Origin of the sequence: Methylorubrum rhodesianum (assembly GCF_014199985.1) — a bacterium.
GTDB lineage: Bacteria > Pseudomonadota > Alphaproteobacteria > Rhizobiales > Beijerinckiaceae > Methylobacterium > Methylobacterium rhodesianum.
The window spans coordinates 1-57671 of record NZ_JACHOS010000001.1; the positions used below are offsets into that span (position 1 = coordinate 1).

46 protein-coding genes, 2 tRNA genes and 1 pseudogene (1 of these 49 running past the window's edge) are annotated in these 57671 nt (G+C 68.3%); 15 read left to right on the forward strand and 34 right to left on the reverse strand.

The genetic code is table 11. From position 1 onward, the window contains the following. Positions 1-120: 120 nt before the first annotated feature. Positions 121-197: transfer RNA gene (locus HNR01_RS00005), tRNA-Met, on the forward strand. A 200-nt stretch (positions 198-397) separates the two neighbouring features. Here the strand turns inward: HNR01_RS00005 and HNR01_RS00010 are convergent. The 6 genes from HNR01_RS00010 to HNR01_RS00035 form a co-directional block, all read right to left on the reverse strand. Continuing rightward, on the reverse strand, positions 398-1492 hold the full coding sequence (locus HNR01_RS00010; RefSeq protein ID WP_017482592.1) for a sulfate/molybdate ABC transporter ATP-binding protein: 1095 nt from the start codon (positions 1490-1492) through the stop codon (positions 398-400). After that, positions 1461-2360, reverse strand: a complete 900-nt coding sequence (cysW, locus tag HNR01_RS00015; RefSeq protein ID WP_183665885.1) for a sulfate ABC transporter permease subunit CysW — start codon at positions 2358-2360, stop codon at positions 1461-1463. Before cysW ends, HNR01_RS00010 begins: the two co-directional genes overlap by 32 nt. Beyond that, positions 2353-3207 (reverse strand): sulfate ABC transporter permease subunit CysT, encoded by an 855-nt coding sequence (gene cysT / locus HNR01_RS00020; protein ID WP_017482594.1) that lies wholly within the window; start codon positions 3205-3207, stop codon positions 2353-2355. The genes cysW and cysT overlap by 8 nt, the downstream gene beginning before the upstream one ends. A gap of 4 nt (positions 3208-3211) precedes the next feature. Then, a complete protein-coding gene (locus HNR01_RS00025; RefSeq protein ID WP_183666371.1) occupies positions 3212-4279 on the reverse strand; it encodes a sulfate ABC transporter substrate-binding protein in 1068 nt (355 codons plus the stop codon). A gap of 230 nt (positions 4280-4509) precedes the next feature. Beyond that, on the reverse strand, positions 4510-4656 hold the full coding sequence (locus tag HNR01_RS00030) for a hypothetical protein (RefSeq protein ID WP_017482596.1): 147 nt from the start codon (positions 4654-4656) through the stop codon (positions 4510-4512). Positions 4657-5449: 793 nt separating this feature from the next. After that, positions 5450-5656 (reverse strand): hypothetical protein, encoded by a 207-nt coding sequence (locus HNR01_RS00035; RefSeq protein ID WP_017482599.1) that lies wholly within the window; start codon positions 5654-5656, stop codon positions 5450-5452. A gap of 151 nt (positions 5657-5807) precedes the next feature. Here HNR01_RS00035 and HNR01_RS00040 point away from each other — a divergent pair, with 151 nt between their 5' ends. After that, positions 5808-6227: a cupin domain-containing protein gene (locus HNR01_RS00040; RefSeq protein WP_183665887.1), complete on the forward strand. Its 420-nt coding sequence runs from the start codon at positions 5808-5810 to the stop codon at positions 6225-6227. Positions 6228-6230: 3 nt separating this feature from the next. On the opposite strand, the gene HNR01_RS00045 is transcribed toward HNR01_RS00040, so the two are convergent. The 3 genes from HNR01_RS00045 to HNR01_RS00055 form a co-directional block, all read right to left on the reverse strand. Then, the gene (locus HNR01_RS00045) at positions 6231-6869 is read right to left on the reverse strand and encodes a cyclic nucleotide-binding domain-containing protein (RefSeq protein ID WP_183665888.1); all 639 of its coding nucleotides are present in this window, start codon (positions 6867-6869) and stop codon (positions 6231-6233) included. Between the two features lie 123 nt (positions 6870-6992). Next, positions 6993-8339, reverse strand: coding sequence for a flavin monoamine oxidase family protein (locus HNR01_RS00050; RefSeq protein WP_183665890.1), 1347 nt, complete (start codon positions 8337-8339; stop codon positions 6993-6995). Between the two features lie 86 nt (positions 8340-8425). Further along, a complete protein-coding gene (locus tag HNR01_RS00055; RefSeq protein ID WP_183665892.1) occupies positions 8426-9379 on the reverse strand; it encodes a Kelch repeat-containing protein in 954 nt (317 codons plus the stop codon). Positions 9380-9542: 163 nt separating this feature from the next. Here HNR01_RS00055 and HNR01_RS00060 point away from each other — a divergent pair, with 163 nt between their 5' ends. Both HNR01_RS00060 and HNR01_RS00065 read left to right on the forward strand, forming a co-directional pair. Continuing rightward, positions 9543-10268, forward strand: coding sequence for a sulfate transporter family protein (locus HNR01_RS00060; RefSeq protein WP_153876301.1), 726 nt, complete (start codon positions 9543-9545; stop codon positions 10266-10268). A 274-nt stretch (positions 10269-10542) separates the two neighbouring features. Beyond that, a complete protein-coding gene (locus HNR01_RS00065) occupies positions 10543-10797 on the forward strand; it encodes a hypothetical protein (protein ID WP_183665894.1) in 255 nt (84 codons plus the stop codon). 431 nt (positions 10798-11228) lie between these two features. Here HNR01_RS00065 and HNR01_RS00070 read toward each other — a convergent pair whose 3' ends face one another. The 3 genes from HNR01_RS00070 to HNR01_RS00080 all read right to left on the reverse strand — a co-directional run bounded on the left by HNR01_RS00070 (position 11229) and on the right by HNR01_RS00080 (position 15120). Further along, complete coding sequence (locus HNR01_RS00070; RefSeq protein WP_183665896.1) at positions 11229-12881, reverse strand: ABC transporter permease; 1653 nt, start codon at positions 12879-12881, stop codon at positions 11229-11231. Positions 12882-12958: 77 nt separating this feature from the next. Continuing rightward, positions 12959-13984, reverse strand: coding sequence for an extracellular solute-binding protein (locus HNR01_RS00075; protein ID WP_183665898.1), 1026 nt, complete (start codon positions 13982-13984; stop codon positions 12959-12961). Between the two features lie 98 nt (positions 13985-14082). After that, positions 14083-15120: an ABC transporter ATP-binding protein gene (locus HNR01_RS00080; RefSeq protein WP_183666373.1), complete on the reverse strand. Its 1038-nt coding sequence runs from the start codon at positions 15118-15120 to the stop codon at positions 14083-14085. 277 nt (positions 15121-15397) lie between these two features. Between HNR01_RS00080 and HNR01_RS00085 the strand changes: the two genes are divergently transcribed. Continuing rightward, positions 15398-15471, forward strand: a tRNA-Gly gene (locus HNR01_RS00085). Positions 15472-15534: 63 nt separating this feature from the next. On the opposite strand, the gene HNR01_RS00090 is transcribed toward HNR01_RS00085, so the two are convergent. From HNR01_RS00090 to HNR01_RS00115, 6 genes are all read right to left on the reverse strand, one after another. Next, positions 15535-16665 (reverse strand): FAD-dependent monooxygenase, encoded by a 1131-nt coding sequence (locus tag HNR01_RS00090; RefSeq protein ID WP_183665900.1) that lies wholly within the window; start codon positions 16663-16665, stop codon positions 15535-15537. A gap of 129 nt (positions 16666-16794) precedes the next feature. Then, positions 16795-19218 carry a phosphoketolase family protein gene (locus HNR01_RS00095; RefSeq protein WP_183665902.1) on the reverse strand — a complete coding sequence of 808 codons (2424 nt, stop codon included), beginning with the start codon at positions 19216-19218 and terminating at the stop codon, positions 16795-16797. 81 nt (positions 19219-19299) lie between these two features. Continuing rightward, positions 19300-20481, reverse strand: a complete 1182-nt coding sequence (locus tag HNR01_RS00100) for an ABC transporter permease (RefSeq protein WP_183665904.1) — start codon at positions 20479-20481, stop codon at positions 19300-19302. Position 20482: 1 nt separating this feature from the next. Next, the gene (gene rbbA / locus HNR01_RS00105; RefSeq protein WP_183665906.1) at positions 20483-23254 is read right to left on the reverse strand and encodes a ribosome-associated ATPase/putative transporter RbbA; all 2772 of its coding nucleotides are present in this window, start codon (positions 23252-23254) and stop codon (positions 20483-20485) included. A 7-nt stretch (positions 23255-23261) separates the two neighbouring features. Continuing rightward, positions 23262-24287 carry an HlyD family secretion protein gene (locus tag HNR01_RS00110; protein WP_183665908.1) on the reverse strand — a complete coding sequence of 342 codons (1026 nt, stop codon included), beginning with the start codon at positions 24285-24287 and terminating at the stop codon, positions 23262-23264. Then, complete coding sequence (locus HNR01_RS00115; protein WP_183665910.1) at positions 24284-25486, reverse strand: acetate/propionate family kinase; 1203 nt, start codon at positions 25484-25486, stop codon at positions 24284-24286. The genes HNR01_RS00110 and HNR01_RS00115 overlap by 4 nt, the downstream gene beginning before the upstream one ends. A 591-nt stretch (positions 25487-26077) precedes the next feature. Between HNR01_RS00115 and HNR01_RS00120 the strand changes: the two genes are divergently transcribed. Continuing rightward, positions 26078-28474: a glycoside hydrolase family 65 protein gene (locus HNR01_RS00120; RefSeq protein WP_183665912.1), complete on the forward strand. Its 2397-nt coding sequence runs from the start codon at positions 26078-26080 to the stop codon at positions 28472-28474. Next, positions 28458-29201 (forward strand): annotated as a pseudogene (locus HNR01_RS00125) (HAD family hydrolase). Before HNR01_RS00120 ends, HNR01_RS00125 begins: the two are co-directional and overlap by 17 nt. A gap of 60 nt (positions 29202-29261) precedes the next feature. On the opposite strand, the gene mltG reads toward HNR01_RS00125, so the two are convergent. The 5 genes from mltG to fabD all read right to left on the reverse strand — a co-directional run bounded on the left by mltG (position 29262) and on the right by fabD (position 34462). Beyond that, on the reverse strand, positions 29262-30659 hold the full coding sequence (mltG, locus tag HNR01_RS00130) for an endolytic transglycosylase MltG (protein ID WP_153876289.1): 1398 nt from the start codon (positions 30657-30659) through the stop codon (positions 29262-29264). 221 nt (positions 30660-30880) lie between these two features. Continuing rightward, entirely contained in the window at positions 30881-32143 is a 1263-nt protein-coding gene (gene fabF, locus HNR01_RS00135; RefSeq protein ID WP_183665914.1) for a beta-ketoacyl-ACP synthase II, read from the reverse strand. Positions 32144-32261: 118 nt separating this feature from the next. Continuing rightward, entirely contained in the window at positions 32262-32498 is a 237-nt protein-coding gene (locus HNR01_RS00140; protein ID WP_003599981.1) for an acyl carrier protein, read from the reverse strand. A gap of 261 nt (positions 32499-32759) precedes the next feature. Beyond that, complete coding sequence (gene fabG / locus HNR01_RS00145) at positions 32760-33500, reverse strand: 3-oxoacyl-[acyl-carrier-protein] reductase (protein WP_017482619.1); 741 nt, start codon at positions 33498-33500, stop codon at positions 32760-32762. A gap of 29 nt (positions 33501-33529) precedes the next feature. After that, on the reverse strand, positions 33530-34462 hold the full coding sequence (gene fabD, locus HNR01_RS00150) for an ACP S-malonyltransferase (RefSeq protein WP_017482620.1): 933 nt from the start codon (positions 34460-34462) through the stop codon (positions 33530-33532). Between the two features lie 288 nt (positions 34463-34750). Between fabD and HNR01_RS00155 the strand changes: the two genes are divergently transcribed. Next, entirely contained in the window at positions 34751-35080 is a 330-nt protein-coding gene (locus HNR01_RS00155) for a hypothetical protein (RefSeq protein WP_017482621.1), read from the forward strand. Positions 35081-35149: 69 nt separating this feature from the next. Here HNR01_RS00155 and HNR01_RS00160 read toward each other — a convergent pair whose 3' ends face one another. Both HNR01_RS00160 and HNR01_RS00165 read right to left on the reverse strand, forming a co-directional pair. Then, positions 35150-36346: an aminotransferase class I/II-fold pyridoxal phosphate-dependent enzyme gene (locus tag HNR01_RS00160; protein ID WP_183665916.1), complete on the reverse strand. Its 1197-nt coding sequence runs from the start codon at positions 36344-36346 to the stop codon at positions 35150-35152. A 368-nt stretch (positions 36347-36714) separates the two neighbouring features. Beyond that, positions 36715-37788 carry a hypothetical protein gene (locus tag HNR01_RS00165; protein WP_183665918.1) on the reverse strand — a complete coding sequence of 358 codons (1074 nt, stop codon included), beginning with the start codon at positions 37786-37788 and terminating at the stop codon, positions 36715-36717. 312 nt (positions 37789-38100) lie between these two features. On the opposite strand from HNR01_RS00165, the gene HNR01_RS00170 reads away from it, so the two are divergent. Beyond that, positions 38101-38259, forward strand: coding sequence for a hypothetical protein (locus HNR01_RS00170; protein WP_183666423.1), 159 nt, complete (start codon positions 38101-38103; stop codon positions 38257-38259). Between the two features lie 71 nt (positions 38260-38330). Here HNR01_RS00170 and HNR01_RS00175 read toward each other — a convergent pair whose 3' ends face one another. Then, positions 38331-39695 (reverse strand): RsmB/NOP family class I SAM-dependent RNA methyltransferase, encoded by a 1365-nt coding sequence (locus tag HNR01_RS00175; RefSeq protein ID WP_183665920.1) that lies wholly within the window; start codon positions 39693-39695, stop codon positions 38331-38333. An 89-nt stretch (positions 39696-39784) separates the two neighbouring features. Here HNR01_RS00175 and HNR01_RS00180 point away from each other — a divergent pair, with 89 nt between their 5' ends. After that, the gene (locus HNR01_RS00180) at positions 39785-40024 is read left to right on the forward strand and encodes a DUF1674 domain-containing protein (RefSeq protein WP_026105248.1); all 240 of its coding nucleotides are present in this window, start codon (positions 39785-39787) and stop codon (positions 40022-40024) included. A gap of 76 nt (positions 40025-40100) precedes the next feature. Here HNR01_RS00180 and HNR01_RS00185 read toward each other — a convergent pair whose 3' ends face one another. Next, positions 40101-40871, reverse strand: coding sequence for an NAD kinase (locus HNR01_RS00185; protein ID WP_183665922.1), 771 nt, complete (start codon positions 40869-40871; stop codon positions 40101-40103). Positions 40872-40974: 103 nt separating this feature from the next. Here HNR01_RS00185 and cutA point away from each other — a divergent pair, with 103 nt between their 5' ends. Beyond that, on the forward strand, positions 40975-41301 hold the full coding sequence (gene cutA, locus HNR01_RS00190; RefSeq protein WP_017482628.1) for a divalent-cation tolerance protein CutA: 327 nt from the start codon (positions 40975-40977) through the stop codon (positions 41299-41301). A gap of 65 nt (positions 41302-41366) precedes the next feature. Here cutA and HNR01_RS00195 read toward each other — a convergent pair whose 3' ends face one another. Beyond that, positions 41367-41528, reverse strand: coding sequence for a hypothetical protein (locus tag HNR01_RS00195; RefSeq protein ID WP_017482629.1), 162 nt, complete (start codon positions 41526-41528; stop codon positions 41367-41369). Positions 41529-41948: 420 nt separating this feature from the next. Between HNR01_RS00195 and HNR01_RS00200 the strand changes: the two genes are divergently transcribed. Together HNR01_RS00200 and zwf are read left to right on the forward strand one after the other, a co-directional pair. Continuing rightward, on the forward strand, positions 41949-42377 hold the full coding sequence (locus HNR01_RS00200; protein ID WP_183665924.1) for a PilZ domain-containing protein: 429 nt from the start codon (positions 41949-41951) through the stop codon (positions 42375-42377). A 239-nt stretch (positions 42378-42616) separates the two neighbouring features. Next, positions 42617-44095, forward strand: a complete 1479-nt coding sequence (gene zwf / locus HNR01_RS00205) for a glucose-6-phosphate dehydrogenase (protein WP_017482631.1) — start codon at positions 42617-42619, stop codon at positions 44093-44095. A gap of 6 nt (positions 44096-44101) precedes the next feature. Here the strand turns inward: zwf and rocF are convergent, their stop codons facing one another. From rocF to HNR01_RS00225, 4 genes are all read right to left on the reverse strand, one after another. Continuing rightward, complete coding sequence (gene rocF / locus HNR01_RS00210) at positions 44102-45028, reverse strand: arginase (protein WP_183665926.1); 927 nt, start codon at positions 45026-45028, stop codon at positions 44102-44104. A gap of 604 nt (positions 45029-45632) precedes the next feature. Beyond that, a complete protein-coding gene (locus HNR01_RS00215) occupies positions 45633-47993 on the reverse strand; it encodes a PAS domain-containing sensor histidine kinase (protein WP_183665928.1) in 2361 nt (786 codons plus the stop codon). A 197-nt stretch (positions 47994-48190) separates the two neighbouring features. Next, positions 48191-50821, reverse strand: a complete 2631-nt coding sequence (gene pepN / locus HNR01_RS00220) for an aminopeptidase N (protein ID WP_183665929.1) — start codon at positions 50819-50821, stop codon at positions 48191-48193. A 79-nt stretch (positions 50822-50900) separates the two neighbouring features. Continuing rightward, complete coding sequence (locus tag HNR01_RS00225; protein WP_183665931.1) at positions 50901-51809, reverse strand: hypothetical protein; 909 nt, start codon at positions 51807-51809, stop codon at positions 50901-50903. Positions 51810-52242: 433 nt separating this feature from the next. Here HNR01_RS00225 and gloA point away from each other — a divergent pair, with 433 nt between their 5' ends. Next, the gene (gloA, locus tag HNR01_RS00230; RefSeq protein WP_017482636.1) at positions 52243-52683 is read left to right on the forward strand and encodes a lactoylglutathione lyase; all 441 of its coding nucleotides are present in this window, start codon (positions 52243-52245) and stop codon (positions 52681-52683) included. A 51-nt stretch (positions 52684-52734) separates the two neighbouring features. Here the strand turns inward: gloA and HNR01_RS00235 are convergent, their stop codons facing one another. Then, positions 52735-52899: a hypothetical protein gene (locus tag HNR01_RS00235; protein ID WP_017482637.1), complete on the reverse strand. Its 165-nt coding sequence runs from the start codon at positions 52897-52899 to the stop codon at positions 52735-52737. A 100-nt stretch (positions 52900-52999) separates the two neighbouring features. Continuing rightward, entirely contained in the window at positions 53000-53509 is a 510-nt protein-coding gene (locus HNR01_RS00240) for a PAS domain-containing protein (protein WP_017482638.1), read from the reverse strand. Between the two features lie 676 nt (positions 53510-54185). Between HNR01_RS00240 and HNR01_RS00245 the strand changes: the two genes are divergently transcribed. Then, positions 54186-57671 carry the 5' portion of a PAS domain S-box protein gene (locus HNR01_RS00245; RefSeq protein ID WP_183665932.1) on the forward strand. 204 nt of this gene lie beyond the right edge of the window, so 3486 of the gene's 3690 nt are visible here — the first part of the coding sequence; it begins with the start codon at positions 54186-54188; its stop codon lies beyond the right edge, outside the window.

Below are 57671 nucleotides of genomic sequence, written 5' to 3' on the forward strand. Positions count from 1 at the left end.
ACTCGGCCGTCAAACGCACCAGCGCCCATGGTACTGTGTCTCAAGACACGGGAGAGTCGGTCGCCGCCAGGCCTGCCCAGCACAAGAGACCCCCCCATTCCCTCATACGCAGCGCTTCGGCGCGGGGTGGAGCAGCCCGGTAGCTCGTCAGGCTCATAACCTGAAGGTCGCTGGTTCAAATCCAGCCCCCGCAACCAACATCACCACACCATCACGGAACACGACAGCCCGCCGGCTCGCGCCGCGCGGGCCTTTTGACGTTCCACGCCGCACCACCAGAGCCGCCCGCCGCCCATGGATCGGGCCGCCGGGCCAATGAGGGGAGGGGGGATGCGAGGCACTACGTGGTTGCGGGTCTGGTACGCCGGAGAGCGTCGGCTCTCCGGCGGCTGACCTATTACGGAAACACGTGTCCGCCGACGATCCGCAGGCCGACCTCCCGGCCGGCGGCGAGACGCGCCGTATCCGCGGCTTCGACCACCACGACCTTCGCGCCCGGCCGGTCGACCTCAATCCGCTGGCGTCCCTGCGTGCGATACGAGGAGCGAACCGTACCGGTCAGGTGCGCCTCACCGGCCTCGGCGAATTGCAGCTGCCAGGGCCGGGCATAGAGCTTGACCGGTCCAACCAGATGGGCCGGCGCCTTGAGCGGCGTCGGGCGGCCGTTGACCAGAACCTGGCCGTTCTGGGCGATCGCCTCGACCTCGATCGTATCCCCCAAAAATTTCAGCACCGTCGGCGAGACCGGGTTCTCCTGCACCTCGTCCGGCGTGCCGACCTGCTCCAGACGGCCGCGGTCGAGCACCGCCACGCGATCCGAGAGTTCGAGCGCCTCGTCCTGGTCGTGGGTGACGAAAATCGTGGTCTGGCCGGTTCGGTCGTGGATCTCCCGCAGCCAGCGGCGCAGATCCTTTCGGACTTGTGCGTCGAGCGCGCCGAAGGGTTCGTCGAGCAGAAGGACGCGGGGCTCGACCGCGAGTGCGCGGGCCAGCGCGATGCGCTGGCGCTGGCCGCCGGAGAGCTGGCTCGGATAGCGGTCGGCGAAGCCCGACAGCTTGATCAGGTCGAGCAGGTTGCCGACGCGGCGCTTGATCTCGGCCTTGTCCGGACGCTCCGAGCGCTTCCGGGCATTGAGCCCATAGGCGATATTCTGCGCCACCGTCATGTGCTTGAACAGCGCGTAGTGCTGGAAGACGAAGCCGACGGCCCGCCGCTGCACCGGCACCTGCGTGGCGTCGTCACCGCCGAAGATGATCCGGCCGCGATCGGGAAAGTCGAGTCCGGCGATGATGCGCAGGAGCGTGGTCTTGCCCGAGCCCGAGGGGCCGAGCAGCGCCAGCAACTCGCCGGCCCGCACGTCGAGGGTGAAGTCGTGCAGCACCGCGGCCGTGTCGAAGGTCTTCGAGACATCCTCGATGCGGATCGCGGTGGCTTTCCCGGTCCCCCGGCTCAGCGGGTCGTCAATGGCGCCGTGCCCCCGCCGCGAGGTCATCGGCGTAGCGCCACTCGAGGACGGATTTGACGGCGAGGGTGACAAGAGCGAGCCCGGCAAGGAGAGAGGCGACGGCGAACGCGGCAACGAAGTTGTACTCATTGTAGAGAATCTCCACGTGCAGCGGCAGCGTGTTGGTGAGACCGCGGATATGGCCGGAGACGACCGAGACCGCGCCGAACTCGCCCATCGCGCGGGCGTTGCAGAGCAGGACGCTGTAGAGCAGGCCCCAGCGGATATTGGGTAACGTCACCGTCCGGAAGGCGTGCCATCCCGAGGCGCCGAGGGTGAGGGCCGCCTCCTCCTCCGCCGTGCCCTGCTCCTGCATCAGGGGGATGAGCTGGCGGGCGACGAAGGGGAAGGTGACGAAGATCGTCGCGAGCACGATGCCGGGCACCGCGAAGATGATCTGGATGTCGTGCTCGACGAGGAAGGGGCCGAACAGGCCTCGCGAGCCGAAGACCAGCACGTAGATCAATCCCGACACCACCGGCGACACCGAGAAGGGAAGGTCGATCAGCGTGACGAGCAGGTTCTTGCCGCGGAATTCAAACTTGGCGATGGCCCAGGAGGCCGCAACCCCGAAGACGAGGTTGAACGGCACGGCGATCGCCGCGACCAAGAGGGTCAGCCGGATCGCGGCCTGCGCGTCGGGCTCAGCGAAGGCGGTGAAATAGGCGCCCCAGCCCTTGGCGAGCGCCTGCGCGAACACCGTGAGCAGCGGCAGGACGAGGAAGAGCCCGAGGAAGGCCAGTGCCACCGCGATCAGCAGCCAGCGCACCACGCGCCGCTCGGTGACGACGCTGGCGGGTAATCGCACCGCCTCGGTCGGCGGCGACAGCGGGCCTTGTGTCAGCGCCTCAGACATAGCCGAACCTCCGCCGGCTCCACGCCTGTATCAGGTTGATTGCAAGCAGTGTGACGAAGGAGATCGCCAGCATGATCACGGCGATGGCGCTCGCGCCCGCATAGTCGAACTCCGAGAGTTTGATGACGATGAGCAGCGGCGCGATCTCGGAGACGTAGGGCAGGTTGCCGGCGATGAAGATGATCGAGCCGTATTCGCCGACGCCGCGGGCGAAGGCGAGGGCAAAGCCGGTCAGCACCGCCGGGATCAGCGGCGGCAGCACCACCCGCGTCAGCGTGGTGATCCGCGAGGCGCCGAGGATGGCGGAGGCTTCCTCGACCTCCTTGTCGATTTCGGCGATCAGCGGCTGCACCGTGCGCACGGCAAAGGGCAGGCCGATGAACACCATGGCGATGAAGATGCCGACCGGTGTGTAGGCCGCCTCGATGCCGATTCTGGCGAGCTGCGCTCCGACCAATCCGTTGGGCGCGTAGAGCGAGGCGAGCGCGATACCGGCGACCGCCGTCGGCAGGGCGAAGGGTAGATCGACCACCGCGTCGGCGAGCTTGCGGCCGGGGAAGTCGTAACGGGTCAGAACCCAGGCGACGATGCCGCCGAACACCGAGGCGGTGAGGGCGGCGAGGAGCGATACGCCGAAGCTCACGCGCAGCGCGCTGGCCACGCGCGGGTCGGTCGCGACCTCCCAGATCCCTGAGAGGCCGAGGCCCGACGCTTTCACCACGAGGGCTGCGAGCGGCAACAGGACGATGAGGCCGAGGCAGGTCAGCGTGTAGCCGAAGGTGATCCCGAAACCGGGGATCACGCTTCGCTGGCGGAAACGCCGCCGGGGTTTCAGGGTCTCGACCATGCGGTCAACGCCCGGCCTTGCTCAATTGATCGAACAGGCCGCCATTGTCGAAATTCGCCTTCTGGATATCGTCCCAGGAGCCCTGAAGATCCTCGATCTTGAACAGCTTGATCTCGGGCAACTGCGCCAGGTCCTCGGGCTTCGCCGCCTCGCGCTTGATCGGGCGATAATGGTGCTTGGCGAAGATCGCCTGCGCCTTGTCGCTGTAGAGGAACTGGAGGTAGGCCTCCGCCTGCTTGCGGGTGCCCTTCTTATCGACATTGGCCTCGACCAGGGCGACCGGCGGCTCGGCGTAGATCGAGGTCGGCGGCACGACGATGTCGAACTTGTCCTTGCCGAACTCCTCCAGCACGAGGAAGGCCTCGTTCTCCCATGTCGGCAGCACGTCGCCGAGGCCGCGCTGAGCGAAGGTCACGGTCGAGCCGCGCGCGCCGGTGTCGAGCACGGGCACGTTCTTGTAGAGCGAGCCGACGAAGGCGTTGGCCTTCTCCTTGTCCCGGCCGTCCCGCTCGTACGCGTAGCCCCAGGCGGCGAGGAAATTCCAGCGCCCGCCGGCCGAAGTCTTCGGGTTCGGGGTGATGACCTTCACGTCGGGCTTGGCCAGGTCGTTCCAGTCCTTCACGCCCTTGGGGTTGCCCTTGCGGACGAGGAACACGACGGTTGAGGTGTAGGGAAGGCCCTCGTTCGGAAGCTTGGTGCGCCAGTCCGCCGGGATCTTCTTGGAGAGATTGGCGATGGCGTCGATGTCGGAGGGGATGCCGAGGGTCACGACATCGGCCGGGATCCCATCGATGACCGTGCGGGCCTGCGCCCCGGAGCCGCCATGAGCGGCGCGCACGGTGATCGTCTCGCCGGACTTGGCCTTCCATTCCTCGGAGAAGGCCGCGTTGATCTCGCGGTAGAGCTCGCGCGTCGGATCGTAGGAAACGTTGAGGATTTCGCTCTGCGCCCTGGCGCCGCCGGCGGAGGCGAGGCAAGCGGCCATGGCGATGCCGAGAAGGGCTGCGCGCCGACGAGCTGCCGCACCAAGTTTGACTGGATGTCCGTCGTACACGTCGTCTCGCCTCCACATCACGGGCGCGCCCCCGTCCGTGGAAGGAAGTGTTCGTTTTAAAGAACGATGTCAAGGCGAAGCGCAGGCTGCCGAATCAGCCGAACCTCTTCATTTATGCGTTTTGCATGGGAATTTGCAATAATTTTCTTCGTTGGATGCATGATAGAGAACGAATGCCCAAGACCTGGCCGTTCTATAGAACGAACGTTTTGTGCAAGTGCGCGGACCCGGCAGTCCGAATCGAAACGTCAGGCCGAGACCCATTCGACGGCCAGCCAGACGCCGTGAGCGACGATGAGCCACCACGTCAGGGTGACCACCAGGGCACCGAGCAGGCCGAGCACGGCAAAGCGGCGCCGGATCGGGCGCAGGAGGATTTCGAGAACGCTCTTCATCGAACGCCTTTGCAGATTTTACGGGCGCTCCGGGCTCGGAGGTCACGACCGCTGCGGCGCTTCGGCCGTGACGGCGTGCCATCTCGAAACGTTCGGTGCCGCCTTGGACGGTCCTGGTCGCGTGGTGGCAAGCGACAGGCCAAGGTTGCAGCCGCGCCGCCGTCTCGGGCGTCCGTTCCGCAGTGGGACCGGCGGGAAGGGCTTCGGATTTGCAACATGCCCGACGGCGTCCCGATTTCGGACGATCTGCTTTGGCCCCGTGAAAGCTTTTGGAAATGTCGCTCCCGACCCCCGCGGACACTGTTCTGAGCCCCGACGCGAGGCCGATCCTGTTCGGGTTGTTCGCCGACGGGTCCGGCGAGGCACGCTTCGTCGGCCTCGATAGTGCGCCGTTCGGCGAGTTTCGCTCCCTGTCCGAACGGCCTCGCTTCTCGGCCTCGAGCGACTGGTACGGCCGCTGGGCGGTGCCGCCCCTGCACGGCACTCTGACATCGGTCGCGAAGCGGGATGATCGCGGCGTATGTCCGGAGGACATCGTGATTCTGCGACCGCATCGCCGGACCCGGCCTTGCTGAAACAGTCGCATTGCGGCTTATCCGCGAGTGTCCCCGTCACGCTATGCCCGGCCGGCGGCATCGCTTAAGCTCGCGCGATGGACAACCATGAGCTACGCGAATCGCGAGCCGCCCTCATCCTGATGGCCGTTGCGGTGCTCGCCGTGCTGCTGTTCGGAGCCGTGACACTGATCCTGCAGGCGGCGGGATGACCTCGTGAACCGCCGTCGCGGCGCTGGCTATTCCGACAGGGCCCGAAGCTGCTGGTCGAGCGCTTCGAGGGCGCGGGCCTGATCCGGCTCGGGCTCGGGGCCGCTGACATAGGCGAGCGTCACCCGGGCGATGCGCAGAGCCGTCGCGAGATCGCGGCCTTCGCGCTGTGCCTGCTCGATCACGGCGGCGACGTCCGCCATGACCTGGGCGTTTCCCTCATATCCCCGCATCATCTCAGGGTCATCGATGTCCGGGCCGCGGTCCGTACGGCACCGCGTTCCCTAACATTTCCGGCCCATTGATGAAACGCGCGGGCCGCCGGCCCCTGTGCATCGGTCTGCGGTGCAGGCATAGTTCCAGCTCTATGAATCGGAGCACGGGCGCATGAGCGAGGAGCAAGCGGCCGGCTACGCCGTTTTCGATGTCGCCGAGAGCCTGCGCCGCCTTCCTGAAACGGCGTCGACGCTGGTCGTCGATCACCGCTTCACCGACGACGAGACGGCCAGCGCACGGATCTTCAGGGTCTACCGGCCAACGCCGCCGCACTACCACACGACGTGCGACGAGTATCTCTACGCCCTCTCCGGCCGCTGCCGGATGCAGTTCGGCGATGCGTCGCCGGTCGAGGTCGGGCCGGGGGCGCTCGTGTTCTTCAAGCGCGGCGTGGTGCATTCGGTGTCGGAGATCCTGGAGGAGCCGGTGGTGTTCCTCTCGGTCGACACGCCGCGGCGAGGCCCGCGCGACATCCAGTTCGTGGACGCCGGCACGGGCACGCCGGACAGTTTCATGCAGCAGACGGATTGAGGCTCACAGCACGTCGCTGCCGGCCGGTGCGGTGTGTCGTGCCGTTCCGGCGGCTTCGGCGGCGCTCTGGAACAGGCGCTCGCTCGTCAGCTTCAGGAAGTAGAAGCCGAATTCCGGGTTCTGATAGTAGAGCTGCTTGACCTCGGAATAGGACAGGCAGCGGGCCGAGCCCGCCTCGACGCAGGCGAGCGACCCGGTCCGGCGGTTCCCGGGCGAGAGCATGCCGAGTTCGCCGACGATCTGACCCGGTCTGACGTCGAGGCCTTGCTCGGCGATGCGGAAGCGCCCGCTCTCGATCAGGTACATCTCGTGGGCCGGGTCGCCCTTGAGGAACAGCACCTCGCCGGCTCGGAAGCGGCGCGAGGTCCCGAAGGATTTCAGCCAGTCCAGGGGCAGGTCGCCCGAGGCGGCCTTCTCCGTGTCGCGCACGAGCCTGATCATCTCGTAGAGGCGCCACGCGTTGAAAGGGATCTGGATCGCCTCCGTGAGCATCACCGGGACGCTGCCGATCAGGAAGCCGTAGGTGATGACGGCGCAGCTCGCGCACAGGGCCACGATGCGCAGCGGGATCATCGTGCCCATCGCCGTGGAGGCGACGGTGAGCGCCGTCCCGAGATAGCCGATCGCCTCGACCCAGTTCATGGTGTTGCCCCGCTTGCGGCCGGTCCTCGCTCCGGCGGGCGCTCCTGCGCCTATCGCCTCGGCGGTTCGCCCATCCGAGCGGGGGATGCAAGGGTATGCCGCAGGATCCCGGTGCGGCCGCGCTCAGCCGCTCGCGCGTCGATCCGACCGTTCAGAGGCATCGACAAAGGGAGCGGCAAGGATCTCGGCAACGCGGTCTGCAGCGCCGAGACCTTCCTCATAGGCGCCGCCCGCGGTGCCCCACTGCGCACGGGAATTGGCCTCGCCCGCAAACCAGATTCGCTCGCCCACCGGCTCTTGAAGCGTCGTCCGGGCGGCTGCGTGACCGGGGGGAACCACGGCCCAGGACCCCCGGGACCAGGGATCGTGCCGCCACGCGGTGACCGCCGGGATCGCGAGGTCACGAAGGGACCTGCGGCCGAAATGCTCGGCCAGCACCGCGCGCGCAAGGCGCCGCGCCCCGTCGGCCCCGGCCCCAGTCGCGTCGAGCGCGCGGGCGGAGGCCGTGTCCAGTTCGAAGTAATGGAAGGGGGTGCCGTCGATCCGGGTCAGCATCCCCGGCGGCTTGTGACGTCCGCCGACCACGCTGGCGAGTCGGTCGCGGCCGCGAAAAGGGGCGGAGGGCCAGTGCAGGACGACGTGCTCGTAGATTCCCGCGAGGAAGCCGCCGATGGCGTCGCGCGGGCGCCCGGGAAGGGGCGGATCGAAGCGGAACGCCGCCTGGAGCACGGGAACCGGAATGGTGACGATGGCGGCCCGCGCCGCGATTCGCCCGCCATCGGCGAGCTGCACCCGCACACCCGGCCCCGACCAATCGAGACCGCTCACCGGGCAGCCGAGGCGGATCGGCAAGCCGAGCGCCAGTCGCGACAGGTAGGCGCCATAGCCGCCCGCGATAAAGAAGTTGTCGCCGTATTCCAGGCTCGGCCAGTCGTGGAGCGAAACCTCGTCGAGCGGCCGGCCTGAGACCAGGCCGTGAACGAGGGCGATGCGCTCACCCCAGGGCCCGAGATGGCGTGGCAGGGCGCGGCCGGCCGGTCCGTCCTCGCTTCGGCCGGCCGCCCGCGTGATCGCCCGGTCGGCGACGTCGAAGGCACGGGAGAAGGCAGCCTCCTCGTCCGGCCGCCCTCGACGCTGTCCGATCCAGAGGTGCTCGTGCTGCGCGGCGCGCCGCAGCAGTTCGCCGCGCGCTTTGCCGAGAGCGACGAGGGGATTGATCGGGCCGGCATGCAGCCAGTGCGCGCCGAGATCGACCGCATGACCGCGCAGCCGTGTCGTCATCGCCCGTCCACCGACCCGGTCGCGGGCTTCGAGAACCGCGACGGACAGGCCGCGCTCGATCAGCCGGCGGGCCGAAGCGATGCCGGCGGCGCCCGCGCCGATCACGATCACGTCGGGCGAGGTGGGCAGCGAAGCGAGCCGCGGCGCGACGGTCGAGCGGAAGCGGGCGTGCTCGGGAACGAGGAGCATGGTTTCGATGCGGATCCAGGAGGGCAGCGGCCCTCATGTCGTCCGCAGGCCCGGTCGCGGCAAGCACCCCGCCCGAGGGCGACCGCTCACCGGGCCGGTGCGGCGCCGTTCGGATCCAGGACCTCGACCGTGCCGGAACGGTCGCCGCCGGGCCGCGGACTCCCGGTCAGAGTGTAGATGCGGCCCTTGTAGGTCACGGCGCCGAAGCCGTGGCGCGCCGTGGGCAGCCGTGCCAGCGCGCGCCAGAGATTGGCCGGCAGGTCGTAGGCCTCGACCTCGTCATAGGTCCTGCGGTTCGACTCCCCGCCGATGACGAACACTTCGCGGCCGAGTACGGCGGAGGCGACGCCGCTGCGGGCGGTCGGCAGGGGGGCGGCCTCGCTCCAGGCGTCACGCTCGGGATCGTAGACCTGATTGGCCGAGAGGTTCTTGCCCGAATCGCCGTCGATCCGGCCTCCGCTGGCAACGATGCGGCCCTCCACTGCCTGCACCGCGAGATGGTCGCGCGGCGTCGGCAGGTCGGCTGCCTTGCTCCAGGTATCGCCGGCCGGATCGTAGACCTCGTGGGTGCGCACGTTGCCGCGCCCCGACCCGCTGCCGCCGACGACGTGGATCTTGTCGTTGATCAGGGCCGCACCGCCCGCGGCCCGCGGGGTCGGCATCGGCGCGCGGGGCTGCCAGGCGTTCGATTTCGGATCGTAGGCCCAGACCTTGTCGCTGGCGTCCCAGCCGTTGACGTAGCCGCCGAAGACGTAGATCCGCCCGCCCGTCTCGGCCGCCATGGTGTGGTGGACGGGGTAGGGGAACGGCGCGCCCTTGCTCCAGGAATCGGCGGCGAGATCGTAGATCAGCAGATCGGTCGCGCCGTTGTAGTCGCCGATGACGTAGGCCTTGCCGTCGAGCGCCGCGACCGCCACCTCGGAGCGCTCGGCCGGGGCGGAGCTGGCGCCGGCCCAGGCCCCGACCTCATGGGCGGCGGCGGGCGCCGCAGCAAGCAGGGCCGCGAGGAGTGGCAGGCGGGGGAGAAGCAGGCGTGCCATGCGCGGGGCTCCGGCAGATCGTGACGCCGGGGCAACGCGTCAATCGCTCTCAAGAGCCCGCCTTCGTCAGGATTCTCTCCGAAGCGACACTTGCGCGGCGGGGGCAGGGCGGCGAAAACCCGGCCCGGGCGGGTGCACATCATCGGAAGGACTGAAGGGCACGATGCTCATCAAGGCCGCCGCCGCAGCCCTGCGGCAGGTATTCTCGCCCGCCCTGCGCGGTATCCTGTTCAAGTCGCTGGCACTCACCATCGGGCTTCTGGTGGTGGCCTGGTTCGGTCTGACGCGCCTGATCCAGGCGTTCCAGGCCAGCCATCACATCTCGGCCGACTACCCGTTCTTCGACACGCTCGCCTTCTTCCTGGCCGGCGCCGGGCTGTTCGTGGCCCTGGCCTACATCATGCCCGCGGTCTCGATCCTCGTGGCGGGATTCTTCCTCGACGACGTCGCCGAGGTGGTCGAGCGCAGCGACTTCCCCGCCGACGCGCCGGGGCGCGCCTTGCCCTGGGGGCAGGCGCTCGGCTCGGCACTGCGCTTTGCGGGCCTGGCGCTGATCGTGAATCTCGTCGCGTTGATCCTCGTCTTCGTGCCGGGGGTAAACCTGTTCGCCTTCTTCGGCGCCAACGCCTACCTGCTCGGACGTGAGTACTTCGAACTCGCCGCCGGCCGGTTCCGGCCGCTGCCGGAGGCGCGGGCGATGCGCGAGCATTACGGGTTCACGGTGATCGCCGCTGGCTGCCTACTCGCAGGCCTGATGATCGTGCCGATCGTCAACCTCGTCACCCCGCTTTTCGGGGTCGCTCTGATGGTCCACCTGCACAAGGGCCTGGAACGCAGGGCGTTGCCCAGCGCGACGGGAAACGACGCTCGCCTGCCGAACCGGCGCTGAACCCCGCCGCGATCACCGCAGCATCGCGACAGACCCAGGCCGAGCCTCGACCCGGCCGAACCGCGTCCGCGCCGGGGCGCGGGCCCATTCGCCGTGCCGAGACGTCAGCTTGTTGGTGAGCACGTCGACGGGCAAGTCGCGCTTCGAATTTAATCCCTGACGGTGAGTGTGCCTCGGCACGTCATGCTCAATTCGGTTGAAATATATCAGTATAACCAGAGGAGAAAAATGCTCTCCCTAAGGGATTAATCGCAAAGTCGAGAGTGAATAGCACATGAAGACCCATCTCACCGCCGTCGTCGCCGCCATTATCATCGGAGTTGCTGCTCCGGTCTCGTCCGCCATGGCCTTCGAAGGCCGATACGACTGGACTGCGCCCCGTGATGTGAAGGAGACGGGTTCTCTCGGTGTCCACGACAGCCCGATGTACACCGGCTGCCCGATGAGTTCGGCGGCCGAGGGCAACGCCAACCAGCAGAACTTTCCGGTCAAGCAGTACGGCCAGACGTCGGGTGGCTATCGCTGCTGACGTGCGGATGAAGCAAATATGAATGACGTGACGCGCAACGATCTCGAGATATTGTGCAAATTCCGATATCGCGCGGAATTTTATCGGTAGTCAGGCGTCTGTTAGCCTCACATCTTCGCGATTTGGGTCGATCTTCTTCAATTCGACCCATTTTTCCATCCCTTATGATGGAATGGTCGGGCGCTTCCATCGTTGATGGAGGTGCCGGACCTTTCCGGCCTCGTTCCTGTCCCTCGTCCATCCCGGCCCGTCGGCCAGTCCGCCGCGTCGCAGAGTCGATGTGCCCGGGTGGAACTTATCGATCGCAAGGAGTTGACCGCGCATGCAGCTGAAGCCCGTGTCCTACGCGATGATCGCCGTGTTCGCTGGCGGCCTCGTGATGACCGTCGTGGGGACGATGAACGTCCTGCTCGGCGGTATGTAAGAGGCGGTCAGGCGTCCGACCGGCTCTGCCGCGGGGCGGCATCCCGGTCGAGGCGCAGCAGTAGAGCCACGGGGATCAGACCCGTCAGCACGATCAGCAGCGCGCTCGCGGCACCGTCCTCGTAGGTGCCGCGGGCGGCCTCGCCATAGAGGTGGGTGCTCAGGGTCTCGACGTTGAGCGGGCGCAGGAGCAACGTCACCGGCAACTCCTTCGCCATGTCCACGAAGGCGAGCAGAGCCCCACTCAGAACGGCCGGCCATGCGAGCGGAATCTGCACCGCGAGCAGAGTGCCGAAGCGTCCGCGTCCCAGCACCCGTGCCGCGTCGGGAAGGGTCGAGGGGATGCGAGCGAGACCTGCCTCCGTCGCACCGACCGATATGGTCAGGAAGCGGAGTGTGTAGGCGATCACCAGCGCCGCCCCCGTGCCGAGGCCGACGGCCGGTGCCCAGCCAAGCCCGGCATCCGCTAGGCTGGCCAAGCCGTTATCGAGCAGGGCGAGCGGTGCGAGCAGCCCCACGGCCAGCACCGTACCGGGCATCGCGTAACCGAGACCGGCGGCGCGGATCAGCGCCGATCCGCTTCGACGTCCCAGAAGATGCGGGGAGGCGGCCACCAGCAGCCCCATCGCGACCGTCACCAGGGTCGCGATGCTCGCGTAGAACACGGTATTCAGGGCTTGCGCGGCCAACGTCTCCGGCAGCCCCGTTCCCAGCAACCGCTGCCAGGTCGCCCATACGAGATAGCCCGCCGGCAGGCCAAAACCGAGGAGAACGGGGGTGAGGCCGAGCGTGAGCGCGAGGGTTGCCCGCCAGCCCGACAGCCGCCGGCGCGCGGTCGGCCGATCGCGATGGCCCGAACCGGCATAGCCTCTTCCGCCGCGGGCCAGCCGTTCGAGGGCGACGAGACCGACGACGCCGACGAGCATCACCAGGGCGATCTGCGCGGCGCCGGGCAGGTCCGAGCGGTTCACCCAGGTCGCGTAGACCTGGACCGTGAGCGTGCGGACGCCCAGGAACTCGGCCGCGCCGACATCGTTGAGGGCCTCCATCAGCGCCAGGCCGGTGCCGAGAACGATGGCCGGTCGGGCCAGGGGCAGCGCCACCCGGAAGAAGGTTCGCGCCGGCCCGGCACCGAGCATGCGTGCGGCCTCCAGAAGCGTCCCCGCCCGCATCAGGAACAGCGCCCGCGTCGGCAGATAGACGTAGGGATAGAGGACGAAGCCGAGGAGGAGAACGCAGCCGGGCAGCGAGCGCAGATCGGGGAGGGAGAGGTCGCGGGGGCTGCGCAAGCCGAGCAGCGTCCGCAGACCGGTCTGCACCGGTCCGAGGGGGTGCATCAGGTCGAGATAGGCGTAGGCCACCACGTAGGTGGGCACCGCGAGCGGCAGCAGGAGGGCCGCATCGAGGAGACGGCGACCGGGAAAGGCGAAGGCCGAGACGAGCCAAGCCGTTCCGGTGCCGAGCCCGATCACCAGGATTCCCACGCCTGCGAGCAGCAGAAAGGTGTCGCGGATCGCCTGCGGCAGGACGTAGGCCGCGAGATGCGGCCACAACGCGCCGGACCCGTCGGCCGCCGCGACGGCGAGCGAGAGGACCGGCGCCAGGAGAACGGCGGCCAGCATCGCTGACGCCGCATAGAGGAGGCCACGCGCGGGCGTCATCGATGATCCTGCGATCCGTTCCCACGGTGTCCTGGGCGCCGGGCGCGCCGGGAGCGGACCGTGATCTTCGAAAGCGGTCAGTTGTCGAAGCCGACCTTGTCCGCGAGCAGACTCGCCGCCTTGCGGTTGCGGGCGATCTCGACGAGCGGCGTCGTGTCGAAGGTCAGCGGGCCGAGCGCCTGCAGCATCGGATCGACGGCGACGCCGGCTTTGACCGGGTACTCGAAGTCGGTCTTGGCGTAGAGCGCCTGCGCCTCGTCGGAGACGAGGTATTCGAGGAGCTTGACCGCCTCCTCGCGATGCGGCGCGTGCTTGGCGACGACAGCGCCCGACACGTTCACGTGGGTGCCGCCGCCCTCGAAGGTCGGCAGCACGACCTTGATGGCCTCGCCCCATTTCTGCTGGTCCGGCCCGCCGCGGCCCGAGCGCATCAGCCCGACATAGTACGAGTTGGCGAGTCCGATCTCGCAGAGGTCGGCGGCGATGTCGCGCGCCACGTCGCGGTCGCCCCCGGCCGCCTTGCGGGCGAGGTTGGCCTTCACGCCGCGCAGCCAGGTTTCCGTCTTCTCCGCGCCGTGGCGCACGAGGAAGGCCGCGATGAGGGCGGTGTTGTAGGGATGCTGGCCCGACCGGAGGCAGATCTTGCCTCGCCATGTCGGTTCCGCCAGCGATTCGTAGGTCGCGGCATTCAGATCGGAGAGCGCCTTGTCGGCGTAGAGCACCCGGGCGCGCATGGAGAGGGCGAACCAGCGCCCGTCCCCGTCGCGCAGCGGCGCCGGAATGGCCGCTTCGAGGACGGGAGAGCGGACCGGTTGAGCGAGATCGCGGTCGACCAGTTCGATCAGGTTGCCGATATCGACGGTCATGATCACGTCGGCATTGCCGCGGGCACCTTCTGCCGCGACACGCTCGGCCAGGCCCTTCTCGACGAACACCGTGTTGACGGTGACGCCGCTCTTGGCGGTGTAGGCGTCGAGGAGAGGCCGGATCAGGCCCGGTTCGCGGGTCGTGTAGAGGTTGACCTCGGCGCTCTCGGCTTGGCCCACCAGAGCAAAAGCCAGGCTGATCCCCATCAAACAACCGAAGCGCCGCAGCCGCAACATTCTATTCCCCCGAACATCGTTGATGCTCGTTGGGTGTTATAGACGGTCCGGTGGGCCGACAAGCCGGATGATTTATAGTTATTCTAGATAAAATAAGATCACGCGCGCTCGCTCTCGGGAAAGACCAGGATCCCACCTTCCACGAGTCCGAGCTCGACGCTGTCGCCGGTGATCGCATCCTGAGCTGCGGTGAGGCGAAGGGGGGCGTCGAGCCCCGGGACTTCGATGTCGATGCGGCTGCTCGCCCCGGCAAAGCTGCGGCGCAGGACCTGGCCCGGCACGCCCTCGCCCCGTCGCACGATGCGGATCGCTTCGGGCCGCAGGCAGACCTGCACGGCCCCGTCGGGGGCGGAGGAGGGCAGGGGAATCGTTCCCAGCGGCGTCGTCAGACGCCCGCCGGCGGCGATTCCCGCCACTGTCACGACATCGCCGAGCGCCCGCGCGGCGAAGGGGCTCACAGGCGCGCGATACAGAGCCTCGGCGGTGTCGCACTGAATCAATCGTCCCTTCCGCATCAGGGCGATGCGGTCGGCGAACTCCACCGCCTCGGCGGCGTCGTGGGTCACGAGGATGGCGCTGATGCCGTCCTGGCGCAGGACGGCGAGGGTGTCTGCACGAACCCGCTCGCGGGTGCCGGCATCGAGGTTCGAGAACGGTTCGTCGAGGAGCAGCACACGGGGGCGCGGCGCGAGCGCCCGCGCGAGTGCCACCCTCTGAGCCTCTCCGCCGGAGAGCGTTGCCGGATAACTCTCCTCGCGACCCGCCAGCCCGACCTCGGCGAGGCGCTCCAGCGCCACGGCCCGCGCCTGCCTACTCGACAGGTGATTCAGCCCGAACCGGACATTGGCCAGCACGGTGAGATGGGGAAACAGGGCGTAATCCTGGAACATCAGGCCGACGCCGCGGGTGTCCGGAGGCTCGCTGCCGCCCCTTCCCGCGACCCGCCGGCCATCGATGTGGATCTCGCCGGCGTCGGGTGTTTCGAGCCCGGCGACCAGCCGCAGCAGCGTGCTCTTCCCGCATCCGGAATCGCCCAGGACGGCGAGGATCTCACCCGGAAACAGCGACAGCGAGACGTTCTCGAGCGCCGGCGTCCGCCCGTAGCGGCGGCTCACGCCGCTGATCTCGAGGCGCACCGGTGAGGACGCGGAGACGCCGTCATGACCGGTGGCCGGGGCGGGGGCGGGTTTGCGGCGGCGAAACAAGGGCGGCGGATCCGACGAACGGGCCTGAGCCGGGCGGTTCGCCCGGCCGTCCCCCCTCCCTCGCACAGCTTCCGCGCCGGGGCGAGACCCCGCTTCACGCTTCTCAAAGCGGCCGAGGCGTGCTATCGCCCCGGCTGCGTTGCCGCTCACCGCTCCGCCCCGTGCGGAAGGGTCCCGGGAATCCGGTATCCGGTGTGAGGTGCAGTCTGCGGGTGTAGCTCAATGGTAGAGCAGCAGCCTTCCAAGCTGAATACGAGGGTTCGATTCCCTTCACCCGCTCCAACTTCCCTCACCGATCTGTCGCATCTCCGGGCCTGACCTAGGGGCGCCACGCGAAGTCCTCTCTCAGATGACCGGCACGCGAAGCGGATCGTAGGTCGCGCGGAAGGTGCGCGGGCCGACGAGCGGAAGCAGCAGGTTCCTGACCCAGTCCGGCAACCGCGCCGTTCGCGACAGGCGCTCCGTCATCTGCTGGACGTGCTCGACGCGGGGGCGACGCAGGCGCTCGTAATCGGCCGCGACACCGGCCCAATCCCGTCGCTCCGCCAGTAGACGGGCCAGCACCAGGGCATCCTCCAGCGCGAGCGCCGCGCCCTGGGCCCAGACCGGCGCCGTGGCGTGGGCCGCATCGCCCAGCAGGACGACGCGATCGCGTGCCCAGGCCGGGATGCGGACTTCCTCCAGGGGCGAGTGATAGATCGTCTCCGGCCGCGAGAGGGCCGCATCGAGCGTGTCGCGCACGGGGCCGGGGAACGCGGCGAACGCGGCGCGGATCGCTCTCGGATCGGCGCTGTCGGCTCCATCCGTCCCGGCCGAGACCCAGCCATAGGCCTCGCCGCGATCGACCGGGATCAGCAGGAACAGGGCTCCGGCCCCGGCCCACAGGGTCCAGGCCTCGACGCCCGGATTGGGCACCATGAAGCGCCAGCTCTGGCGCGCCAGCATCGCGGCGCCGAGCGCCTGATCGCCGAACAGGCCGCGGCGAACCGTCGAGTGCACGCCGTCGGCACCGACCAGCAGGCCGCCCGATTCCGTCGCGCCATCCTCCAGTTCGACCTGCGCTCCCAGCGCCTCCTGCCGGACGACGGCGATCCCGGCTCCCCGCCGGATGTCGTCCGGCGACAGGTCGCGCTCCAGCAGGCGCAGCAGATCGGCGCGGCGCAGGCAATGGGAGACGGTCTCGCTGCCCCAGAAAGCGGCCTCGTCGACGGCGAAGAGCAGGCGCCCGCGCTCGGTGCGGTACTCGCGACGGCGCACCGGGGAGCCGGTCTCGCGCAGCGCAGCGAGCAGGCCGAGCTGGCGCAGCGCGTTCACCGCGTTGCCGGGCAGGTTGATCGCCAGCCCCGCGTCCCTCTGCACGCCCCGCCGCTCCAGCGTGAGCGACGGGATGCCCCGCTGGTGCAGGGCCCGCCGGAGGGCGAGCCCGGCGATACCGCCGCCCGCGATAAGCACCCGGCCGGCCTGTTGCGTGTCCATGCGGATGCGCCCCCTTCTCATGGGTCGAGGCGGACGTCACCGATCCACCCGGCTTCGGGCGCCGGATTGATGCCGGATCGCGCTCCGCTGCGAGCCCATGCGCGTCTTAGCCGTGGCCGGACGCCCGCTTCAGTGCGGCACCTCACTTTCCCGCCGCGCCTCGTAGGGCCATTTCCAGCCCTGGATATCGGGCATGTCCTCGCCGTACTCGCGGATGTGCAGCTTGTGCGCGGTCAGGCGGTCCCTGAACTCCTGCTTGGCTCGCGCCGCCCGCGTGACCAGCCCCGGCACGCGGTCGATCGCCTCGATGGCGAGGTGGAAGCGGTCGAGCTCATTCAGCACCACCATGTCGAAGGGCGTCGTCGTCGTGCCCTCCTCGATGAAGCCGCGCACATGCATGTTGGCGTGGTTTGACCGGGAATAGGTGAGCCGGTGAATGAGATAGGGATAGCCGTGATAGGCAAAGATCACCGGCTTATCGCGGGTGAACAGGCTGTCGAACTCGGCATCGTCCAGTCCGTGCGGATGGTCCCGGTTCGATTGCAGCGTCATCAGGTCGACCACGTTGATGACGCGGATGCGAAGGCCCGGCACGGCGCGCTTCAAGAGATCGACGGCGGCCAGCGTTTCGAGCGTCGGCACGTCTCCAGCGCAGGCCATTACGACGTCGGGGTCGAGCCCGCTCTCGTCGGTGCCGGCCCAGTGCCAGATGCCGATGCCCGCCTCGCAATGGAGGCGGGCCTCCTCCGCGGTAAGCCATTGCGGTTGCGGCTGCTTGCCGGCCACGATCACATTGATGCGGTCATAGGTCTTCAGGCAGTGGTCGGCGACCCAGAGCAGGGTGTTGGCGTCCGGCGGCAGGTAGACCCGCACGATGTCCGACTTCTTGTTGGCGACGAGGTCGATGAAGCCGGGATCCTGGTGGCTGAAGCCGTTGTGGTCCTGTCTCCAGACATGGGAGGTCAGCAGGTAGTTGAGCGAGGAGATCGGTCGCCGCCAGCCGAGCTCGCGCGACACCTTCAGCCACTTGGCGTGCTGGTTGAACATCGAATCGACGATGTGGATGAACGCCTCGTAGCAGGAGAACAGGCCGTGGCGACCGGTGAGCAGGTAGCCTTCGAGCCAGCCCTGGCAGAGGTGCTCGCTCAAGACCTCCATCACCCGGCCCTCGTGGGCGAGGCTCACGTCGAAGGGCTCGATGGTCTCGATCCAGACCCGGTCGGTCGCCTCGAAGACGGCGTCGAGCCGGTTCGAGGCGGTCTCGTCCGGACCCATGATTCGGAAGTTGCGCGCCTCGGCGTTGAGCCTGACCACCTCGCGCAGGTAGTGCCCGAGCGCGCGGGTCGCCTCGCCGACCGCCGCGCCGGGCTGCGGCACCGGAAGGGCGAAATCCTGCCAGGGGGGAAGCCGCAATTCGCGGCGAAGCAGGCCGCCATTGGCATGGGGGTTGGCGCTCATGCGACGCGGGCCCTCGGGCGCGAGGGCGGCGAGTTCGGGGCGCAGGCGGCCGGTTTCGTCGAAGAGCGTTTCGGGTGCGTAGCCCCGCATCCAATCCTCGAGGATCTTGCGGTGACCGTCATCGGTGCGGGCGTTGCCCACCGGCACTTGGTGGGCGCGCCAGAAGCCCTCCACCCGCTTGCCGTCGACGGTCTTCGGGCCGGTCCAGCCCTTGGGGCTGCGCAGCACGATCATCGGCCAGCGCGGGCGCCGGAAGCCCATCCCGCCGCCGCGTGCCTCGGCCTGGATGTCCCGGATGCGGTCCACCGCGCGGTCGAGCGTCTCGGCCATCGCCCGGTGCATCGGTTCGGGCTGGTCGCCCTCGACGAAGAAGGGCTCGTAGCCGAAGCCGCTGAACAGGGTCTCCAATTCGTCGTCGCGCATCCGGCCGAGCACCGTCGGATTGGCGATCTTGTAGCCGTTGAGGTGCAGGATCGGCAGCACCGCGCCGTCGGTAACCGGGCTCAGGAACTTGTTGGAGTGCCAGGAGGCGGCGAGTGGTCCCGTCTCGGCCTCGCCGTCACCGACCACGCAGGCGGCGATGAGGCCGGGATTGTCGAACACGGCGCCGAAGGCGTGGACGAGGGCGTAGCCGAGTTCACCGCCCTCGTGGATCGAGCCCGGCGTCTCGGGCGCGACGTGGCTCGGGATGCCGCCGGGGAACGAGAATTGCCGGAACAGTTTCCGCATGCCCTCCGCATCCTGCGAGATGTCCGGATAGACCTCGCTGTAGGTGCCTTCGAGATACGTGTTGGCGACGATCCCGGGGCCGCCATGGCCGGGTCCGCAGATGTAGATCGCGTCGAGGTCGCGCGCTTTGATCACCCGATTGAGGTGGACGTAGATGAAGTTCAGGCCCGGGGTGGTGCCCCAATGGCCGAGAAGGCGCGCCTTGATGTGCTGCGGCTCCAAGGGCACGCGCAGCAGCGGATTGTCGAGCAGATAGATCTGTCCGACGGAAAGGTAGTTCGCCGCCTGCCAGTAGCGGTCGATCAGGGCGAGTTCCGCGCCGTCCAGCACGGCGGCCGGTCGCTGCGCAGTCGTGGGCTCGGTCATGGGGCTTCTCCTGGCTGGCGGGGCGCTTGACGGTGCGGCCCATCGGGTGACGGCCGGATCGCGGGACGGGCGTGGCTTCGGTCAGACTCCGAAGATCACGCGGCGGAAGCGGGTGAGGGCGAAGGCGAAGTAGATGCTGCCCAGGGCAGCGAGGGCGAGCAGCTGCGGCCAGACGACGGACAGGCCGGCGCCGCGGTAGAGGACGGCCTGGGCGAGCGCGACGAAGTGCGGCGTCGGGCTGACCGTCTGCACCACGATCTGGAGCCAGAACGGCATGCTTTCCATCGGCGTGCTGCTGCCCGAGAGCAGCTGCATCAGCAGCAGGATCGGGATCACCAGCAGGCCGAACTGACCCATGGAGCTCGCGATCGTGCCCAGGAGAATGCCCAGCGCGGCCACCGCGAGGGCGTAGAGGCCGGCTCCGAACAGGAAGAGGGGTATCGAGCCGCTGATCGGCACGCCGAGCCACCCTTCCACGACGAAGACCAGTGACAGGCCGGCGCCGATGAGGATGACGAGCCCGTTGGCGATCACCTTGGCGAGCATGATCTCGACCGGGACGAGCGGCATCACCAAGAGGTGCTCCACCGTGCCCTGCTCGCGCTCGCGGATCAGCGCGGCGCCGGTGAGGATGACGGTGAGCAGCGTGATGTTGTTGATCACCTGCATCACGGAGGTGAACCAGCTCGTCTGGAGGTTCGGGTTGAACTTGGCGCGCGTCACCACCTGCACGGGGGCGGTGTCGGTGAGGTCGCTGCGGGCGGCGAAGCGGGCGACCTCCTGGGCGATGATGGTCTGGAGGTAGATCGAGCCGTTGCCAGCCTGGGTCATCGCCGTGGCATCGACGCCGAGCTGGACCTCGGCCGGACGGCCGGACAGCACGTCCATCTGCAGGCGCGGCGGCAGCTCGATCACGAAGACGAGCCGGCCGGTATCCATGGCGGGGTCGATCTCGGCCGGGGTGAGGGCAACGACGCTCTTCACCAGCGGCGGGTTGAGCGCGCTCACGATCTGCCGCGACAGGTCGGATTGATCCTCGTCCACCACGCCGACGGTCAGATTGCGCACCTCGGTCGAGGCGCCGGAGGCGACGGAGTGGACGGCGAAGGTGAAGGCGTAGACGACAAGGAACAGCATGACCGGATCGGCCCGGATGCTGCGCAGCTCCTTGACGATGAGGCGGAACAGGTTCGCCGCATGCGTTCCGAGGCCGATGCGGAACGGTGCGGGCGCGGTCCGGTCCGGGGTGGTGGGGCTTCCCATCTCACGCTTCCTGCTTGCGCAGGAGCAACTGCGACAGGATCAGGAACAGGAGAGCGAAGCCGGCCAGCACTAAGATGTTAGGCACGAGTTCGGAGAAGGGCAGGCCCTTGGTGAAGGTGCCCGCCGTGACGGGCTGGTACCAAGCCGGCGGCAGCGAGAGCCCGATCAACCGAGCGTTGCCCGACAGCGACGAGATGGGGACCAGGAGACCGGAGAAATTGACGGCCGGGATGATGGACAGGAGCGCGGTGGCGAAGACCGCCGCAACCTGAGTCTTCATGAAGGTCGAGATGAACTGTCCGAAGCCGGTCGTCGCCACGACATAGAAGAACGTCCCGAGGCAGAGGGCGGCGAACGAGCCTTTGACGGGCACGTCGAACACGAACAGCGCCACGAGCACGAGCAGCCCGAAGCTCATCATGGCGATGCCGATATAGGGAAGCTGCTTGCCCAGCAGGAACTCGAACTTGGTGACCGGCGTCGAGCGGAAGTTGGCGATCGAGCCGGTCTCCTTCTCGCGCACCACCGCGATGGCCGACATGATCGCCGGGATCAGGATGAGCAGCAGCATCATCACGCTCGGCACCATGGCGTTGACGCTGCGAAAGGCCTGATTGTAGCGGAAGCGCGTCTCGACGCTGACCCGCGTCGATGACGGGTCGATGCCGAGGCGCTCGACGGCGAGCTGGTGGGCGTACTGGTTCGCCAAGCCCGTGACGTAGCCCCGGCTGGTCTCGGCCCGGAACGGCATCGCCCCGTCGAGCCACACGGCGATTTCCGGGGCGCGCCCCGACCGGAGGTCGCGGCCGAAGCGGGGCGGGATCTCCAGGGCGATCTGCACGCTGCCGTTGCGGAAGCGCAGGTCGAGTTCGGTCGCGGAGCGGATGGGCGCCTGCTCGCTGAAATAGCGCGAGCTGGTGAAGGCATCGACGAGCTGACGGCTTTCTGGCGTGTTGTCCTGATCGAAGGCCGAGAAGCGCAGGTTCTCCACGTCGAAGGAGATGCCGTAGCCGAAGGCGATCATCAGCAGGATGGGGCCGACGAAGGCGAAGGCGATGCGGATGGGATCGCGCAGCAGCTCCATCGTCTCGCGTCGGGCATAGGCCCAGAGGCGCCTCGGATCGAAGCGGTGGCGATGCGGGGCCGCGTGCGGCGGCGGGGAGGGTTCGGCGTCCGGACCGTCCGCCGCCGGCTCATCCGCCTCGACTCCCGCCTTCTCGGCCGCCTTCGGGTCGAGCCCGGCAGCCTCGGCCAGGTAGTCGATGAAGCACTGTTCCAGCGAGGAGCTGCCGCGCTCCCGCACGAGTTCGGCCGGCGTGCCGACCGCCAGAACCCGACCGGCATGCATGAGCGAGATGCGGTCGCAGCGCTCGGCCTCGTTCATGAAGTGCGTTGAGAGGAAGATCGTGACGCCCTCGTCCCGCGAGAGGTCGATCAGCGTCCGCCAGAAGGCGTCGCGGGCGATCGGGTCGACGCCCGAAGTGGGCTCGTCGAGGATCAGCATCGCCGGCCGATGCAGCACCGCCACCGCCAGCTGCAGCCGCTGCTTGATTCCGAGAGGCAGGCTGTCCGGCCGCGCGTTCTTGACCGGTTCGAGTTCGTAACGCTCGAGAAGCTCCTTGATCCGAACCGGACGCTCCCGCGGCGGCAGGTGGTAGAGCTGCGCGTGCAGTTCGAGGTTCTGCAGCACCGTCAACTCGCTGTAGAGCGAGAAGGCCTGCGACATGTAGCCGACGTTCCGGCGCGTCTCCATGTCGTTGTCGGTCACGGGATGACCGAACAGCTTCGCGCTCCCTTCCGAGACCGGAAGGAGACCCGTGAGCATCTTCATCGTGGTGGACTTGCCGCAGCCGTTCGAACCGAGGAAGCCGAAGATCTCGCCGCGGGCGATGCGGAAGCTGACGTCGTCGACGGCGGTGAAGCTGCCGAAGCGCCGGGTCAGGTGCTCGGCCTCGATCGCCGGAACGGCGTCGAGCCGGGGCGGCCGGGGCTTCAGCACCACGGGCCGGTGCTGGGCCTGCTTCTCGGGTGGAAGGAGGGCGATGAATGCGGCCTCCATGTCGGGCTTGGCCGTCCGCTCCAGCAGGTCGGCCGGACTGCCGCTCGCGATGACGTGGCCGTCGTCCATGGCGATCAGCCACTCGAAGCGCGAGGCCTCGTCCATGTAGGCGGTGGCGACGACCACGCTCATGCCGGGCCGCCCGGCCCGGATCGAGCCGATCAGCTCCCAGAACTGCCCGCGCGAGAGCGGATCGACGCCCGTGGTCGGCTCGTCGAGGATCAGCAGGTCGGGATCGTGTATGAGCGCGCAGCACAGGCTGAGCTTCTGCTTCATCCCGCCCGACAGCTTGCCCGCCGGGCGCTCCTCGAACGGGTCGAGGCCGGTCGCGGTGAGAAGGTCGGTGATGCGCCGTCGGCGCTCCGACGCCCCCTGGCCGAACAGGCGGCCGTGGAAGTCGATGTTCTCGAACACGCTCAGCGTCGGGTAGAGGTTGCGGCCGAGACCCTGCGGCATGTAGGCGATGCGCGCCGCCTCCCGCGTGCGGTGGCGCCGCTGGGCCATGTCGCCGCCGAGCACCGTCACGCGGCCGGTCTGAATCCGGCGCACGCCGGCCACGAGCGCGAGCAGGGTCGACTTGCCGACGCCGTCCGGCCCGATGATTCCGACCATGCGGCCGGCGGGAAGATCGAGCGACACGTCGTCGAGGGCGCTCGTCCCGCCGTAGCGATGCGAGACGTGCTCCAGCCGGGCGATGACGGCCGCGTCGCTCATGCCGCCCTCACGGCAGCTTCACGGCGAGGTCGGCCGGCCAGGGGACGTCGGCCTTCGTGCGCACGAAACCCATCCCGCGCACGCCCGTCTTCACCCGCTGATGGTACTTCTTCAGCACCTTCGGATCGATCTGGAGCTTGATCCGGAAGGTGAGCTTCTCGCGCTCCTCCTCGGTCTCGACGCTTTTGGGGGTGAACTGAGCGTCGGCGGCGACGAAGCTGATGGTGGCCGGGATCACGTATTGCGGCACGGGATCGAGGACGATGCGGGCGTCGTCATTCAGCGCCAGCGGCCCGGCCTGCGCGGCCGGCAGGTAGATCGTCATGTAGACGTCGGCGAGGTCGAGCAGCGTCAGGATGCGGGTCCCGGCGCCGACGACCTCGCCCTCCCGCGCCAGCCGGTACTGCACGCGCCCGTCGCGGGGCGCCCGCAGCACGAGATCGACCAGCACGGCCTGGAGCCGCTGGACTTCCGCCTCGGCGCTCTCGACCGCGAACTTCGCCTGATCCTCCTGCGCCTGGGCGGCCTCGAGCGCCGCCTTCGCCGCATCCGCCTTGGCCTTGCGCTGGTCGAAGATCTGCTTGGTGAGGTAGCCCTTGCCGACAAGTTCCTTGCCGCGGTTGAAGTCGGCCTCGGCGAAGATGAGATCGCTCTTGCGCTGGGCGATGAGGGCCACCGCCTCCGCAAGGCTCTTCTTGGCCCGCAGCACCTGGGCCTGGGCGCCGCGCAGTTGCGCCTCAGTCTCGGGTGATGAGATCGTGGCGACGACTTGGCCCGCAGTGACCTCGTCGCCCTCCTTGACGAGCAGCTTCGAGATCCGGCCGGCGTATTTCGCCGCAACATCGACCTGGGTCGCCTCGATACGCCCGTTGGACTTGGCGATGCCGTCCGGCATGCGCTGGCCGCGCAGCCGGTCGATCAACTGTTTCAGGCGTGACTGCCCGAGGGCGGGTGGAGGAGCGGCGACGGCGGCGCCGAAGACGAGCAGGATCGCGAGAAGGGCCCCGCGCGGGCCCGACGGTGTCCACCTCATGCCGAGGATCCTGCCGCGGTCTGGCCCAGCAGACGCAACGTGTGTCTCGCGATCATGCGCTCCTCGTCGGTCGGGATGACCCAGATCTGCGCCCGGCTTCCCGCTGCATCGAGTCTTGCGACGCCCGAGCGGTTGGCGTCATTGCTCAGGATCAAACCGGTCAAGCCCAGATCGGCGATGATGCGCCTCCGGATCTCGGGCGCGTTCTCGCCGATCCCGGCGGTAAAGACGAAGGCGTCGAGGCCGCCGAGCGTCACGGCGAGGGCAGCCGCCGCCTGCGCCACCCGCCGGCAGAAGAAGGCGACGGCCATGCCGGCTTCAGCCCGGTCGCTCGCCAGCAGGGTCCGCACGTCGCTGCTGAGACCGGACAGGCCGAGCAGTCCGCTCTCGTGGTAGAGCATGTGCCCGACCTCGGACGGCGTCATGCCCTTCTGCTCGATGAGATGCAGCACGGCGCCGGGATCGAGCGCGCCACAGCGTGTCCCCATGGGCAGACCGTCAAGCGCGGTGAAGCCCATGGTGGTTTCCTCGCTTCGACCCTCTTTCAGGGCGCAGAGCGAGGCGCCGGAGCCGAGATGCGCCACGACCACGCGCCCGTCCGCCGTCTCCGGTGACAGATCTCGCAGGCGCCCGGCGACGTACTCGTAGGACAGGCCGTGAAATCCGTATCGCCGTAACCCCTCATCGTAGAGGGAGCGGGGCAGGGCGAAGCGGTCGGACAGTTCCGGATGGCCGCGGTGGAAGGCAGTATCGAAGCAGGCGATTTGCGGCAGGTCGGGTCGGCGCAGCCGCAGCACCCGGATCGGATCGAGATTGCCGAGCTGATGCAGCGGCGCCAGTGGGATGAAGGTCTCGAGCGTCCGCAGCACTGCGTCATCGACCAGCACGGGCGCCGAGAAATCCGGTCCGCCATGGACCACCCGGTGCCCGACCGCGACGATCGATTCGCCGGCGCGATGACGGGTGAACCAATCGGCGAGGTGATGCTGTGCCGCCAAGCCGTCGGGAATCTCGCCAGCCGCGAAGCGGCGGGTCTCCAGGACGGCACCGCTCCCGTCCTTGACAGTAAACGCCGGCGCCGCGCCGATGCCGTTCATCCCTCCGCTCAGAAGGGGGACGAGATCCGCGCCCACGATGCGGAACAGCTTGAACTTGATCGATGAGCTGCCCGCATTCACGACCAAGATGCTGTCGCTCATCGGAGCCCTGTGCCGGCGCCATGGCGACCGATGCGGTTCGCCCCGGCTCGGCATCGCCGCTCATGGGCCGGTCGCCGCGGACCTCCGGGATCGGTGAGCGGCAATACCCCCATCGGATCTGCTCCATTCAGCGGCCGCTTGGAGGCCGGATTCGTCGGCGCCGGCCGCCACTGTCGGGAGGTTCCAATATTTTCCGCAGTTACGCAAATGATCGACCGCCGTCGGGAGCTGATCGGGTCAAATTCGGGATAACATTTCGATATCAATGGAACAACAAATGATATAAAATGAACCAATGCGATATAACTGTTTGGATCTCTCAAGCGTCAATACACGTTGACACCGTATGGTTGCGTTGATTGTATGGGATCATCGGTCCAAAACAGTTCGAATCTTCTAGGCCGCCAGGATCGACTTTTCTCAGGTTGCATTTCTCCAAGATGCGCCGGTGCTGCTCCAGCGCCGTCATGGGCATGCCGGCCGATCCCGTCAGGCGACTGGAAGGCTCCGGCCGCCGCCGAACCGTGACGGGATGCCATCCTTCGTCGCCGTCGAGCCCGCATCCCCTGAGCCCGAACGAAGGGATGATTGATGCTGCGCCCGCGCCTGAATCCGCCGACGGATATCTTCCCCCCGAACCCGTGGGCCATCGAAGCCGTCCGCTATGTGCGGGAACTCGTGCAGGACTTCACCGGGCAGGCCGAGACCATGTTCGCCCTGTCGAACGGGTATCTCGGCATCCGTGGGATCGTCGACGAAGGGATGCCGGTCCGGGAGCCGGGCACCTATCTCAACGGCTTCTACGAGCATCGCCCCATCTCCTACGGCGAGCGCGCCTACGGCTTTCCCACCATCGGACAGAGCATCCTGAACTGTCCCGACGGGACGGTCATGTCGCTGTCCGTCGATGACGAGCCCTTCACCCTGCCAGGAGCCGAGATCCTGTCCTATCGGCGCAGCCTGGACTTTCGAACCGGAACCCTGAACCGAGACGTGGCCTGGATGACTCCGGCGGGCAAGCGCCTGCGCCTGCGGACGCTCCGGCTCGTCTCCCTCGCTCACCGCCATCTCGCCGCCCTCGAATACGAGCTCACGGCGGAGAACGCCGAGGCGGAGGTGGTGATCGTCTCCGAACTTCGGAACGACCAGCCGCTTGCCACCGACACGAGCGACCCGCGCCTCGCGGAAGGCTTCGTCGGCCGCGTGCTGCATCCCACCGGATTTCACGCCGAGGCGATGCGCGCGATCCTCAGCTATCGCACCGCGAGTTCCGGGCTGGCGCTCGCCTGCGGCATGGATCACGTGGTCACGGCCGACACGACGCTCAGTACGCGGGCGACCTGCGACGACGACCATGCCCGCATCGTCTTCCGGGGTACCCTGGCGCCCGGTCAGACGATCCGCATCCACAAATACCTGAGCTACCACTACTCCGCCGATACGGCGCCCGATCCGATCCGCTCCCAGGTGGCGTGGACGCTCGACCGTGCAGTGGAGGCCGGCTTCTCATCGATCCTCGCGCGCCAGCACGCGGAGGTCGAGCGGTTCTGGCAGCGCGCCGACGTGCAGGTGGATGCCGGTGACGCCAGTAACGTGAGACTGCAGCAGGCGATCCGCTGGAATCTGTTCCAGTTGATGCAGGCCTCCGAGCGGTCGGAGGGGCACGGCATCCCCGCCCGGGGCCTGACCGGCCGGACCTACGAAGGGCACTACTTCTGGGACACCGAGATCTACGTCCTGCCGTTCCTGATCTATACCAACCCGCCGATCGCCCGCAGCCTGCTCAAGGTCCGCTACGACATGCTCGACAGCGCCCGCGACCGGGCCCGCGAACTCCGGCATCGCGGCGCGATGTTCCCCTGGCGCACGATCAACGGGCGGGAGGCGTCCGCCTATTACGCGGCGGGAACCGCCCAATATCACATCAACGCCGACATCGCGTTTGCCTTGCGCCAATACGTCGAAATCAGCGGTGACGTGGATTTCCTGCGCCGCTACGGCGCCGAGATCCTGGTCGAGACCGCCCGCCTCTGGTGCGACCTCGGTTTCTTCTCGGACCGCATGGACGGCCGTTTCTGCATCCACGGTGTGACCGGACCGGACGAGTATACGGCGATCGTCAACAACAACTGCTACACGAACCTGATGGCGCGGGAGAACATGCGCTACGCCGCCGAGATCGTGCGAATGCTGGAGCGCGACGACCCCGACAGCTTCGCGAGCCTTGTCCGCCGCACCGGCCTCGATCCGGATGAGCCGGGGGCCTGGGATCAGGCGGCGGAGCGGATGTACCTCCCGTACGACGAGCGGCTGAAGGTGCATCCGCAGGACGATGCCTTCCTCGATCTGGAGCGATGGGACTTTGCCAACACCCCGGAGGATCACTACCCGCTTCTGCTGCACTATCACCCGCTGAACCTCTACCGATCGCAGGTGATCAAGCAGGCCGACACCGTGCTGGCGATGTTCCTGCTGAGCGAGCAGTTCACGCATGAGGCCAAGCGCCGGAATTTCGAATACTACGATCCTCTGACGACCCACGACTCGTCGCTGTCCGTCTGCATCCAGAGCATCGTCGCGAACGAGATCGGACTGCGCGAGAAGGCGATCCATTACTTCTACTTCGCCCTCGCGATGGACCTCTCCGATATCGGCGGGAACATGATGCACGGCGCCCACATCGCGGCCATCGGCGGCACGTGGCTCGCCCTCGTCTACGGCTTCGCGGGTTTGCGCGACGCGCGCGGCCGGATCTCCTTCCAACCCTGCCTGCCCGAGGACTGGAACCGGATGAGCTTCACGCTCCGCATCCGCGAACGGACGCTCCGGGTCGAGCTCGACCATGCCGCCGCGACCTATCGATTGCTCGAGGGCGAGGACCTGACCCTCTGGCATGCCGGACAATGCGTTCGCCTGTCGTCGGCCGAGCCTTCGGCGACGCGGGCGATCCGCCCGCCGATCGCGGACGGCCATGACGCGGAGCCCTGAGACCGTGCTGGGGCCGCTGCAGGCGGTGATCTTCGACGTCGACGGCGTGCTGGTCGACCCAACCCCACGAGCAGGCCTGGCGCAAGGCGCTCGCCGAGTTTGCCGATCCGGCCGATTTCACGACGGCCTTCCATCAGGCTCATGTCGCGGGCAAGCGGAGGATGGAGGGTGCACGGGCGACGCTCGAGCGTCTCGGCGGGGTCGGGGCGGCGGCCCTTGCCGCCGACTTTGCGCAGAAGAAGCAGGCGGTGATCGACCGACTCATCTCCGAAGACCGCTTCCAAGCGTTTCCCGACGCGATCCGTCTCGCGCTGGCGCTGAGGAAGGCGGACTTGCGCACGGCGCTCGCCTCGTCCTCGAAGAACGCCGACGCGATGCTGGCCCGGGGACCCTGCCCGACGGCTGCACGCTGCGGTCTCTGTTCGATGCGGATGTGAGCGGGCGCGACGTACCGCGCGGCAAGCCCGATCCTGCCCAGTTCCTGCTCGCTGCCACGTCCGTGGCGACGCCTCCGGCGCGTTGCCTCGTGGTCGAGAACGCCCCGGCCGGAATCGGGGCGGCCAAGACCGGTGGCATGGCCGGTCTCGGTATCGCCCGGCTCGGCGACGAGGCCAGACTGCGGGAGGCCGGGGCCGACCTCGTCCTCACGTCGCTCGATCAACTCGATATGAGCGCCCTGCCGAGCGGCGTTCTGCGCATGCGAGCCGCACCGGCGCCGCCGGGCTGAGCCCGCCGTTCCGGGGAGGCCTCTGCCGCTAAGCGCCGGATCGGCCGTGGCGGGATCGGGTCACGGATTGCGCAGGGCCGGGACCGTCTTCGGCGAGCCGAGATCGTAGGTCTTGTTGCGCAGGGGATCGAGGCGGGTACCCTCGGAGGCGTCGAAGGCCTTCGGGCGCGCTCCACCGGTGCCGTCGGCGGCTGCGCCGTCCAGCGTCGCGTTCGAACCCGGCGCGTAGGCCGAGGCGCGGCCAGGGGTGGCGCCGGGCTGACCGGAATTGGGCTCGGCGGTGTTCGGATCGACCTTGTCGACGGCGGCCGGATCGGCCTGTTGCGATTGCTGGCGGGCGCGCTCCACCTGACGCCAGCGGGTCACGTTGCGCTGGTGGCCTTCCAGCGAATCGGCGAAGGCGTGGCCGCCGGTGCCGTCGGCCACGAAGTAGAGGTCCTTGGTGCGCGACGGGTTGGCGACCGCCTCCAGCGCCGCTCGGCCCGGATTGGCGATCGGCCCGGGGGGCAGCCCCTCGATCACGTAGGTGTTGTAGGGAGTCGGCCGCTCGATCTCGGAGCGCAGGATGCCGCGCCCGAGGGTGCCGCGCCCGCCGACGAGCCCGTAAACGATGGTCGGATCGGATTGCAGCTTCATCCGCTTCTGCAGGCGATTGACGAAGACGCCCGCCACCCGCGGCCGCTCGTCGGCGCGGCCGGTCTCCTTCTCGACGATAGAGGCCAGCGTCACCATCTCGGCCGGCGTCTTCACCGGGACCTCGGCGCTGCGGCGCTGCCAGATCTGGTTCAGCACCTCGCGCTGCTTGGCGCGCATCAGGTTGAGGATCTGCTGGCGCGTGGCGCCGCGCTCGAACTTGTAGGTGTCGGGCAGAAGCGAACCCTCGGGCGGTGTCTCGGCGACCTCGCCGGACAGCACGTCGTTGTCGTTGAGGCGGGCGACGATCTGCTCGGAGGTCAGGCCCTCGGGGAAGGTGATGGCGTGCTGGACCTGACGCCCGTTGGTCAGCGTCTCGATCGTGTCCTTCACGCTGGCATGGGCCTTGAACATGTACTCGCCATGCTTGAGCGGGCCCTTGCCGCCGAAGCGGGCGGACATCTCGAACAGGCTCGGATGCTCGATCACACCCTCGCGGGCGAGGATGCTGGCGATCTCGGAGGTGCCGCTGCGACTGGGAATCACCACGACCTTGTCGGCGGGGAGCGGCCCCGGCTCGGAGGCCTGGCGGTTGAGCAGGGTGAGTCCGACCAGGACGCCGAGCGCCAGCACGACGCCGAGGGTCAGGAACCCGCTGATCGTGGCGAGCAGCCCGCCGCGGCGGCGCTCGGGCTTCTCGGGTGGGGGAGGGGCGACCGTGGGTTTGATCGCCTCACTCGGGCTGCGCGGCGACGGCCGGTTCGGCAGCGACGGCTCCTCGGAAGCGGGCGGCGGAGACGGCGGATCTTGTCGTCTGCGAAACATCCGGAATCCTGCTGTGGCCCATCGCGGCGCCCCGCTCAGATAACCCTTTCCCGTTCGCCGGGTGGGAGCCGAGCGTTCGACGGGCGGAACCTTGAGCGTTTCTCACAAAGTCTCCGCCCGGCCGTGGACCGGGCGTTTTGCGAGGCAGTGTAAGCCGTTTTGTGGCGAAATGGCGTTGACTGCGGCGGGTTCGCCACATGACGCCCGCGCTTTGAAGGCCGTCAGGCGACCCGGCGCATCAGCAGCGAGGCGTTGGTACCGCCGAAGCCGAAGGAGTTCGAGAGCACCGTATCGACGCGCTTGCGCTTGGCCTCGTGGGGCACGAGGTCGATGGCGGTCTCGACCGAAGGGTTGTCGAGGTTCAGCGTCGGCGGCATCACCCCGTCGCGGATCGCCAGCACGGAGAAGATCGCCTCCACCGCGCCGGCGGCGCCGAGCAGGTGGCCGATCGCCGACTTGGTGGAGGACATCGACGCCTTGGAGGCGGCGTCACCGAGCAGGCGCTCCACCGCCTTCAGTTCCAGCTCGTCGCCCAGCGGCGTCGAGGTGCCGTGGGCGTTGATGTAGTCGATCTCGGCAGGATCGATGCCGGCCCGCTTCACCGCGGCCTTCATGCAGCGGTAGCCGCCGTCGCCGTCCGGAGCGGGCGAGGTGATGTGGTAGGCATCGCCCGACAGGCCGTAGCCGATCACCTCGGCATAGATCTTCGCGCCCCGCGCCTTGGCGTGCTCGTACTCCTCCAGCACGACGATGCCGGCACCCTCGCCCATGACGAAGCCGTCGCGGTCCCGGTCGTAGGGTCGGGAAGCCTTGGTCGGCTGGTCGTTGAAGCCGGTGGAGAGCGCGCGGCAGGCGGCGAAGCCCGCCAGCGACAGCCGGTTGACCGGCGCCTCGGTGCCGCCGGCCACCATCACGTCCGCGTCGCCCAGCGCGATCAGACGCGAGGCATCGCCGATGGCGTGCGCACCGGTGGAGCAGGCGGTGACGACCGCGTGATTCGGGCCCTTCAATCCGTGCTGGATCGAAACCTGCCCCGACGCGAGATTGATGATGCGGCCGGGAATGAAGAAGGGCGAGATGCGCCGCGGCCCCTTCTCGTGGAGGGTGACGGAGGCGTCGTAGATCGTGCCGATGCCGCCGATGCCCGAACCGATCAGGACGCCGGTGGCCTCCTGATCCGCATCGGATTTCGGGTGCCAGTCGGCGTCGTCGAGCGCCTGGCCGGCGGCGGCCATGGCGTAGACGATGAAGGGATCGACCTTGCGCTGCTCCTTCACCTCCATCCACTGGTCGGGGTTGAAGGTGCCGTTGGAGCCGTCGCCGAAGGGCAACGTGCAGGCGATCCGGCAGGCAAGATCATCGGTCTGGAAGGCGGTGACCGCGGAGGCGCCGCTGTCACCGGCGATGAGGCGGCTCCAGGTATGCTCGACGTTGCCACCCAGCGGCGACACCATCCCCAGCCCTGTGATCACCACCCGACGCATTGTCCGATCCCAATGATCCGCTGTCCTAAGAAGGACTCTTCCGTCCCGAAGGACCTTTGGTTCAACGCAATAGTGGCGCGCGGGGTCTCATCGACCCCGCCCGCGCGAGGACACCGCCTCAGGCGGAGTTCTTCTCCAGGAACTTGATCGCGTCGCCGACCGTCTGGATGGTCTCGGCCGCGTCGTCCGGGATCTCGACGTTGAACTCCTCCTCGAACGCCATCACCAGCTCGACGGTGTCGAGGCTGTCGGCGCCGAGATCGTCGATGAAGTTGGAGGCCTCGGTGACCTTCTCAGGCTCGACGCCCAGGTGCTCGACGACGATCTTCTTCACGCGCTCGGCGATATCGCTCATCGTTGTTGGTCCTCGTCTTCTCGATCGTGATGGTGTGTGCTTCTGACGAAAGCGCCGTGGCCGCCTTCCCGCTCCGGGGATTTTTCTGGACGGCCGGTGTTCGATCGCGCGTGGTTTGGAAAAGCCGCAACCCGCTGAACCGTCAACTCCCCTGCACGGCTGAGCCGGGTGTTAACACAGGGTTTCCGCTCTGGCGAGGGGAGGTTCAGAAAGCGTTCATCGCCGTGGTTTTCCGGTTGGAACAGCCCTTTGTGGACATTCTCAGTACATCGCCATGCCGCCATTGACGTGCAGCGTCTGTCCGGTCACGTAACCCGCTTCTTCCGAGGCCAGATAGACCGCCGCCGCCCCGATCTCGGCGCCGGTGCCGAGCCGGCCCGCGGGGACGCGGGTGAGAATCGTCTCGCGCTGCTTCTCGTTCAACGCGTCGGTCATCGCCGACGCGATAAAGCCCGGCGCGATACAGTTCACCGTGATCCCGCGCGTGGCGACCTCGGCCGCCAGTGCCTTGGTCATGCCGACGAGGCCCGCCTTGGCGGCGGCGTAGTTGCCCTGTCCCGGATTGCCGGTGGCGCCGACGACTGAACCGATGCCGATGATGCGTCCGTAGCGGCGCTTCATCATGCCTCTCAGCGCGGCGCGCGACAGGCGGAAGGCGGCGGTGAGGTTGACGTTGAGAACCGCCTCCCACTCCTCGTCCTTCATCCGCATGAAGAGGTTGTCGCGGGTGATGCCGGCATTGTTGATCAGGATGTCGAGCCCGCCGAGCGCCGATTCGGCGGCCGGCAGCAGAGCCTCGACCGCGTCCTTGTCCGCGAGGTTGGCCTCGACCACGGCGACGCGTTCGCCGCCCAGTTCCGCCGCCAACTCGTCGAGAACCGCACGGCGGGTGCCGGACAGCGCGACATGCGCACCCTGAGCATGGAGCGCCCGGGCAATCGCTCCGCCGAGGCCGCCGGTCGCGCCGGTGACGAGGGCCTTGCGGCCGGTGAGGTCGAACATGGTGTCGGCTCTTCTGATCGGGAAAGGGATCAAGCGTAGGCGGCGACGTCGTCGGGCGTGCCGATCGCGCTCGCGGCGGCACTCGGCGCGATGCGCTTGACGAGGCCGGTCAGCACCTTGCCGGCACCGAGTTCATGGAAACGGTCGACGCCGGCCTCGGCCATGGCGGCGACGCTTTCGGCCCAGCGCACGGTGCCGGTGACCTGAGCCACCAGCGCGTCGCGGATGGTGTCCGGCTCGGTGAGCGGACCGGCGGTGACGTTGGCGTAGACCGGAACCACGGGCGCCTTCATCGCCACCTCGGCGAGGGCGCCGCGCATCGCCTCGGCCGCCGGCGCCATCAGGGCGCAGTGGAACGGAGCGGAGACGTTCAGGAGCACGGCGCGCCGCACGCCGCGCCCTTGTGCCAGCGCCATCGCCCGCTCGACCGCCTCCCGGTGTCCCGAGAGCACGACCTGACCCGCGCCGTTGTCGTTGGCGACGTCGCAGACCATACCCTGCGCCGCCTCCTCCGCGATGTCGCGTGCGGTCGCGAGGTCGGGCCCGAGCAGGGCGGCCATGGCGCCGACCCCCGGCGCGACCGCCCGCTGCATTGCCTCGCCGCGGATGCGCAGCAGACGGGCGGCGTCGGCGATCGAGAAGGTGCCGGCGGCGGCGAGGGCCGAGTACTCGCCGAGGGAATGGCCGGCGACGAAGGCCGCGTCACGCTTGAGATCGAGGCCGCGCTCGGCCTCCAGGGTGCGCAGCACCGCGAGACTCGTCGCCATCAGCGCCGGCTGCGCATTGGCGGTCAGGGTCAGTTCCTCGGACGGACCCTCGAACATCAGCCGCGACAGGTTCTGGCCGAGCGCCGCATCGACCTCCTCGAAGACCTGTCGCGCGGCCGGGGACGCCTCGCTCAGCGCCTTGCCCATACCGACCGCTTGGCTGCCCTGTCCCGGAAAGATGAAGGCTCGCGTCATGACGTCCCGTCGCCTCGGCACCGGGACGAGTGCCCCGGCGCATCGGGGTCGCGCCCGCCGTCACGCCGCACGCGGGCAGCCACGAGACGGACTGCCGCTGGCCGGGATCGTCGGGAGACCCTGTTTAAGGTGCGGCGCAGTCGCATCACGTGCGGCAACTGTCAACAATGCGCTGCACAAGACCGGATCGGCGAAAAAAGCCAAGCTCGGCCGTGAATTACCGGTGCTGCCGGCAGAACCCTGCGCGCTTCCGCGCATTGATTCGAGAGGCTTCGCGAGAAACCCGCCATGTTCCGCACGACCTTTCCTCAGGAGGCGGTCGGGCACGCCCATGCCCTGATCGGCGCCTACGAAACCGCCCATACCGGTCTTGCCCGGATTTCGCAGGAGTTCCGCCGCGACCTGCGCGTCGCGCTCGACCGGCTCGGGCCCGGTGCGCTGCCCTATCTGCGTGTCATCCGCAGTGATCTCGAGGGCCGCACCCTCGAAGCCCGGGCGACGTGGCCGCTGTGGATCGACCGGTTGACCGATCCGATGATCGACCGCCGGCTCATCGCCTCCCGCGCCCTTCTCGACGCCGTCGAGAGAGAGGCGGATGCTCGCGGAATGCGTCTCTAGAATTGGCTCCGGGGGCCGGCGGCCGGTCCGCGCGCGTCAGCGCTCGGAGAGTTTGGGGTCGAGCAGCGACTAGGCGGCGGCGCGCAGGCGTGGCCGGCGCGAGGGGGCCGACGTATCGGCTCGTGCCAGGTCGAGCGCGGCGGCGACGCAGGATGCGGCCCGCGCGATCTCGGCGTCGGAATGTCCGGCGGTGACGTGCAGACGTAGGCGGCCAGTGTCTTCCAGCGCGGCGAGATCGGCCAGCAACCCGAGGTCGGACAAGTGGTGCGCGACCCGCCGGGCACGCTCGCCGAAGCCGATCTCGACGGAGACAGAGGTGCAGGGTTCGCCGCAGACGCTCATCGCGCGATCGCGCAGGGCCGTGCGCAGGTTGAGAACGTTGCGCATCAGCCGGGCGCGCCGCTCCCGCCCCTCGGCCGCGTCGATGACGGCGAAGGCCTTGAGGATCACGGCAATCTGAATCGGCGAGAGTGCCTGGAGGGCGGCCTCCCCGACGCGCAGGCACGCCGTCACGGCGCGGGTGCGCGCGGCCACGAAACCACCGTTCGAGGCGAAGCTCCTCGAAAAGCTGCCCGTGACGAGATCGGCCCTGCCCAGCATGTCCTGGAAGCCGAGATGGCCGCGCCCGTCCTCTCCGAGGCAGCCGAGATCCTGGGCGACGTCGACGAGGAGCGTCGCGCCGTGCGCGTCGCACGCGGCCCGCAGAGCGGCGAGGTCCGGCGTGCCGGAATCGAGCGGAGACAGGCTCTCCGTGACGACGAGGATGCCGTTTCGCGCGTCTTGGGCGCGAATGGCCTGGAGACGGTCGCGGCAATGATCCGCATCGAGGTGGCGGAACGGCTGGATGTTGTCCGCCGCCTCCTCGGCATCCTCCCGCAGGCCGCCGCGGATGGCCGCATCGATCACCACGTGGTCGGCCGGGCGCACGAGGCCGCGGATCACGGTCCGGGCGGCGGCGCGTCCGGTCGGGCAGAGCAGCGCCGCCTCCATCTGGAGGAAGTCGGCGATCCGGCGCTCCAGGGCGACGGCGAGGCCGGGATCGCCGGCCTCGGGCGCGGCGCAGACGCTGCGCACGCCGAACCGGCGCAGGATGTCGCCGGCGGCGGCGACGATCTCCGGGTGGGTGGAGAGGCCGAGGCAATCCTGCGAGGCGAAGTCGAGTCCGCGCAGAGCGTGATCGTCGCCGAGGGCCGGGGAGCCCGGAAGGCGGCGGACGCCATCCGTGCGATCCTGGATCGTCGCGTCGGTCTGCTCACGATGTCTCATGCCATCCCGTCCGGTGCCGCGTCGTTACAGGCATGACTGTCGGTCGGGCCGACTTGCCATCGCGTTAAACGGCGCCGGTGTAGGAAAAATGCATCAGCGCGTATTTAACGAATTGCTTCTTTCAGCAATTTGAGGGGCGTGCCGACTTTGCGCGCGGTCCAAGATATCGATGTGTGGATTTGGTAAACTTATCGAAACGTGAATGGAGCGTTCCGCAGATCTTGCGCCCGGTGTTTCGCGCGCCGCGCCCGTCGGCTGCGGCCCCGTGCCGAACGGCGGGCGTCACCGGGCAGGAAAGCCGTTCGAGGGTGCCCCTCGCGCGAAGGGCACCCTCGTAAGCTTCGCTCGAAACGCGAGGCCGGCCCCGGTCAGATCACCGGAACGCTGCCCAGGCCCGCATCGGTCGCGTAGCCTGCGCCGTAGAGCGCGCTGTGGGCGAAGTAGTAGACGCCGAGGAACAGCATCAGGGCGCTGGCATAGTAGACCGGGGCGAGAACCACGTCCCGGCGGGTGGCGGGCACCCGGGCATTGTCGGCCGCGATGGCGATCAGGACCGCGATGATGCCCGAGTGGCCGATGGCGTCGATCTTACCGAATTCGACGATGGCCGAGACGAACACCGCCGTCAGGATGATCGCCGAGGCGCGGCGCACCAGGGGTGTCCAGATCAGGGCGAAGGCCAGGGTGAACTCGATGACGCCGGCGGCCTGCATGAAGAGTTCCGGCGAGGCGCCCATCGTCATGCCGGGCTTGGCGGCGATGAGCGGATCGGTCCAGTGGGGGTAGGCCCACTTTTCGACGGATGCCCACATCAGCGTGATCGCGGCGGCGATGCGGACTACGTCGATGGGGCGTTGGCCGAACAGGGTGCGATCCAAGGCGGTCAGTGCCAGGAAGGCGGCCACGCCGAGGAAGACGGGATAGTCGGCGAGATGGAAGACGCCGTAATTCCAGACCGCGAAACCGAACAGGAACACGATACCGGCGGCGGTGAACGGCAGGGTGCGCTTCCAGAGAAGGCCGCCGGCCATGGCGAGTTGCAGCCACGGGATCCAGGCGACGTCCGTCTTCAGCTCCGGTGTCAGGATGATCCCGCCGAGGTTCCACAGCGAGACAAGGAAGAACCCCATCACCGCCCGAACGATCAGGGCGCTGTTGACCCGGGCCAGCGCCGTCACCCGGTCGAGCGCGTTGAGGATTGCCGTGCCGAGCGGCGTACCCTCGGTCAGGCAACCGAACATCAGGCAGAGGAGGGCGAGGCCGGTCAGCCATTCGAAGTCGGTGCACAGCACCTGCTCGAGACCGCGCGGCTGGCCGGCGACATCGAAAGCACAAAACCATTTGACGTGAGCGCTGGCGGCTCCCGTCCCGGCGAGAAGAAAGCTTGCTGCGCCTGCAAGCATGACGGGAGAGCGCACCCAGAAGCTGGACACGGAAGTCATGGGGCCGCCGAAACGGGAGGACAGTTCGTTGTGTGAGAAATATCTAACTGAAGTTGAGTGAGCTTGCTAAGGTTTTGTTTACACACTTAAACGAATGGTTAACAGGTCTCATCTAACACACGTTATGACCGGTGACGGCGCCTCGAGGTAGTTTGTCCTTGGCTATCCTTGCATCCGCCAGATCAGGCTGGGGAGAGCGGGGACAGCGGGGATGCGCCGCCCCGCGCGACGCGCGCATTAACGCCCGCCGAGAAGTTGGGGTGACCGCTGGAGCGGCGCCGTGCAGATCGCTGATCGGGGGGATGGATGATTGTGCTGCTCAGTCTCGTGAGCCTGTCCTGCGGCGTCGTGCTGGCCGGCCAAGCGGCGCGCTACCCCGATTGGACCGCTCAGCTCGAGATGGCCGGCGGCCTCTCTCTCGTGACGGGGCTCGCCACCGTCGGCGTCGGCCTGAAGGTCTTTTGCTACTGAGGGCGTGACGATGGGGCATGGCGCGGCCACGGTGCCCGCGCGCCCCGGATCACGGGATCACCGGTCCGGGCTCATCCCCGCCGTCGCAGCAGGCTCGCGAAGAAGCCGTCGAGGCCGCCCGCCCGGCCTGTACCGCCGGCCAGATGGCTCGGCAGGGTGCGCAGATCGCCGGACGCATCGATCAACTCGGCGTGGCCGGCCAATCGCTCGGGGGTCAGGGCGATCCGCTCGAAATCCGGGTTGCGGTTCAGGAAATCAGCGACCTGGCCGCCGCCCTCTTCGGGCTCCAGAGAACAGGTGCAGTAGACGAGACGCCCGCCCGGGCGCGTCAGACGCGCGGCCTTGTCGAGGAGCCGGCGCTGGAGGCCAGCGAGACGGATCACGTCGGTCTCGCTCTTCGTCCAGGCGACATCGGGATGGCGGCGGATCGTGCCGGTCGCCGAACAGGGAGCATCGAGCAGTACCGCGTCGAAAGGTGCATCTTCCGGCAGTTCCAGCGCATCGGCCGTCACCACCTCGGCGGAGAGGCCGAGACGTTCGAGGTTGCGGCCGAGCCGTTCCAGCCGCGCGGCCGAGCGGTCGACGGCCGTCACCGTCGCGCCCGCCGCCGCGATCTGCGCCGTCTTGCCGCCCGGCGCCGCGCAGAGGTCGGCGACGCGCTCGCCCGGGCCGGGTGCAAGCAGCCGGACCGGCAGGGCGGCAGCGGCGTCCTGCACCCACCAAGCGCCCTCCGTGTAGCCGGGAAGCTCGGCGACCGAGTCCCGCACCTCGGCAAGACGGATCGATCCGAGATCGAGGCGGAGGCCGCCGAGCCGGTCGGCCCACGTCTCAAGATCGCGCGGGACGGTGAGATCCACCGCCGCGCCCTCCAGATGGGCGATGGCGATGCGATGCGCCGCCGCCTCGCCGTAGGTCGTCCGCCATCGATGGGCGAGCCAGTCCGGGGTGTTGTGCGTGAGCGGATCGCCTTCCTGCGCCCGGATCGCCTCGCGCTCGCGGGCGATTCGACGAAGCACGGCGTTGACGAGGGGCGCGAGGTGCTGGAGCTGTGGATCGGCCTTGGCGAGGCGAACGGAGAGATCGACGGCGGCATGATCGGCCACCGCGAGGTCGAGGATCTGCGCCGCGCCGGTCACCAGCAGGGCGAGAAGGTGGGGCCGATCCTCCGGAACGCCGTCGCGCAGGCGAGCGGCGAGCGCCGCCTTGATGAAGCCGAGGCGGCGGAAGCTCGCCGTGGCGATCGCACGGGCCAGCGCAGCCTCGCCGGGCTCCAGCCGCGCACCGCGCCCCGCCTGGGCGAGAGCATCCTCGAGTGCGAGGCCGCGAGCGGGTCCGAGCAGGGTCGCCACCGCCTCGCGCGCGACGTGGCGTGCGGCGAGGCCCGGTACGGTCGGGTCGAAGGCGGGGGGCGTGCGGCGGTTGTGGGGTGGTGCCACGTGGTAAAGGCCGTTCTCAGCGAATAGGGGTCGGCGGGGGCTCGCCCCGGAGCCGATGCAGTCACATCTGTCGGCAAGGGATGCAAGCGATGAAGGAGATCGGCATGACGCAGGCGGATGCTCAGGACGCGGTCGAGCCATCGGGCGCGGCGCCGCGCGCCCTGACCCCGGCGGCGCAGCGGGCGCTGGCGGAGGCGGCCGAGCGCCGCGCGGCCATCGACGCCCGGGCAGCCAGGATCGCCGAGCGGCCGGAGAGGCTGGGACGCGGCGGTCTGGAGCCGGTCCGCTACGAGGATTGGGAGGTGAAGGGGCTCGCCAGCGATTTCTGAGGCGGTGTCCGCCTGATTGCAGCAGACACCGCATCGGAGCCTGCGCGGGCATCCGGCCGAACGCTGGCGAACCCGATCAGCCGAACTGCTCGCGCAGGATGCGCTCCTCCAGGCTGTGCCCTGGATCGTGCAGCAGCACGAGGTTTGTGGCGTGATCGAGCCAGGTCTCTACCGTGCAGACCCGGCGGAACTCGGTGTGATCGGCCACCGCCGCGACGGGGCGGTGTTCGGCGTCGATCACGTCGATGCGGATGCGGGCGTAGTTCGGCAGCAGCGCACCGCGCCAGCGCCGGGGCCGGAAGGCTGAGATCGGCGTCAGCGCCAGGAGATGCGCGTTGAGAGGCAGGATCGGCCCGCCGACCGACAGGTTATAGGCGGTCGAGCCGGCCGGCGTGGCAGCGAGGATGCCGTCGGCGATGAGTTCCGGCAAGCGTACATGGTCGTCCACCGAGACCCGCAGCTTGGCGGTCTGGTGGGTCTGACGCAGCATGTAGACTTCGTTGATCGCCCGCGCCGTGTGGCTGCGTCCCTCCGTATCGGTGGCGATCATCGTCATCGGGTGAATCGTCGACCGCTTGGTCGCCTCGAGACGGTCGAGCAGCCCGTCCTCGCGGAACTCGTTCATCAGGAAACCGACGGTGCCGCGATTCATGCCGTAGATCGGCTTGGGCGCGTTCATGAAGCGGTGCAGCACCTGCAGCATCAGGCCGTCGCCGCCGAGCGCCACGACGACATCCGCGTCCTCAGGCGGAACATGGTCGTAGCGGCGCATCAGCAGGTCCGCCGCCTCCCGCGCCTCGGCCGTGGGGCTCGCCACGAAGGCGATCCGTGAAAAGCGACGCGGCATCCGTGCTGTCAGCCCTGTTGACGGGAAGAGGCCGAGCCGGTCTCACTCGGGGCATGTGCCGGGCACCCGAGTGGGCACCGGCCTGCCGAGGGAGAGCCATAGCATGGAGCGCCCGCTCCTCGTCTACACGACCTTTCCCGATGCCGCGATCGCGCTGGAGGTCGGCGAGGCGCTCGTGCGCGCGCGTCTCGCGGCCTGCGTGAACGTGATCCCGGGAATGCAATCGGTCTACGCCTGGAAGGGCGCGGTCGAGCGCGGCACGGAGGTGGTCGCCATCCTCAAGAGCCGCGAAGGCTTGGCCGACGCTCTCGCGGCCGAATTGAAGCGGCGCCACCCCTACGAAACGCCGATCATCCTGCACCTGCCGGTCGCCGATGCCGATTCCGACACCGCCGCCTGGATCCGCGCGGAAACCGGCTTCGTCTCATAGCGCCGACATGCGAAGGGCGCGGACCCCTCGACGGAGCCGCGCCCTCAAGTCGTCGGTCGGGCGCCTCAGGCGCCGACGAGGGGTGAGAGCCCGCGCTGCTGACGGGCGATGCTCGCCTCGTAGCGTTCGGCCTGCAGCCTCGTCAGGCCCGATACGAGGGCCAGTGACCCGCGATAAACGGTATAGGTACCGTCATGGGTCGGTTTCACGCGGATGAGCTCGGACATGGGACCGCTCCCTGCCAGGGGTCAAACATCGAACGCGTCACGATGGGAGTACGTTAATCAGCTGTTCATGGCTTGCAAGCCGGTTCGAGCTCTGCTTCACGAACTATTTTTGTTGCGCCGCAAGAAGAGCCGGCTCGTTTTGCAATGCGACAAGCATCGCAGATAGCCCCTTCGACGGATCGATCGGCGTGCAGATCTCGCGTCCCGGCGTGCTCGTGGGCAATATCGAGCGCGTAAGTGCTCGCGGCCGCTGCGATATCAAGAACAAGGATTCTGTCGGGAGTGCGTTCTCTGATAAAGATGTGATCGGAGTCGTGTGGGCTTTTCGCTTGGCGAAAGGATGGGCGAACCGCGCTGCACATCTTGCATCAACACTTTCGCGATAGCGTGGGTCTCGAGACGCCTCATGCCGTGGCCCCTATGCCGAGCCCTCCTTCACCTGTTGCCGGTTTCCCGTCGGAGCTGACGTCGGAAGACGGCTCTGCAGAGGTCGATATTTCTCCCATCGCGCGGCGCGAGGAGCGGACTGCCACCAACTGGATCGCACTGATCCGCTTGTTCGACGGCACCGAGATACCTTGCAACATCAAGGACATCTCGAAGTCCGGAGCGAAGCTCGGCGTTCCCGAGGCGTACATCCTCCCGGCCTCGTTCATGCTCAGGATCCTGGGCCGGGACTTCGTGCTGCGGGTCACTCTCGCCTGGCGCAGGGGCAACTACGCCGGTGTCCGCATCGACCGCATCGCCAAGCTGCCGGTAGCCGAGGAGAAGAAGGCCGCGAGCTCCGATCAGCCGACGCCGAACTACAGCTCCATCGGCTCGCGCCGGAGCCGCGACTTCTCCGGCTGACGCGATCGCCCCTGGCTCCGGCCGTGAAGGCGTCTTGAGCGTCGGTCCGCTTGTTGCCCGTGAGCGACGATCGTTTGTTCGGCAGCGCACTTGCAAGGCGTCACTGCGAACCGATAACCCACCGTGCCGGACGCCGATGGGTGCTCCGTCAGACGATCGGGTGAGAGGCGCGGACTTGCAGGGATGCTGTCCCGCGCGCTTCTGCGCCTCGAACCCCGCGCGAAACATGGGAGCCGCGCTTGGCCACCATCATCCCCGTCTCGCCCTTCGACTACGTCGTGTTCGGCGCCACCGGCGACCTGACCCAGCGCAAACTTCTGCCCGCCCTGTACCAGCGCTACCGCGACGCCCAGATCCCCGAGACGAGCCGCATCATCGGCGCCTCGCGCAGCCACATGACGCTGGAGGAATTCCGGGAGCATGCCCGGGACGCCTTGAAGAGCTTCGTGCCGCCGGCCGAGATCGACGAGGCGAAGCTGGCAGGCTTCCTCGATCACCTGTTCTACGTGGCGGTCGACGCCCTCGGCGACGACGGCTGGGACGAACTGAAGACCCTACTCGACGAGCGGCCAGACCGCATCCGGCCCTACTATCTGGCCACCTCGCCCGACCTCTACGGCTCGATCTGCCGCAACCTCGACCGTCACGGGCTGATCGGCGAAAACAGCCGGGTCGTTCTCGAGAAGCCGATCGGCAAGGATCTGAAATCGGCCCGCGCCATCAACGACGCGGTCGGCGCGGTGTTTCCCGAGAGCCAGATCTTCCGCATCGACCATTATCTCGGCAAGGAGACGGTGCAGAACCTGCTCGCCCTGCGCTTCGCCAACACGATCTTCGAGCGGCTCTGGAACGCCGACGTGATCGACCACGTGCAGATCACGGTCGGCGAGACGGTCGGCGTCGAGGGACGCGGCGGCTACTATGACACCTCGGGCGCCCTGCGCGACATGGTGCAGAACCACATCCTCCAGCTCCTCTGCCTCACGGCGATGGAGAGCCCGATCTCGCTCGACGCGAATTCCGTGCGGGACGAGAAGCTGAAGGTGCTGCGCGCCCTCAAACCGATCACCGCGGCCGACGTGCAGGCCGTGACGGTGCGCGGGCAGTACGCGGCCGGCGCGGTCGGCGGACGGCCCGTCGAGGGCTATCAGGCCGACCTCGGCAGCGACGCCGCGAGCCGCACTGAGACCTTCGTCGCCCTCAAGCTCGAGGTCCGCAGCGGACGCTGGGCCGGCGTGCCGTTCTACGTCCGCACCGGCAAGCGGCTGCCGAAGAAGCTGTCCGAGATCGTGGTGCAGTTCCGCGCCTCGCCCTTCTCGATCTTCCCCGCCGACGCCTTCGGGCGCGAGCCGAACCGCCTCGTCATCCGGCTCCAGCCGGAGGAGGGCATGAAGCTCGAAGTGATGACCAAGGATCCGGGGCCCGGCGGCATGCGCCTGCGGCCGACCAACCTCGACATCTCCTTCGAGGAGACCTTCAAGCAACGCTATCCCGACGCCTACGAGAGGCTGCTGATGGATGTGGTGCGCGGCAACGCCACCCTGTTCATGCGCCGCGACGAGGTGGAGGTGGCCTGGGCCTGGGCGGACACGCTGCTCAAGGCCTGGGCCGACCGCCCCGAGCCGCCGCGCCCCTACGCCGCCGGAAGCTGGGGGCCGACCGCGTCGATCGCCCTGATCGAGCGCGACGGCCGCACGTGGCACGAGGAGATCGGCTGACGCCGCTCACGCCTCCAGCGGCGGCACGTTGGTCGGCCGGTCGATGATGCGGCGGCCGAACAGGCTCGCCACCAGTTCGACGAGCACCCGGGCGCTGCGTCCCCGCTCGTCGAGGAACGGGTTCAGCTCCACCACGTCGAGGGAGCCGACCAGCCCCGAATCGCACAGCATCTCCATGATGAGATGCGCCTCGCGAAACGTCGCCCCGCCCGGCACCGTCGTGCCGACACCGGGCGCGATGGTGGGATCGAGGAAGTCCACGTCGAAGCTCGCGTGCAGGTGACCGTTCTCGGCCGCCACCCGGTCGAGGATGCGGCGCAGGGGCGCCACGACGCCGAACTCGTCGATGGTGCGCATGTCGACGACGTTCACCTGCCGCTGCGTGACGATGGCCCGCTCCCCGGCATCGATGGAGCGCAGGCCGAACAGGTGGACGCGGCGCGGATCGAGCCGCGGGCGCGGGCCGCCGTCGAACAGCTTGTCGAAGCCGGGCTCGCCGCACAGGGCCGCGAGGGGCATGCCGTGGACGTTGCCGGAGGGCGACGTCTCCAGGGTGTTGAAGTCGGCATGGGCGTCGAGCCACAGCACGAAGAGCGGTCGGCTGGTGCGACCGCAATGACGCAGGGCCCCGTCGATCGAGCCGAGCGACAGGCTGTGGTCGCCGCCGGCGACGACGGGCAGGCTCGCGCCATCCAGGGCCTTTTCCACGGCGTGCGAGATCTCGGTCATCCAGGCGCGGATCGCCGGGAGGTCGCGTTGGCCCGGCGCGCAGCCGGGGGCCAAGTCGCCGCCGTCGCGGACGGTGAGCCCGAGCTCCTGCAGCACCCGCACCAAACCCGCAGTCCGCAGGGCGGCCGGCCCCATCACGGCTCCGGGCTCGCTCGTGCCGATCTCGATCGGAGCGCCGATGATCTCGATGATGGACGAAGGCATGGCCGCTTCCCTTTGGCAGGAGGGGACGTGAACGACGCCGGCCCGGGCGCCGCCGCGATGCCGCTTCGCGCCGCACCTGGCCGACGCGTCATTGTGGTGCGAAGCGCGACGGGACAATAACGATGGCTCGAACGTCCCGGTCACCTCCAATGGTCCCACCGATCGCCGCCGGAGGGGACCCACCGGGACGGATGTTCGGGTGTGCCGCCTGACGGGCACCTGCCCGCTTTCGGCGGACGGGATCCATCTCGGAGATGCGGCCGTGGGCCCGTCCGGTCCTACCCATCTTCCTGTCCTCGTCGGGTGAGGCCGTGGATTGCCGGATCCTTATCGGCGGAAGGGGCACCCATCACCGCGCGGAATGGCGACAGCGACGAGGAAGCGGGCAAGAGCGGCCTTTCCTGTCCGGGCCGCGACGGTGGGACCCGAGCTTCGGGTCGGTCGCGGAGCAAGGCGCCCGCGCCGGGGGCGGCGGCGCGCGGGATACCCGGTCAGGGATGGGTCGGGGCGCGCGGCGTATCCACATCGACCGTAGCCGGATCCGCGACGCTCCCGCCGGGCGGGCGAACACCGACCGGAAGCAGTCGGGCGATCAGGGCGATCGTTAGAGTGACGCGACCGCGTCGGCTCTGGCCCGCGTCGCGCCGGCCAGTTCGCCGATCGCCGTGACCGCGTCCCGCTCGGCTTCCCGGCCGATCTCGGCCAGACGGTCCGGAGTCGGCATCGGCAGCCGGACGAGCACCAGCGTGCCGACTCCTTCCTCGGAGCGGATGCGCAGCGAGCCGCCATGCAGCTCGGCGGTGGAGCGGGCGATAGCGAGGCCGAGGCCGGAGCCCTTGTAGCTGCGGGTGAGATTGGTCTCGACCTGCTCGAACGGTCGCCCGAGCTTGGAGATCGCCGTCTTCGGGATGCCGATGCCGGTATCGCCGATGAACAGATGGGCGAAGCCGTTGCAGGACCGTCCGCGCAGCGCGACCCGGCCGCCCTCGGGCGTGAACTTCACCGCGTTTTGGATGATGTTGAGCAGGATCTGCTGAAGCGCCCGCTCATCCGCCAGGACGCTCAGGGTCCCGGCCAGCTCGATATCAATGGAGACCGACTTGCCCGCCGCCTCCTTGGCCACCAGCGTCACCGCCGAGGCGATCGCCGTGTCGAGGTCGATGGTGCGGCGCACGAGCTTCACCCGCTTGGCCTCGATGCGCGACATGTGCAGGATGTCGTCGATGACGGAGAGCAGGTAGGTGCCGCTCTGCTGGATGTCGCGGCAGTAATCGGCGTAGCGGGGCGAGCCGAGCGCTCCGTAGACCTCGCTCTCCATCAGTTCGGCAAAGCCCATGATCGCGTTGAGCGGCGTGCGCAGCTCGTGGCTCATGTTGGCCAGGAACTCGGACTTGGCTTGGTTGGCGATCTCGGCGCGGGCCTTCTGATCGAGGTGGCGCTCGGCGAGGTCGGCGAGTTGCTGCGTCTGGGTTTCCAGGGTGCGCCGGGAGCGCTTCAGATCCTTGACCGTCCCGATCAGCTCGCGCTCGGAGGCGACGAGCTGCTCCTGATGGCGCTTGAGACTGGTGATGTCGGTGCCGACCGAGACGTAGCCACCATCCTTGGTGCGGCGCTCACTGACCTGAAGCCAGCGTCCATCGGTGAGCTCGACCTCGAACGTGCGCGAGGTGCCGCGCTCCGGACCCGGGATGCCCCGGCGCACCGGGGGGAGGGCGCCTTGCCCCATGATCTCGTCGTAGCGGCGGCCCGGCACCGCATCCTCGCTCGACAGCGCGTGCAGGTCGCGGAACTTCGAATTGCACAGCACCAGCCGGTTTCCGGCATCCCACAGCACGAAGGCCTCGGAAATTGCCTCCACCGCGTCGCGCAGGCGCATGTCGGCTGTGGCGGTGAACTCGGCGAGACGGCGCTGCTCGGTGACATCCATGGCGATGCCGACGAGGTGGCGGCTGCCGTCGGCCGGATCCTCCACGATCTCGGCACGGGTGCGCAGCCAGATCCATTCGCCGGAGGCGTTGCGGATGCGGAACTCGTGATCGACCGTGGCGTGGCTCGCGGCGAGATGGCGGGCGAGGCTGTAGAGATCGCCGTCCTCGGAGTGCAGCAGGGCGTTCACGTCGCCGAAGGAGAGCAGGTCCTGCTCGGGAGTGTAGCCGAGCAAGGCATACATCGAGTCGGACCAGAAGATCGTGCCGCGGGCGATGTCCCAGTCCCACAGGCCGCAGCGTCCGCGCCCGAGCGCCGTGTCGAGGCGCTGCTTGACCAACTCGCAGACCTCGTCGGCGGCCTGCGCCCGCTGTGTCTGAAGGATGTAGGCGGTGGCCATTCCCGCCAGCACGAGGCCGATGGCCGAGAGCGAAACCGCGTGATGTCCGAACATCCGCCACCAATCGGCGGTGATCGGCTCGAACCGCTGGGCGACAGCGACTTGGCCGGTCGCATCGGCCAAGCGTCGCGCCGCAACGACCGCCTGTCCGCCGCCCTGGAGGTTTACCGTCATGGCCCCGGCACTCTCGCCGAGGATGGCGATGGGTTCTCCTTCCGCGAGATAGCTGGCGAACGTGTCGGCCGGTGCCGGATGAGGATAGGCAGCGCGAATCCGGCCGGAGGGGCCGATCACCAGGATTTCGCAGCCCGCCGGCAGGAGGTGGACGGGAAGCACGCGCTCGAGCCGCGTCTCGGCGGCGGCCGCCTCGTTCGACAGCGACAGGGCTGCGAGGCGCGCGAACGCTTCGACCTCGCGGGTGGCCACGCGCATCGCCTGATCGTGGCGTCCGCGCATCTGCAGGGCCGCGACGCCCAGTAGCGTCAGCATGAAGACGATGAGCAGGGCCGGAAGCGCGTAGCGAAGCCACGTCTCTGCCCGCATGAGACGCGCCTGCGCGGTGCCGGTCGTACGCTGGATCCCGAGGATCGTGTCCGCACGCGCGCGCGCGGACAGGGACGCGGAAACCGCCCCCGACATATCGCCACCTCTGCACTGTCTGGAAGCGGCGCCTCGACCTGGGTCGCGCCGGTTGTCTCGAATCGTATTCATATTGGACATCGCCGAGGGACGTTTGTCCACGCGGTTTTTGAGACTGGCCGTTGACTCGGCGGGGCGTCTCGACGGTCGTTTTGGCGACGGCGAGTCGCCGAAACGCTTTCTCAACAGAGTGTTAACTAGCCGGCCACGCTCCGTGTCGCGATGTCGGACACATCGCGAGAAAGTCCGGGCGTGGCAACGATGCGACGCAGGGCGGCCTCGGCTACGGCCCGGCGTCCCGGTTCCAGGCGGCGCCAGGGTCCGAAGGCGGTCATGAGGCGCGCGGCGACCTGCGGGTTTGTGCCGTCGAGGGCCAGCACCATCTCGGCCACGAGGCCGTATCCGGCGCCGTCCGGACGGTTGAACTGGGTCGGATTGGCGAGGCTGAAGCTGCCGATGAGGGAGCGCACGCGGTTCGGGTTGGTCATGGCGAAGGCCGGGTGGCTCTGGAGTCGGCGGATCCGCGCCACCGTCCCGTCCTCGGGAATCATCGCCTGGATCGCGAACCACTTGTCGAGGACGAGGGGCTCGTCGGCGTAGCGCTCGGCGAACGCGGTCAGTGCCGCCTCCCGCGCCTCGCCCGGCAGGAGCGCGAGCGTTGCGAGCCCGGCGAGCCGGTCCGTCATGTTCGTCGCCGCCTCGATCTGCGCCTCCGCGAGCGCCGTACCGGCCTGCGCGTCGGCGGCGGCGATCAGGTCGAGTGCGGCATTGCGCAGAGCTCGCCGCCCCGCGGCGGCGGCGTCCGGCGAGAAGGGGGTGCCTGCCGGCTCCGCCAGCGTCTCACGCAGGCTCATCAGGCGTTCGCGCAGGCCGGTTCCTAGGCGGCGGCGCAGTGTTTGGCGCGCGGAGAAGATCGCGTCGGGGTCGGTCTCCGTTCCGATTTCGTCGGCGAGGTCGCCCTCGCTCGGCAGGGCGAGGATCTGGGCGGCGAAGGCCGGATCGTGCAGTGCCTCCGCGTCGAGGAAGGCACCGAGCGCGGCGACGAATGCGTCGGCGGTCTCGGTGGATTCGCCGCGCACCTGCCTCGCCATCAGGCCCAGGGCGACGCGCTGGGCCGCCTCCCAGCGGTTGAAGCTGTCGGGATCGTGGCGCAGCAGGGTCAGGCGAGCCGCGTCGTCGAGGGAAGACGCCACGCGCACCGGCGCCGAGAAGGCACGAAACAGCGAGGGAACGGGCTCGGCCGCCACATTCTCGAAGGTGACGGCATCCTCGGCCGCCTCGAGCACGAACACGCCGGCCTCGACGCGCTCGCTCGTCGCTGCGTCGAGGGGGCCGTCGCTGCCGACGAGTCCGAGGCGGATCGGGACGACGAGGGGCGGGGCATCTGCCCCGGCGCCGGGCCGCGTCTGCCGGAAGGCGAGGCGGTAGGTCTGGGCCGACGCATCGTAGCTGCCGGAAGCGGCAACCCGCGGTGTCCCCGGCCGCTCGTACCACTCGGCAAAACGCGAGAGGTCGCGGCCCGACGCCGCTTCGAAAGCCTCCAGAAAATCCTCGACGGTCGCGGCCTTGCCGTCGTTCTCGGCGAAGTAGCGGTCCATTCCGGCGCGGAACGCCGCGTCGCCGATCAGCGTGCGCAGCATCCGCACGATCTCGGCGCCCTTCTCGTAGACCGTCGCCGTGTAGAAGTTGTTGATCTCGGCATACTGCTTCGGCCGCACCGGGTGGGCGAGGGGGCCGGCATCCTCCGGAAACTGGCGGGCGCGCAGGTTGCGCACCTCGGCGATCCGGTGGACGGCGCGCGAACGCATGTCGGAGGAGAATTCCTGGTCGCGGAAGACGGTCAGGCCCTCCTTCAGACAGAGCTGGAACCAGTCGCGGCAGGTGACGCGGTTGCCCGACCAGTTGTGGAAGTACTCGTGGGCGATGATCGCCTCGATCGCCGCGTAATCCGCGTCGGTCGCGGTCTCAGGCGAGGCGAGCACGTATTTGTCGTTGAAGATGTTGAGGCCCTTGTTCTCCATCGCCCCCATGTTGAAGTCGGAGACGGCGACAACGTTGAACACGTCGAGATCGTAGGCGCGCCCGAACGCCGTCTCGTCCCAGGCCATCGACCGCTCGACGGCGTCAAGGGCGTAGGCGGCCCTGTCGCCCTTGCCCGGCTCGACATAGACCGCGATCTCGACCCTGCGCCCCTCCATGGTGGTGAAGTCCTTGGCGACGCGGTCGAGCCGCCCGCCCACCAGTGCGAACAGATAGGCGGGCTTGGGCATTGGATCGTGCCAGACGGCGTAGTGCCGCCCCGTCCCCGGCACCGCGCCCGCCTCGCTCGGATTGCCGTTGCCGAGCAGGATTGGGGCAGCCTCCCGCTCCGCCTCGATGCGGGTGGTGTAGATCGAGAGCACGTCCGGCCGGTCGAGGAAGTAGGTGATCCGCCGGAAGCCGTCGGCCTCGCATTGCGTGCAGTAGACGCTGTTCGAGCGGTAGAGGCCCATCAGCCGCGTGTTCGCGGTCGGATCGAGCCGTGTCTCGATCCGCAGGGTGAAGGGGCGTTGCGGAGGCGTGGACAGCGTCAGGCTCGACGGATCGGCCCGGTAAGCGTCCGGTCCGAGGGCCTGCCCGTCGAGCTCCAGGGCGAGCAGGGTGAGGTCGTCGCCGTCGAGAACGAGGGGCGCGCCCGGACGGCCCACCGGATTTGGGCGCAGCGCCAGCGTCGCGGTTACGCGGGTGTCGTGGGGGTCGAGGCGTATGTCGAGCTCGACCCGGTCGATCAGGTGGTCACTCGGGCGATAGTCCTCGAGGCGGACGGTCGGGGGCGTCTCGGTTCGCATCGGGCAGGGCTCTCGCCGTCGGGAAAGGATCTCGCCTTCTAGAGGCGATCCCCGGCGAGCGGAATGCGTCGCCGAGCGGTCAGGCGCCGGAGGCGGCCCGTTCCGCTTGATGCCGCAGGGCGAGCCGGTAGGTGAGGTCGCTTTGAGCGAGACTGCCGGCGATGAAGCGGTCGAAGGCGGTGACCCAGTGCGGCGTCAGCCGGATGTAGGCGTTGCGCGGCCCCGAGCGGACGAGAAAGCTCCGCTCCTGCGCCACGGCCAGAATGTTGCGCACGTGGCTGCGCGAGACAGCGAAGCGTGGTGCGAGCTCGACGAGATCGGCCTCGCGGATGCGGCTTTCCGGATCGCTGCCGCCCATTTCGAACAGCGACAGCAGGATGATCAGCGCGCTCGTGCTGCTGAGAAAGAAGATGATTTCCAAGTTGCTCCACATCATCGCGATGATGGCGTCGAAGGCGGCTGCGGCCGACCGGGCATGGGCCGTCTGGAAAGCGACGTCGCGCTCGCACGCGGGTTTGAAGCCCGGATCGGGATAAAGTACTTCGAGGGCGGCATAATGGGCCGCCATCCAGTCGCGGTCCCAGGCCAGAAGGCGCTCGGTCGGGCACAGGAGCCGCACCCGGTTGTCCTCCGGCTGCTGCCGGAGTTCGAGATAGCCGGTCTGCACGAGGCGCGCGACGAAGCTGTCGATCAATCTGGGACTGGCGAAGCCGAAGCGGGCGACCGTGTCCTTCAAGTAGGTCAGGGTCGGCCAGCTCGCCTTGTCGGCCGGATCGTAGCCCGCATGCTGGCAGACGATGATGGCGAGCGTGGTGACCCGCCCGGCATCCGCGCCGAACTGAGCAGGAAAGACGCCGGCCTCGTAGACCTTGGCGTGTTCCGAGACGAAGACGCGGCGCGCCGCCGGGAACTCGGGATGGGCCAGGATCTGCTCGGGGGTGGCATGTTCGATCGCGCCGATCCCGCGGATGATCGAGCGCGCTGTCATCGGTTGGAGCTTGGGCGCGGATCGCTGCGTCGAACGAAGGTAGAAAGTCGATCGACAGAGGTTTCGCTTCGATCCTGTTCTCGTCGGGAAGACTGTCTGCTAACGATTCGAAGCGCCTGTGACGAAGCGGCGGCGAATGAATTTTTCCTCGTTCTCAACTTTATCGTCCGCATTATGTAGTAGGCGCCACGCTGCGTCCGTTAAGCGACAAAGCAGTCCGAAGCAATTTCGAAGATACGGCCGATTCGTCAAATGTGCGTTACTTGAATTGTTTGGATGCAAAGTCGTTTTGGCCGACGCAGCACGATCGCATCGCGTCGTGTCGCCCGCCGGTTGAGCCGACGTTGTCGAACTCCCGGCCGCCCATGCCCGTTGACGGGTGTCCTCATCGGTCCAGATAGCCGGCCACCCCCTGTCATTATCCGGTGTGGCCATGGAATTTCTGCACACGATGGTCCGCGTTGCGGACCTCGACCGCGCGCTCGCCTTCTACGTCGACACCTTCGGCCTCAAGGAGGTGCGACGGGTGGAGAACGAGAAGGGCCGCTTCACCCTCGTCTTTCTCGCCGCCCCGGGGGACGTCGAGCGCGCCGAAGCGACGAAGTCGCCCCTGGTCGAGCTGACCTACAACTGGGATCCGGAGGAGTATTCAGGCGGGCGCAATTTCGGGCACCTCGCCTATCAGGTCGATGACATCTACGCCTTCTGCCAGCGGCTGAAGGATGCCGGCGTGACCATCAACCGGCCGCCCCGCGATGGGCACATGGCCTTCGTGCGCTCGCCCGACGGCATCTCCATCGAGATCCTGCAGAAGGGCGGGTCGAAGCCGCCACAGGAGCCCTGGGCATCCATGGAGAACACTGGCACGTGGTGAGTCCGGCGGTGGGCGCCCGCGCTCGATAACGCGGACGCCCAACCGGATCGATCAGGCTTCGACCTTCGGGGTGATGCCGAGTTCGGCCAGCTTGGCGCACACCGCGTCGACCGGCCGCTTCAGCCTCAGGCTGATGACGGACACGGGCACGCCCTCTCGAGCCATGCTGCGCAGGCTCTGGACGGCGTCGAGGCTCCAGTTGGTGTCGACCGACATGGTTTCCTCCGTTCTTCTCAGGCCGCGGGGCGATCCGGCGAATCATTCCTCGGATCGCGTCGCTCGAACGAGGTGGATCGCGGCGTTGCCGGCGGCAACGTCAGGCCGAACATCTGTGCATGCCTGAAAGTTGAGCAGCTCGCAGTGTCGGCCGACCCTGGAGCGGGCTGCGGAACGCGATGCGTCGCCCGGGCCGCTCCACCTTGAGCAGGATGTTGGAGCCGCCGACGAGCGCACCCGTCCTGTCACGCAGGGCCGTGGGATAGGGCATGAAGGCCATTCGGGTGCCGTCCGGCCGTTCGAGCCCGACTTGGACACCGCGAAGCGTGCGGCCTTCCTTCAGAGTGAGCGCCATGGGCGAGAGGTCGTGCGGCAAGGGTGTGCCGTCCGCCTCGAACAGGCGCCACGAGCCGCACCACCGCGCCTTGCCGAGCACGGGGCGAAAGCCCCAGAGCTGCGCGGCCGCGTCGTTGTAGTAGGTCAGCCAGCCGTCCGAGTCCGTGGTGTAGAGGGGGGCATCGATCTGCCGAAACAGATCGGCTCGCGACGGCTCGTGGTTCCAATCCGAGTCCGGCGCGTCGAAATCGTAAGCGAAATCGTCCGTGTTCATCAGGCTCCCCACGACCTGCGGGCATTCGAAATGCCCGCTGCCAGCACTTCGTGCCCCCCTCTGTCATGGGCTCCTGGGGACCCTCCGGCGCTTCGGCCGGATCATCGGGTCCGTCAGCGCGGCGCCGGGGCGCCACCCTCCAGATCGTCCAACCCTTGCGAGATTGTGCCTCGAAGCTTCCGGGGGCGGTCGCTCCTCGACGCCATGAACAGCCTGTCGGCCTGAACTGGGCTCTCTCGCCGGGTCTGATGCGGACGGGTGGTAGAATGCACGTCTCGCATGATGAAGCAAGCACCTCCGTGTCATTTCTCCTATTGAGCCGCATCATCGGATCAGGCGAACTTGCTGCGCTGCAAAATTGGACTGATTCTCATACAATCTGCGGCAATCTTCGTCTCCAGCGATCGGGTGAATACCACTTTTGTTTTATGTTGGACCACGCGGATCCGCTCGGGCGCATCCGGATCAAGCCTCGGGAACCTCCGCGCGATCCGCGCAGTCTGCTTGCGATGCGATTCTGCGGCTGTGATTCGAGGGCCGATCGGGCGGCTTTTCACGGCGGCGGCACTCGCAACGGTGTCGGCATCGGGTATGACATCTCGACCGCCCCACGCCTCGGAAGCGCAGTGTCGATCCCTTGCACAGACCCACGATACGGCCGGCGGAGCCGCGGTCGATGATCGCGGCGTCTGATGCGGTGGAGTGTCCGGCCGGTTTCCGCTTCCTGGAGGAAGGCGGTGTGACCGGTCGAGAGATCCTGTCCCACCCCTGGGTCGACACGCCCCTCGGCCCCCTGCAGGATTGGCCGATCTCCCTGCGCACGACGCTGGCGACGATGTTGTCCTGCCCGGCGGCGATGTTTCTCGCCTGGGGCCCGGAGGGCCTCTCCTTCTTCAATGATGCCTACCGACCGGTCTTCGGCGATCGCTTGCCCCGAGCGCTCGGGGCGCGCTTTCGCGAGATCTGGGCCGACCTGTGGGACGATATCGGCCCGATGGTCGATGCCGCATTGCGGGGCGAGAGCGTGGCTCGCCGCAACCTGCCGCTCGTCATGAACCGCCACGGCGTGCCCGAGCAGAGTTGGTGGAGCTTCACCTACTCGCCCGTGCGCGACGATGAGGGGCGCATCAACGGCATGATCTGCGTCACGGCGGAGACCACCGCCGAGGTGCTGGCCGAACAGGCGCGCCGCCGCAGCGATGACCGCCTGGAACTGGCTCTCTCCGCCGGCGGCAGCATCGGTGTCTGGGATTGGGACGTGGCCGCCGACCGCGTCACCGCTGATCCGCGCTTCGCGGCTCTCTACGGGGTCGATCCGGGCTGGGCGGCGGAGGGCGCGCCGGTCGGCGCCTTCTTCGCCGGCGTGCATCCCGAGGATCTGCCCGACCTGAAAACGCGCATCGATGCGGCCCTGCGCACCGGCGGCCGCTTCGAGGCGGAATACCGCCTCATCCAGGCTGACGGCAGCCTCCGCTGGGTCGCCGCGCAGGGACGTTGCACGCTCGATACGGACGGAACGCCGCTGAGCTTCCCCGGCGTCAGCTTCGATATCACCGCACGCAAGCGCACCGAGCAGGCCCTGCGCGAGAGCGAGGATCGCTTCCGCGGCATCATCAACTCGGTCGACCAGATGATCTGGACGACCCAGGCCGACGGCTACCACGAATTCTACAATGATCGCTGGTACGACTATACCGGCGTCCCCAGAGGCTCGACGGACGGCGAGGCGTGGAACGGAATGTTCCATCCCGACGACCGAGACCGGGCCTGGGCCGAGTGGCGACGGGCCCTTGCCTCGGGTGAGACCTATCAGATCGAATATCGGCTGCGGCACCGTTCGGGCGTCTACCGCTGGGTTCTCGGTCGGGCTCAGCCGGAGCGCGGCTCGGACGGCCGGATCGTGCGCTGGTTCGGCACCTGCACCGACATCCACGACCGCAAGCTCGCGGAAGACCGGCAGGCGTTCCTGCTCGGCCTGAACGACCGGCTGCGGGAGGCGGACGATCCGCAGGCGGTGACGCTGGTCGCCGCCGCGACGCTCGGCGCCCATGTCGGCGCGGCCCGCGCCGGCTATGGCGAGATCGACGAGACGGGCGAGATCGTGCGGGTCGAGCGCGATTGGACCCGCGCCCCCTCGGTGACGAGCCTTGCGGGCCAATCGCGTATCCTCGACGGATTCGGTCCGGCCGTGATCGCGGAATTGCGGGCCGGACTCACCCTCGTCGTCGAGGATTGCTACGCCGATTCCCGCGCTGGGCCGACCTACGCGGCGATGTGGGATTCGATCGGCTGCCGGTCGCTCGTCGTCGTGCCGTTGATCCGCGACGGTCAGTTGCGGGCGATCCTCTACCTGCACGAGCCGCAACCGCGGCTCTGGCGCAGGGAGGAGATCGGACTCATCGAGGACGTTGCCCAGCGTGTCGGCCACGCCGCCGACCGCGCCCGTGCCGAACAGTCCGAGCGTGCCAACGCCCGCGAATTGCGCCTGATCACCGACGCGCTGCCGGTTCTCATCGCCCTGTTCGACGCGGCCGGCCTGTGTCGCTTCGCCAATGCCGCCAGCGCGGATTGGTTCGGTCTGGATCCGGCCGAGGCGGTCGGACGACCGCTCGCCGCCCTGGTCGGCGCCACGGCGTCCGCCGAGGCGCAATCACGCTTCGAGATCGCGCGCGCCGGTCGTGAGGTGCGCGCGGAGCGGGCCTGGCCACGCCGGGACGGCAGCTCCCGCATCGCCGACATCCGCTACCTGCCGCGGCCGATGCCGGACGGCTCGACCGAGGGCGCCTACCTGTTCGTCTCGGACATCTCCGACGCCAAACGCATCGAGGCGATGCTGGAGCGCGAGGTCGGCGAGCGTACCCGCGAGCGCGACCGGCTCTGGCAGACCACCAACGATCTGATGGGAACGGCTGCCGTCGATGGCCGTCTCCGGAGCGTCAATCCGGCCTGGGAACGCCTGCTCGGCTGGAGCGAGCGGGAGCTTCTCGAGCGGCCCTTCCTCGCCTTCATCGACCCCGAAGACCATGCCGGAACCGGCGCGGCGCTGGCCCGGCTCGGAAGAAGCGAAGGAAGAGGCGAAGGGAGCGCGGATTTTGTCGATCGTATCCTGACCCAGGATGGCCGGAGGCGGACGGTGATGTGGACGGCGGTGCCGGAGGGCGATTGCTTCCATATCGTCGGCCGCGACATCACCGAGCAGCGCCTCGCCGAGGAGCAGTTGCGGCAGGCGCAGAAGATGGAGGCGGTCGGTCAGTTGACCGGGGGCATCGCCCACGACTTCAACAACCTCCTGACCGGGATCGTCGGTTCGCTCGATCTGATGCAGACCCGAATCCGGCAGGGCCGGGTCGATTCGCTGGAGCGTTACGCCCAAGCCGCCCTCTCCTCGGCCCACCGTGCCGCGTCGCTGACCCATCGCCTCCTCGCCTTCGCCCGGCGCCAGCCGCTGGAGCAGAAACCGGTGGATGTGAACGCACTCGTCACCGGGATGGAGGAGATGCTGCGGCGCTCCCTTCCCGAGCAGGTCCGTCTCGAAATCGTCGCCGCAGGGGCCGTCTGGCCGACGCTGTGCGATCCCCATCAACTCGAGAACGCGGTGCTCAACCTCGCCATCAACGCCCGTGACGCGATGCCGGAAGGGGGACGCCTGCTGATCGAGACCGGCAACGCGCTTCTGGAACCCGGCGATCTGCGCCTGCATCCGGAGGCGCGCGAGGGCGCCTATGTCTGCCTCCGCGTAACCGATTCGGGCGTCGGCATGCCGCCCGACGTCGCGGCACGGGCCTTCGAACCGTTCTTCACCACGAAGCCGCTCGGTATGGGAACGGGCCTCGGCCTGTCGATGATCTACGGCTTCGCCCGCCAGACGGGAGGGCATGTCAGCATCAAATCCGAACCCGGCCGGGGCACCACGGTAACGATCTACCTGCCCCGCCATCACGGCGCCCTGCCGGACGAGCCGGAGCCGACTGCCTTGCCGGAACCGGTGCGGTCGGAGCGGAACGAGACGGTGCTGGTGGTCGAGGACGAGCCGATCGTGCGCGATCTCGTCGTGGAGGTGCTGGGCGAGCTCGGCTACCGAACGGTCGAGGCCCAGGATGGACTTTCCGGTCTGGAGGTCGTGCGCTCCAACGCGCGGATCGATCTTCTCGTGACCGATGTC

Bases quoted from the DNA above. Each gene is read 5' to 3' on its own strand.
- HNR01_RS00010 (WP_017482592.1), bottom strand. From the start codon at position 1,492: ATGACCTCGCGGCGGGGGCACGGCGCCATTGACGACCCGCTGAGCCGG.
- cysW (WP_183665885.1), bottom strand. From the start codon at position 2,360: ATGTCTGAGGCGCTGACACAAGGCCCGCTGTCGCCGCCGACCGAGGCG.
- cysT (WP_017482594.1), bottom strand. From the start codon at position 3,207: ATGGTCGAGACCCTGAAACCCCGGCGGCGTTTCCGCCAGCGAAGCGTG.
- HNR01_RS00025 (WP_183666371.1), bottom strand. From the start codon at position 4,279: ATGTGGAGGCGAGACGACGTGTACGACGGACATCCAGTCAAACTTGGT.
- HNR01_RS00030 (WP_017482596.1), bottom strand. From the start codon at position 4,656: ATGAAGAGCGTTCTCGAAATCCTCCTGCGCCCGATCCGGCGCCGCTTT.
- HNR01_RS00035 (WP_017482599.1), bottom strand. From the start codon at position 5,656: ATGATGCGGGGATATGAGGGAAACGCCCAGGTCATGGCGGACGTCGCC.
- HNR01_RS00040 (WP_183665887.1), top strand. From the start codon at position 5,808: ATGAGCGAGGAGCAAGCGGCCGGCTACGCCGTTTTCGATGTCGCCGAG.
- HNR01_RS00045 (WP_183665888.1), bottom strand. From the start codon at position 6,869: ATGAACTGGGTCGAGGCGATCGGCTATCTCGGGACGGCGCTCACCGTC.
- HNR01_RS00050 (WP_183665890.1), bottom strand. From the start codon at position 8,339: ATGCTCCTCGTTCCCGAGCACGCCCGCTTCCGCTCGACCGTCGCGCCG.
- HNR01_RS00055 (WP_183665892.1), bottom strand. From the start codon at position 9,379: ATGGCACGCCTGCTTCTCCCCCGCCTGCCACTCCTCGCGGCCCTGCTT.
- HNR01_RS00060 (WP_153876301.1), top strand. From the start codon at position 9,543: ATGCTCATCAAGGCCGCCGCCGCAGCCCTGCGGCAGGTATTCTCGCCC.
- HNR01_RS00065 (WP_183665894.1), top strand. From the start codon at position 10,543: ATGAAGACCCATCTCACCGCCGTCGTCGCCGCCATTATCATCGGAGTT.
- HNR01_RS00070 (WP_183665896.1), bottom strand. From the start codon at position 12,881: ATGACGCCCGCGCGTGGCCTCCTCTATGCGGCGTCAGCGATGCTGGCC.
- HNR01_RS00075 (WP_183665898.1), bottom strand. From the start codon at position 13,984: ATGTTGCGGCTGCGGCGCTTCGGTTGTTTGATGGGGATCAGCCTGGCT.
- HNR01_RS00090 (WP_183665900.1), bottom strand. From the start codon at position 16,665: ATGGACACGCAACAGGCCGGCCGGGTGCTTATCGCGGGCGGCGGTATC.
- HNR01_RS00095 (WP_183665902.1), bottom strand. From the start codon at position 19,218: ATGACCGAGCCCACGACTGCGCAGCGACCGGCCGCCGTGCTGGACGGC.
- HNR01_RS00100 (WP_183665904.1), bottom strand. From the start codon at position 20,481: ATGGGAAGCCCCACCACCCCGGACCGGACCGCGCCCGCACCGTTCCGC.
- rbbA (WP_183665906.1), bottom strand. From the start codon at position 23,254: ATGAGCGACGCGGCCGTCATCGCCCGGCTGGAGCACGTCTCGCATCGC.
- HNR01_RS00110 (WP_183665908.1), bottom strand. From the start codon at position 24,287: ATGAGGTGGACACCGTCGGGCCCGCGCGGGGCCCTTCTCGCGATCCTG.
- HNR01_RS00115 (WP_183665910.1), bottom strand. From the start codon at position 25,486: ATGAGCGACAGCATCTTGGTCGTGAATGCGGGCAGCTCATCGATCAAG.
- HNR01_RS00120 (WP_183665912.1), top strand. From the start codon at position 26,078: ATGCTGCGCCCGCGCCTGAATCCGCCGACGGATATCTTCCCCCCGAAC.
- mltG (WP_153876289.1), bottom strand. From the start codon at position 30,659: ATGTTTCGCAGACGACAAGATCCGCCGTCTCCGCCGCCCGCTTCCGAG.
- fabF (WP_183665914.1), bottom strand. From the start codon at position 32,143: ATGCGTCGGGTGGTGATCACAGGGCTGGGGATGGTGTCGCCGCTGGGT.
- HNR01_RS00140 (WP_003599981.1), bottom strand. From the start codon at position 32,498: ATGAGCGATATCGCCGAGCGCGTGAAGAAGATCGTCGTCGAGCACCTG.
- fabG (WP_017482619.1), bottom strand. From the start codon at position 33,500: ATGTTCGACCTCACCGGCCGCAAGGCCCTCGTCACCGGCGCGACCGGC.
- fabD (WP_017482620.1), bottom strand. From the start codon at position 34,462: ATGACGCGAGCCTTCATCTTTCCGGGACAGGGCAGCCAAGCGGTCGGT.
- HNR01_RS00155 (WP_017482621.1), top strand. From the start codon at position 34,751: ATGTTCCGCACGACCTTTCCTCAGGAGGCGGTCGGGCACGCCCATGCC.
- HNR01_RS00160 (WP_183665916.1), bottom strand. From the start codon at position 36,346: ATGAGACATCGTGAGCAGACCGACGCGACGATCCAGGATCGCACGGAT.
- HNR01_RS00165 (WP_183665918.1), bottom strand. From the start codon at position 37,788: ATGACTTCCGTGTCCAGCTTCTGGGTGCGCTCTCCCGTCATGCTTGCA.
- HNR01_RS00180 (WP_026105248.1), top strand. From the start codon at position 39,785: ATGAAGGAGATCGGCATGACGCAGGCGGATGCTCAGGACGCGGTCGAG.
- HNR01_RS00185 (WP_183665922.1), bottom strand. From the start codon at position 40,871: ATGCCGCGTCGCTTTTCACGGATCGCCTTCGTGGCGAGCCCCACGGCC.
- cutA (WP_017482628.1), top strand. From the start codon at position 40,975: ATGGAGCGCCCGCTCCTCGTCTACACGACCTTTCCCGATGCCGCGATC.
- HNR01_RS00195 (WP_017482629.1), bottom strand. From the start codon at position 41,528: ATGTCCGAGCTCATCCGCGTGAAACCGACCCATGACGGTACCTATACC.
- HNR01_RS00200 (WP_183665924.1), top strand. From the start codon at position 41,949: ATGCCGAGCCCTCCTTCACCTGTTGCCGGTTTCCCGTCGGAGCTGACG.
- rocF (WP_183665926.1), bottom strand. From the start codon at position 45,028: ATGCCTTCGTCCATCATCGAGATCATCGGCGCTCCGATCGAGATCGGC.
- HNR01_RS00215 (WP_183665928.1), bottom strand. From the start codon at position 47,993: ATGTCGGGGGCGGTTTCCGCGTCCCTGTCCGCGCGCGCGCGTGCGGAC.
- pepN (WP_183665929.1), bottom strand. From the start codon at position 50,821: ATGCGAACCGAGACGCCCCCGACCGTCCGCCTCGAGGACTATCGCCCG.
- HNR01_RS00225 (WP_183665931.1), bottom strand. From the start codon at position 51,809: ATGACAGCGCGCTCGATCATCCGCGGGATCGGCGCGATCGAACATGCC.
- gloA (WP_017482636.1), top strand. From the start codon at position 52,243: ATGGAATTTCTGCACACGATGGTCCGCGTTGCGGACCTCGACCGCGCG.
- HNR01_RS00235 (WP_017482637.1), bottom strand. From the start codon at position 52,899: ATGTCGGTCGACACCAACTGGAGCCTCGACGCCGTCCAGAGCCTGCGC.
- HNR01_RS00240 (WP_017482638.1), bottom strand. From the start codon at position 53,509: ATGAACACGGACGATTTCGCTTACGATTTCGACGCGCCGGACTCGGAT.